Below are 56,775 nucleotides of genomic sequence, written 5' to 3'. Positions count from 1 at the left end.
TGGCGATCCGCGGCGGCGCAGCGGGCTTTGCCACCGGCACGGCGGCCTCGGCCTCGGCACGGCTCTCGGTGATCACCGGGGCGGCAGGTGCGGCGGGCGGAGTGACCTTGCCGGCGGCCACGGCGGCGGGTGCCGGCGGCGCGGGCGGCAGCGGCTTGACCTTGTTGCGGTCCGGGATCTCGATGGGGATGTCGACCGCCACCGGGCGCGGCTGCGTGTCGAACAGGATCGGAAAGCCGACGACCGCCACCAGCACCAGCACCACCGCGCCGATCAGCCGATGGCGCGCGCGGCGGCGCATCACTTCGATGCTTTCGGCGGGAGCGGCTATCACCGGCTCGTCGACCTTTTTCTTGCGCGACTTGAACAAGGCCATGGAGATGAGGGTCAGCCGAGATGCTTGGCGGACAGACGGGGCACGCCTTGCGTGAGGACGCCGCCCACCGTGTAGAACGATCCGAAGACCAGGATTCTATCAGCGGGCTCTGCAGCGGCCACCGCGGCCGCCAGCGCATCCCGCGGGCTGGCATGGACACTGGCCGGCAGCTTGCGCTGGCCGGGCGTCGCCTGCCATTGCAGCAGCAGCGCCTGCGCGCTGGCCGCGCGCGGCGTCGGCAGGTCGGTGAAGTACCAGCGATCGATGATGGGCCCGAGCTTGGCCAGCATCGTGCCCAGGTCCTTGTCGCCCATTGCGCCGAAGACCGCGTGCGTGGCCGGATAGAAGCCCATCGCGTCGAGATTGGCCGCGAGCGCCGCCACCGCGTGCGGGTTGTGCGCGACATCGAGCACCAATGTCGGCTGGCCGGGAACGATCTGGAACCGGCCCGGCAGGTCGACCATCGCGAGACCGTTGCGGATCGCCTGCGCGGTGACGGGCAACTGCTGCCGCAAGGCCTCGAACGCGGCCAGTACGCCGGAAGCATTCAGCAACTGGTTGGCGCCGCGCAGCGCCGGATAGGCCAGGCCCGAATAGCGGCGGCCGCGGCCGGCCCAGGCCCATTGCTGCTGGTCGCCCGAGAAGTTGAAGTCGCGGCCCGCCAGCCACAAGTCGGCGCCCAGCGCGTTGGCGTACTGGATCACGCTGTGCGGCGGCATGGGATCGCTGACGATGGCGGGCTTGCCGGCACGCAGGATGCCGGCCTTCTCGCGACCGATGCTCTCGCGGTCCGGCCCGAGGTAGTCCATGTGGTCCAGGTCGATGCTGGTGATGATGGCGCAGTCGGTATCGATGGCATTCACGGCATCGAGGCGGCCGCCGAGTCCGACCTCGAGGATTGCCACATCCAGCGCGCTGGCGGCCAGCAGGCTCAGGATCGCCAGGGTGGTGAATTCGAAATAGGTCAGGCTGGTGTCCTGGCGCGCCGCTTCCACCCGCGCGAAGTGCGGCACCAGGGCATCCGGGGCGACGATCTCGCCGCCGATGCGGCAGCGTTCCTCGAAGTGCACCAGGTGCGGCGAGGCGTAGACGCCCGTGCGCCAGCCGGCCTGCAAGGCGATGGCTTCCAGCATCGCGCAGGTGGACCCCTTGCCGTTGGTGCCGGCGACCGTGACCACCGGGCAGGCGAAGCCCAGGTCCAGGCGCTGCGCCACGGCCTGCACGCGCGCCAGTCCCAGGTCGATCGTCTTAGGGTGCAGGCGCTCGCAATGCGCCAGCCACTCGCTCAATGTGTTCATGGCTCCATTGTCCAGCGTCGCGCGTCCGCGGAAAAAAAGTACCGGCAACTTGGCATGGATGAGTCGAAATAAATATCCTGACGCGAGCGAATCGAACGTTGCAGGAATCTGGAAGCCTTTGCGTGCCGGAACTGATGCCGTTGCAGGAAGAACAAGGCAGGGCCGATGTCTATGCGCTGCTTGCGGCGCTGTTGCTCGGGCCCGATGCGCAACTGATCGCCTCGCTGGCGGCGCTGCCGCGCAACGAGGCGCTCCAGGACGAACCCGAACTCGCGTGGAACGAACTGCTCGCGGCCGCGCAGCGCTGTGGCCCACAGGCGCTGCAGGAGTACGACGCGCTCTTCATCGCCGCCGGCACGCCGCGGCTCAATCCCTACCAGTGCCACTACCTCGCCGGCTGGCTCATGGACAAGCCGCTGGCGGCGCTGCGTGACGACCTGCGCCGGCTGGGCCTGGCACGGGCGCCGGGCGCCACCGAACTCGAAGACCACCTCGGCGCCCTGTGCGAAACCATGCGCGTGCTGATCGCCAGCGGCCGCAGCGCAGCGGTGCAGCAGGAGTTCTTCGAGCGGCATCTCGCCGGCTGGTCGGCGCGCTGCCTGCAGGACATCGCGACCGCGCCGGGTGCGGACTTCTACCGCGCGGTCGCCACCGTCGCCCAAACCTTCTTCGAACAGGAAGCCATGCATGTCACGACCCATCCCTGATCCCGAACGACGTCGCCTGCTGGGGCGCACGCGCAACGCCGCGGCCGCGGGTGCCGCGCTTGCCGTGCTGGGCCCCGCGGCATCGGCCGGCGCAGTGAGCGCGCCAGCCTCGGCCGCACCGCAAGCGCAAGAGCGGCCGCGGGGCTATCACGAGACCGAACACACTCGCAGGTATTACGAGCTGGCCCGGTTCTGACCATGCCCCTGCTCACCCGCAAGACTCCCGCGGGCGCCGCACCCGCTGCCCGGCGCCCCTTGCCCCGTCCGGCGGCGCAGCCCACGGTCGGCCGGCGCGGTTTTCTCCAGGCCGGCGGACTGGCGGCCGGGCTTGCCGCGCTCGTGCGCGAGCGACCGCCGCAGGTGATCGCCGAGGCGCAGGCGCAGGTCACTACGTTGCCGGGCTCCACGCCGTTCCAGATCAAGCACACCGTCTGCAGCCACTGCTCGGTGGGCTGTTCGGTGGAGGCCGTGGTGCAGAACGGCGTCTGGGTCCGCCAGGACACCGCCTTCGATTCGCCCATCAACATGGGCGCCCATTGCGCCAAGGGCGCCTCCGTGCGCGAGCACGGCCACGGCGAACACCGCCTGCGGTATCCCATGAAGCTGGTCAACGGCAAGTACCAGCGCATCAGCTGGGACCAGGCGATCAACGAGGTCGGCGACAAGCTGCTGCAGATCCGGCAGCAGGCCGGGCCCGACGCGATCTTCTGGATCGGTTCCAGCAAGCACAACAACGAGCAGGCCTACCTGCTGCGCAAGTTCGTCTCGATGTGGGGCTCGAACAACTGCGACCACCAGGCGCGCATCTGCCATTCGACCACCGTTGCCGGCGTCGCCCAGACCTTCGGCTACGGGGCGATGACCAACTCCTTCAACGACCTGCACTTCAGCAAGGCCGTGCTGTTCATCGGCTCCAATCCGGCCGAGGCGCATCCCATCTCCATGCTGCACTTCCTGCATGCCAAGGAGCTGGGCGCCAAGATGATCGTGGTCGATCCGCGCTTCACCCGCACGGCGCGCTTCGCCCACCATTACGTGCGCATCCGCCCCGGCACCGACATCGCTTTCGTGTGGGGCATGCTGTGGCACATCTTCCAGAACGGCTGGGAGGACAAGAAGTACATCGAGGACCGCACCTGGGGCATGGAAGACGTGCGCAAGGAAGTGGCGAAGTGGGACCCGCACCGGGTCGCCGACGTCACCGGCGTGCCCGAGACGGTGGTGCAACGTGCCGCGGAGATGCTGGCGAAGAACAAGCCGTCTTCGGTGGTCTGGTGCATGGGCATCACGCAGCACCACGTGGGCACCGCCAACGTGCGCGCGCTGTGCATCCTGCAACTGGTGCTGGGCAACATCGGCACGGCCGGCGGCGGCGCCAACATCTACCGCGGGCACGACAACGTGCAGGGCGCCACCGACGTCGGCCCCAACCCGGATTCGCTGCCCGGCTACTACGGCGTCGCCGAAGGCGCGTGGAAGCATTTCGCCAGCGTCTGGGGCGTCGACTATCCGTGGCTGCTCGGACGCTTCGGCTCCAAGGCGCTGATGGAGAAGCCGGGCACCACCGTCTCGCGCTGGTACGACGCGGTGCTGGAACACAAGGAGTACGTCGACCAGCCGAGCCCGCTGCGCGCATGTTTATTCTGGGGCCACGCGCCCAACAGCATCACGCGCATGCCGGACGAGAAGGCGGCGATGCAGAAGCTCGACCTGCTGGTGGTGATCGATCCGTATCCCACCATGACCGCCGCGATGCACGGGCGGCAGGACGGCGTGTACCTGCTGCCCTCCACCAGCCAGTTCGAGACGCAGGGCTCGGTGACGGCCTCCAACCGCAGCATCCAGTGGCGCGAGCGCGTGATCCAGCCGCTGTTCGACAGCAAGACCGACCACGAGATCATGTATCTCTTCGCGCGGAAGTTCGGCTTCCACGAGCAGCTGTGCAAGAACATCAAGGTGGTGCGCGACGAGCCGGTGATCGAGGACATCCTGCGCGAGATCAACCGCTCCTGCTGGACGATCGGCTACACGGGCTGTTCCCCCGAGCGCCTGAAGCTGCACATGGAGAACAAGAAGTCCTTCAGCCCCACCACGCTGAAGGCGGTGGACGGCCCGTGCGCCGGCGACTACTACGGCCTGCCGTGGCCGTGCTGGGGAACGCCGGAGCTCAAGCACCCCGGCACGCCGGTGCTGTACGACCTGTCCAGGCACGTGATGGAAGGCGGCATGCCCTTCCGCGCGAACTGGGGCGTCGAGTACAAGGGCTCCAACCTGCTCGCGCCGGATGGCTCCACCACCGCTCGCAGCGAGATCGACACCGGCTACCCCGAGTTCGACCACGTCCTGCTGAAGAAGCTCGGATGGTGGAGCGAGCTCACGCCGCAGGAGCAGGCGCTGGCCGAGGGCAAGAACTGGAAGACCGACCTCTCGGGCGGGATCATCCGCGTGACGATGGCGCACGGCTGCGCGGTCTACGGCAATGCGCGCGCGCGGGTGAGCGTGTGGAACTTCCCCGACCCGGTGCCGGTGCATCGCGAGCCGCTCATGAGCCCGCGCCGCGACCTGGTCACGCAGTACCCCACCTATGACGACAAGAAGGCGTTCTGGCGCCTGCCCACGCTCTTCAAGTCGGTGCAGGCGATGAACTTCGCCGACCAGTTCCCGCTGATCATGACCTCGGGCCGGCTGGTGGAATACGAGGGCGGCGGCGACGAGACGCGCTCGAACCCGTGGCTGGCGGAATTGCAGCAGACCATGTTCATCGAGGTCAATCCGCATGACGCGCTGCAGCTGCCCGTGAAGACGCACGAGTACGTGTGGGTCGAGACGCCTTCGGGGGCGCGGCTGAAGATCATGGTCTTCATCACGCCGCGCGTGCCCGAAGGCGTGGTGTGGATGCCGTATCACTTCGGCGGCTGGTGGATGGGCGAGGACCTGCGCAAGAACTACCCCGAAGGCGCGGCGCCCATCGTGCTCGGCGAGGCCGCCAACTGCGGCTGGACCTATGGCTACGACGCCGTGACCATGATGCAGGAGACCAAGGTCTCGCTCTGCCGGCTGGTGCGGTATTCCGGTGGTTTCGGCAAGCACAAGGAGGCGTGATGGCCGCAAGAATGAAGTTCATCTGCGACACCGAGCGCTGCATCGAGTGCAACGGCTGCGTGACCGCCTGCAAGAACGAGAACGAGACGCCGTGGGGCGTGAACCGCCGGCGCACGGTGACCATCAACGACGGCGTGCCCGGCGAGGCCTCGATCTCCGTCGCATGCATGCACTGCACCGACGCGCCGTGCATGGCGGTGTGCCCGGTCGACTGCTTCTATCACACCGAGGACGGCGTGGTGCTGCATGACAAGGACATGTGCATAGGCTGCGGCTACTGCTTCTATGCCTGCCCGTTCGGCGCGCCGCAGTTCCCGTCGTCGGGGGCGTTCAATCACCGCGGCAAGATGGACAAGTGCACCTTCTGCAACGGCGGGCCGGAGCCGGACAACAGTGAAGCGGAGTTCAAGAAGTACGGCCGCAATCGCCTGAGCGAAGGCAAGCTTCCGGTGTGCGCCGAGCAGTGCGCCACCAAGGCGCTGCTGGGAGGCGAGGCCAATCTGATCGGCGAAATCTACCGCCATCGCGTCGAGACCCGCGGCTACGGCCCCGAGCTGTGGGGCTGGGACCTCGCCTACGACGCGGGCAAGCACGGCAAGATCGGCGTCACCGGCGACGGGCCGCGCATCAACCAGATGCCCAACGTCTCGCAGAACGATCCGAGGAAGCTGCCGTCATGAAGCGCTTGCCCATCGTCGTGCTGCTGGCGGCGACGACGCTGCTGGCCGGCTGCCTCGAAGTGAAACAGCACCCGCCCTGGCGCGAGGGCAAGTACAACGGCAAGCCGGACAACCTGCCGCAGCAGCGCAACTTCCACGATGACCGGCTGGCGTGGACGGCGACCATCATCGACCGCAACTGGCTGCAGGACGAGTATCTGCGCACCTTCGACAAGGGGGCCCCGTATGAGTGAGCGCGCAAGACGCTGGCTGGCCGCGGTGACCCTGGTGCTGCTCGTCACGCCGGCGCTGCAGGCGGCGGTGCCGAACCGGGACGCGGTGCCGGCGTACGCCGAGGAGCAGACCATCCTGCAGCAGGAGAAGGACTCGCCCGAGCCCGGCCTGACCTCGCCGGCCTCCGGGCGCCACCACATGGACCGGCACTACCTGGTGCCGCCCGGGCGCAACGACGCGGAGCAGGACCTGATCCTGCAACGAGGCGGCAATACCTGGCGCACGCTGCGCAACGGGCCCGTTTCGACCGCCAGCGCCGTGGTGCTGGTGCTCGCGCTGCTGGGGATCGCGGTGGTCCACAAGGTGGTGGGCCCGTCGCTGCCCGACGAGCCCGATACCGGCCGGCGGATCACGCGCTTTCCGCGCTGGATGCGCGTTGTGCACTGGACGGTCGCGATCGTCTTCCTGTTGATGGCCTTCACCGGGCTGGTGATCTTCTTCGGCAAGAAGGCGCTGCTGCCGCTGCTGGGGCACGACCTGTTCTCGTGGCTGGCGATCGCCTCGAAGTACCTGCACAACGTGCTGGGGCCGCTGTTCCTGGTGCTTTCGGTCGTGATGTTCTTCGGCTTCGTGCGCCACAACTTCTTCCGCCCCGGCGACTGGCAGTGGCTGCGCCATTTCGGCCGGGCGCCCGGGGGCGGGCACGTGACGGCGGGCTACTTCAATGCCGGCGAAAAGCTCTGGTTCTGGGCCGGCGTCGTGCTGCTCGGACTGTTGATGTCGCTGACCGGCCTGTTGCTGGACTTCACTAATCTGCAGGCGACCCGCTATCTGCTGCAATGGGCGGACTACCTGCACGTGGCGGGCGCCACCTTCTACATCGCGGCGGCACTCGGTCACATCTACACGGGCACGCTCGGCACGCCCGGTGCGTACACCGCGATGCGGCGCGGCACGGTCGATGAAAGCTGGGCGCGAACCCACCACCGTGCCTGGTACGAGCAGGTGCGGGGCCGCGAACGGCTCGCGCAATCGGACCCTCGGGAGCTTTCATGAAGCCGCTGCTGCTGGCGGCCGGCGTGCTCGTTCTCGCGGGCTGCGGCGACTCCGCCGCGCCACCCACGAAGGACGGCGTGCTCCAGACCCGGTTCGTCGGCGATCTGTCGTCGGGCGGTCACACGAGCGGCGAAGTGATGGCAACGGCCGGCAAACCGTCGACGACGCAGCCCGGCCCGGCCGGCACGCCGGGCATCCCGAAAGGCGCCGAGGGCAACACCGGTGGCACGGCCATGGGCGGCACCACCGCGGCGACCACGCCCGGCCAGCAGCCCGCCGGCCCTGCGCCCGCTGCCGCCGCGCCCGGCCAGGCGGCAAGCGCGGCCCTGACGCCGGCGAGCGCAGCCAGTGCTCCCGCGCTCTCCGATGCGCAACGACAGCAGCAGGAACTGACGGCTTCGATGGATGCGGTGGCCGCGCGATGGCACGCACGGGCGGCGGCGCAAGGCCGCGACTCCAGCAATGCCGCGACGGGCGCTGCCGCATCGGCTCAGCCGTCGGTGACTGGCGCCCACGCGGCCGACATGACCATCCGCAGCGAGAAGTTCGGCACGGCGCCGGCCAGTACCGACGTGAAGACCGCCACCAAGCCGGCCACGCCAGCCGTGCTGGATCCCAAATCGCCCGTGCAGGCAGGCCCGAAGCCCTGACTATGATCGCCGGATGGTCCCCACCCTCTACGGCATCCCGAACTGCGACACGGTGAAGAAGGCACGCGCCTGGCTGGCCGACCAGGGCGTGGAGTACCGCTTCCACGATTTCAAGAAGGCCGGCGTGCCACCCGAACGCCTGGACGCGTGGCTGGGCGCGGCGGGCTGGGAGAAGCTGCTCAATCGCCAGGGCACGACCTGGCGCAAGCTCGACGGCGATCAGCAGTTGCGCTGCGGCAACGCGGAAGGCGCCCGCCGACTCATGCTGGAGACGCCCAGCGTCATCAAGCGGCCGGTGGTCGAATGGCCCGACGGCAGCGTCACCGTGGGTTTCGACTCCGCGGGCTGGGCCGCGCGCAGGAATCCCTGAGCGACCTATTTTTACGCGGCCTTTACCCATCATCACGTGCAGCCGAGGCAGGGTCTGTCTAGACTTTCAGCATCCGTAGTCCCTCAGCTCAACGAGTTCTTGCCATGAAACAGACCTTTCTTTTCACCGCGCTTGGCCTGCTTGCCTTTGGCGCCGCTGCGCAGGAAGTCGGCCAGGTCGTCTCCAGCACGCCCGTGATCCAGCAAGTCGCCGTGCCGCGCCAGGTGTGCGCACCGGGCGGCGTCGTCCAGGGCCCCACCTCCGGTGGCGGCGGCCTGCTCGGCGCCCTGGCCGGTGGTGCCATCGGCAGCGCCGTGGGCGCCGGGGCCGGCCACGCGGCGGCCATCGTGGGTGGCACCGTTCTGGGCGCCATCGTCGGCAACAACGTGGAAGCCAACAACCACCGCTACGTCCAGCCGAACTGCATGACGGAAAGCACGTACGAGAACCGCACGGTCGGCTACAACGTGACCTACGAATACGCCGGTCGCCAGTACACGACGCAGATGCCGTACGACCCGGGTCGTACCGTGCAGTTGCAGGTCTCGCCCGTGGGCAACAACGTCGCCCAGGGCGGCGTGGTCACCGCCCCGCCGATGCAGGGTGTCGCCACGATGGTCGCCCCGGCGCCCATCATGTACCAGCCGTACGCCGCCTATCCTGCCTACCCCGCCTACCCGGCGTACTACCCGTACTACCAGCCGTATTCGCCGGTGGGCGTGTCGCTGGGCTTCGTGTTCGGCGGTGGCCATCGCCACTGGCGCTGAGCACTTCGGTGCCCGCAGGGAAGCCGCCGCGAGGCGGCTTTTTTCTTGGGCGTCCGGTTTTGCTCCCTTCCCTCCGGGGGAGGGTCCGGGCAAGGGCGCTGCGGCGCTCGCCTAAAATTGGCGGTTTCCCCGGAAGCTTCTCCATGACCACCGAGCGAATCGACGGCGTTGCCGTCACCACCAAGGCCAACGTCTACTTCGACGGCAAGTGCGTGAGCCACGGCATCACGCTCGCCGACGGCACGAAGAAGTCGGTGGGCGTGATCCTGCAGTCCAGCCTCACCTTCAACACCGGCGCGCCGGAAATCATGGAGTGCGTGGGCGGCGCCTGCGAGTACAAGCTGGCCGGCAGCAGCGAGTGGAAGAAGTCCGCCGCGGGCGAGCAGTTCGCGATCCCCGCGAACTCCAGCTTCGAGATCCGCGTCGCCGAGCCCTATCACTACATCTGCCACTTCGGCTGATCGGATTCCATGAGCACGATCCTCGAGAACCTGCCGCTCGCGCAGAAGGTCGGCATCGCCTTTTCCGGCGGGCTGGACACCTCCGCCGCCCTGCACTGGATGCGCAAGAAGGGCGCGATCCCCTATGCGTATACCGCCAACCTGGGCCAGCCGGATGAAACCGACTACGACGCGATCCCGCGCAAGGCGATGGAGTACGGCGCCGAGCAGGCGCGCCTGATCGACTGCCGCAAGCAGCTCGCGTACGAAGGCATTGCCGCCCTGCAATGCGGCGCCTTCCACATCTCCACGGCCGGGACGACCTACTTCAACACGACGCCCCTGGGCCGGGCCGTCACGGGCACGATGCTGGTGGCGGCGATGAAGGAGGACGACGTCCACATCTGGGGCGACGGCAGCACCTTCAAGGGCAACGACATCGAGCGCTTCTACCGCTACGGGCTGCTGACCAATCCGTCGCTGCGCATCTACAAGCCCTGGCTGGACCAGGCCTTCATCGACGAACTCGGTGGCCGCGCGGAGATGTCGGCGTTCATGACGGCCGCCGGCTTCGGCTACAAGATGTCGGCCGAGAAGGCCTACTCCACCGACAGCAACATGCTGGGCGCCACGCACGAAGCCAAGGACCTGGAGCAGCTGAACTCCGGCATCAAGATCGTCAATCCGATCATGGGCGTGGCGTTCTGGAAGGACGAAGTCGCGGTCAAGGCCGAAGAAGTGCGCGTGCGCTTCGAGGAGGGCCGGCCGGTCGCCCTGAACGGCAAGAGCTTCGACGACCCGGTCGAACTCATTCTCGAGGCCAACCGCATCGGCGGCCGCCATGGCCTGGGCATGAGCGACCAGATCGAGAACCGGATCATCGAGGCGAAGAGCCGCGGGATCTACGAGGCCCCCGGGCTCGCGCTGCTGTTCATCGCCTACGAGCGCCTCGTGACCGGCATCCACAACGAGGACACGATCGAGCAGTACCGCGACAACGGCCGCAAGCTGGGGCGCCTGCTCTATCAGGGCCGCTGGTTCGATCCGCAATCGATCATGCTGCGCGAGACGGCGCAGCGCTGGGTGGCGCGCGCGGTCACGGGCGAAGTCTCGGTGGAACTGCGCCGCGGCAACGACTACTCGATCCTGAACACCGAGTCGCCCAACCTCACGTACGCGCCGGAGCGGCTGTCGATGGAAAAGGTGGAGAACGCGCCGTTCTCGCCCAAGGACCGCATCGGCCAGTTGACGATGCGCAACCTGGACATCGCGGACACGCGCGAGAAGCTGGGCATCTATGCCCGCACGGGGCTGCTGACCACGGGCGGGGACGCGCCGCTGCCGCAGCTCGGGAACGACTGAAGGGGTCCGGTGGGGTCGCTGCGCGATCCCACCCTACGGCTGATGCTGCGTCGGGAGGGATCGCGTCGACCCCCACACAATGGCAAGCGCGCTCGGTAGGGTGGGATCGCGTAGCGACCCCACCACCCGCGAAGCGCGGGCCATGGCAAGCGGGGAAGCACCAAGCCCGGATCACCGCGGCCGCGCCCGCAGCAGCTATGCTGGCGCCCCGCACCCTGCGAGGAGACACCATGTCCCAGCTCTCTCGTTTTCTCACCGGCTTCGTCCTATCCCTCCTGCTCGCGGCTGGCGCCGTCCAGGCGCAGACCGCCACACGACCCAAGCTCACCGACGCGGGCATCACCGATCCGGCCTCCGCCATCTGGATCGGCAACAGCTTTTTCTACTACAACAACAGCATGCACGGCCACGTCGGTCAGTTCATCGCGGCCGGCATGCCGGGCTTCCGCCATCGCGGCACCTCGGTGACCATCAGCGGCTCGGGCTTCGATTGGCACGACGTGGAGTCGTACTTCCGGCCGAATGCGATCGGCAGCTATTCGTTCGACGCCAACAACAACATCACCTTCAACAAGCTCGATCGCCTGTTCGACGTGGCGATCGTGATGGACTGCAGCCAGTGCCCGATCCATCCGCAGCTCGCGCCGGTGTTCGTCAGGAACGCGAAGCTCAATGCCGACACGTTCCGGCGCCATGGCGCCAAGCCGGTGTTCTTCATGTCGTGGGCCTACCAGGACAAGCCGGAGATGACGGCGCAACTCGCCGAGGCGTACACGCGCGAGGGCAACAACAACGACGCCTTCGTGATCCCCGCCGGCCTGGCCTTCGCCCGCTCGGTGGCGCAGCGGCCGGACCTGAATCTCTACGCATCGGACAAGCGCCATCCCAGCCTCGCCGGCACCTACCTGGCCGCGGCCACGGTGTATGCGTCGCTGTTCAAGCGCTCGCCGGTGGGCTCCTCGTACACCGCCGGCCTCGAGCCCGCCGTGGCGCGGCACCTGCAGACCGTGGCCTGGGACACCGTGCAGGCCTACTACGGCCGCGGCAGCAGCGTCGCCGGCCAGTGACAAGGCAGCCGCCGCGGGACTAAGATGGCTCCGCACAGGCCGCCCCGCGCGGCCGAAGGAGTCCGTCATGAAGCGCGTCAAGCACTGGCAGGACCCGGCCAACGCCCTCCTCGGGGCCTGGCTGATCGTGTCCCCCTGGATCCTCGGCTTCCACGGCGTGATCGTCGCCGCCGTCAGCACGGCAGCCCTGGGCGCCCTGCTGATCGCCTCCAGCATCGAGGCGATGCAGGTCTCGCAAGCCTGGGAAGAGTGGCTCGACGTGGCGCTCGGCGTGGTGCTGATGCTGTTGCCGGTGGTGCTCGGCTTCGACGGCAATCCCGCGGCGCTGCAGAATGCCCTGCTCACGGGCAGCACGGTGATCGCCCTCGCCCTGTGGGTGCTGGCGACCGACGACGAGTTCGCCTCCGGTTGGGACCGACAGGCCGGCTAGCGCGTGGCTCAGGGCGGGCGCGGGCCTTCTGCTCGTACCGCCATCGACCAGGGTCATGCCGTCCGGCACCAGGCCGGAGGGCGGGTGATGCGTTTGCCGTCTTCCTTCCGGCGCTGCGCGGTGAACTGATGGGCAGAACGCCCCGGCGGCGTGCGACAAAATTACAGCCTGTCCCCCTTCAGGGTGAGGAGACTGTTGTTTATCGGCCGCGCCCGCCAACTCCCCTTACTACGGTCGGGCAAAATCCGGTCGCCCGAGGATAGCCCCGCGTCGAATCCCGGGCGTCGCGCCGGCAGCGCTGGCACGTCACAACAGTCGAACGAGAAATTTCAGGAGAACCGATCCATGTCCGTGTCCGTCAAGCTGGCCACCGTTGTGCTCGCCGCCGCCGCCCTCGCTGGCTGCGTCGCCGCGCCGATCATGAACGTCAGCGAAGCCCCCGTCGCCACCGCCTCGGGCAAGGCCCTGAGCAACGAACAAGTCCGCGGCGCCATCGTCCGCGCCGGCTCCGCGCTCGGCTGGCAGATGAAGGAAGAAGGCCCCGGCATGCTGCTGGGCACGCTGCAACTGCGCAACCACACGGCCGTGGTCGCGATCCCCTATTCGCCCAAGTCGTACAGCGTGCAATACCGCTCCAGCGTCAACCTGGACGAGAAGGGCGGCACGATCCACAAGAACTACAACGGCTGGATCCAGAACCTGACGCGCGGCATCAACGCGCAGTTGTCCGCGTCATGAGCGTCACCCTCGGCGATCGCCCGACGATCGAGGCGAGAGAACTCGCCGTGCTGCTCGTCGAGGGACTCCACCTCGAAGACGTCGACGCCAGCCAGGTCGACCTGAAGGCCCCGCTGTTCGGCGGCGGCCTCGACCTCGACTCGCTCGACCTGCTGGAGATCTCGCTGATCATCCAGCAGCGTTATGGCGTCAAGCTGGCCGCGGACAACCCCGAGAACGACGCCATCTTCGGCTCGCTGGAAAGCCTGGCCGCCTACCTCGGGACCGCTCGGGCGCAGGGCTGATCGGGGGGATGGCGCGTGGCGTTCGATGTCGGCATCGCGTGGCGCGCGCTTTCCTTCCTGATGACGGGATGGCTGGCCCTGTTCTTCGGCCGCACCTTGCGGCCGGGGCACGAAGCCCTGATCACGCGCATTGCCCGGGTCAGCGAACCGGGCTTGCCGCCGCAGCTCGTTTTGTATACCCGTCGCCTCACCGCGGTGTGGTGCGCCTACTTCGTCCTGGCCGCCCTGCTTGGCCTGGGCGCGCCACGCGCGGCTGCGTGGTCCGGCATGCTGGTCTGGAGCGGCACGGCCCTCCTCTTCCTGGGTGAGCACTGGCTGCGACCCCACCTCTTCCCCGCCCATCGCTTTCCCGGCGTGCTGCAGCAGTTCAGGGATACGCTGCAGGTCTGGCGACCCGCACGAGGCAAGGCCCCGTGAGCGACCCCAAGACGATGGCCGCACTGCTGTCCCCCTCGCTCCTGCACCGCCCCGCCGTCATCGGCGGCGCGCACGACTGGACGTGGCACGAGATCCACGCAGCCGCCCGCGAACTCGCGGACCGCCTGCATCCCGACACCCCCGTTTGCAACCTGTGCGCCACTCGCGCGGGTTTTCTCATCACCGCCCTGGCCGCGCTGCGCCGCGGCTGCCTGCAACTGCTGCCGCCTTCCGGCGGCCTGGCCGACCTCGTGGCGCTGCTCGGGGGCACGCCCGGCGCGATGGTGGTGGTGGACGATGAGACGCTGTTGCAGCCGGTCTCCGGCGCGCGCACGGGTGGTCTCGTCTATCTGCCCCAGGTGCCACGCCACCTGCCCTCGCCGCGCGAGCTGGCGTGGACCCCGGATGCACGGCAGACCTGCGTGCGGCTGTACACGTCCGGCAGCACCGGAGCACCGCAGCCGCACGCCAAGACCTGGGGGCAGTTGACACAGGGCGCGCGCGCCCTGGCCGCCCGCCTGGACACGGAAGTGCACGGTGGCCTCGCCGCCTTGCGGGCCCTGGTCTGCAGCGTGCCGCCGCAGCACATGTTCGGCTTCGAGAGCTCCGTGATGCTGCCGCTGGCGACCGGCCTGGCGGTGCTGGATCGCAAGCCCCTGTTGCCCCTGGACGTGCGCACGGCCGTCGAACAATGCGGCGGACCGACCGCCTGGATCGCCACGCCACTGCACCTGCGAGCGCTGGCCCGTGCCGGCGAAACCTTGCCGGATTGCCGGCTCGCCCTCGTCTCCACCATGCCGCTCGCAGCCACCCTGGCCGCGCAGGTCGAGGCGCTGGTGAGCGCGCCGGTGGTGGAGATCTTCGGCTCCACCGAAACGGGCGTGATCGCCACGCGCCGCACTGCCACGCAAGCGAGCTGGCAGCCGATCGGCGATGTCCGTCTCGAAGTCGGCGCCGACGGCACGCAGGCCCGCGGCACGCACTTTCCGTCGCCGCACACGTTGGCCGACCGGGTGGAAATCGGCGGCGACGGCCGCTTCACCCTGCTCGGGCGGCACGCAGACATGGTGAAGATCGGCGGCCGGCGCGCCTCGCTGAGCGGCCTCAACCTGCTGCTGCAGGATCTGCCCGGCCTGGAGGACGGCGTGTTCTACCTGCCGGCCGAGGACGCGCCGACCGAGCGACTGGTGCTGATCCACGCCGGCCACCTCGATCGTGCCGCCGCCGAACGCTGGCTGCGCGAGCGCATCGACGTCGTCTTCCTGCCGCGCAGCTGGCTGCAGGTGGAGCGGCTGCCGCGCGACGCCAACGGCAAGCTGCCACGCGCGGCGCTGGAGGCGCTCCATGCGGCACAGCGCACGACGGGCGCCGCTGCCCCCGCGGCCTGCAGCGACCATCACTTCCGCGTCGCGGCCAGCCATCCTTCGCTGCCCGGGCACTTTCCCGGCCGGCCGGTCGTGCCGGGCGTGCTGATCCTCGACCACGTGCTCGCCGGCGTGCGGGAGCGCACCGGCCGCGACGTGGCGCGCCTGCCGCGCGTGAAGTTCGCCTCGCCCCTGTTGCCCGAGGAGTCGGCGCGCGTGCAGTTCACGCAACGCGAGGGATCGCTGTCCTTCCGCGTCAGCGCGCTGCGCGACGGCGTGCACCAGGCGATCGCCGAAGGCAGCGTGGTGCTGGCGCCGCTGGCGGAGGCTTCGCCGTGAGCGCCTGGACGGCCAAGGCCGAACGGGGCAGCCCCTGGCTGATCGCGCTGATCGTCTGGCTGGCGCGCACCTGCGGGCGCACGGTGTGCCGCGGCCTGCTGTTTCCGATCACCCTCTACTTCGTGCTCACCGACGGCGTCGCCCGGCGTGCCTCGGCCGACTTCCTGCAGGCGGTGCACGGCCGCCCCGCCCGTTGGCCGCAGGTGTTCCGGCACATCTACACCTTCGCCACGACCTTGCTCGACCGGGTCTACATGGCGGCCGGCGACTTCCACCGTTTCGAAGTCGAGATCGTGGGCCTGCCCATGGTCGACCGGCTGCTGGCGCAAGGCAAGGGTTGCGTGCTCCTGGGTTCGCACCTGGGCAGCTTCGACCTGATGATGCTGGCGCACCGCTCCATGGACGGCCGGCCGATCAGCATCATGATGCGCCAGGACCCGCGCGCGCGACTGCGGCGCCTGGCCGGCATCGCCGAAGGTCCAAGCCTGATCGAGATCGGCCGGCCCGACAGCTACCTCAAGGCGCACGCGGCGCTCGAGCGCGGCGAGATCCTCGGCTTGCTCGCGGACCGCGTCGACGGCAAGGCGGCTTCGCTGACCACCCACTTCTTCGGCCGCCTCGTTGGTCTGCCGGTGGCGCCGCACGTGCTGGCGGCGCGCAGCGCGGCCCCCGTGGTGATGTGCTTCGGCCTGCACGAAGGCCGCAACCGCTATCGCATCGAGTTCGTCGAATTCGGTGCGGCTGCCGCGCGCGACAGTCGTGGGACAGCGTTGCAGCCGATGATCGACCGCTACGCGGGCTTGCTCGAAACGTTCGCGCGGCGCTATCCGCTCAACTGGTTCAACTTCTATCCGTTCTGGACGGAACAAGGGATGCGCGCATGAAACCGCTGCTGCATGGCGTGCGCGTCCTGTGCTTGCTCGCGCTGGCTGGCGTGGCCGGCCTCGCCCACGCGCTCACGGTGGCGCAGTTGCAGGCCTTGCTGCAGGCCGCCCCCAGGCCCGACGCCCGTTATGAGGAAACGCGCGAGTCGCCGTGGCTCTCGGCGCCGGTCACCACGCGCGGAACGCTGCACGTCACCCCGCAGTCGCTGGAAAAGCGCGTCGAGGAGCCGCGGCAGGAAACCTGGCGCATGCTGGAGGACCGGCTCGAATGGGAAGGCCCCGGCGGCGCCGGCCGCAAGCAGATCTTCTTTCGCTCGACCCCTGCCTTGCAGGCGCTGGCCGACGCCACGCGCCGCGCGATCGCCGGCGACCTCCTCGCCCTGCAACGCGATTTCACGATCGTCGTCAATGGCGACGAGCACGTCTGGTCGGCGCAATTGCAGCCGCGCGCCAGCGCGGGCTCGCGCCAGATCGACACCGTGCAGCTGCAAGGCACCGACGGCCAGCTACGCGTCCTGATCGTCACCGATCGTCAGGGCGAACGCACCACCACCCGCATCCTTCCCTGAGATCCCGAATACCCCGCCATGCCCCTGTACGACAAGGATCCCCTCTCCGCCATGGAGGCCGTCAGCGCGGCCCAGTGGCTGGCTTTCGCGCCGCTCGCCTTCCAGGCAACGGCCGCCATGCGCGACCGGGGCGTGCTCGCGGCGCTGGCGCAAGGCGGCCCCGAGGGCTGCACGCTCGAGGAGGTGCAGCAGTCCACCGGCCTCGCACCGTACGCAGCACGCGTGCTGCTCGAAGCCGGGCTCGGCCTGCACATCGTGTGGCGCGCCGAGGGCCGCTTTCGGCTGGGCAAGCTCGGGCGCTTCCTGCTCGATGACGAGATGACGCGCGTCAATTTTGATTTCACGCGCGACGTCTGCTACCAGGCGGCCGCCCACCTCGATGCCTCGCTGCAGGAAGGCCGGCCCGCCGGCCTGCACGAGCTCGGTCCCTGGGCCACGCTCTACGAGGGGCTGTCGGTGATGCCCGAGCCGGCGCGCACGAGCTGGCACGCCTTCGATCATTTCTATTCCGACCGCGCCTTTCCCGCGGTGTGCCAGCTGTTGGCGCAGACGGCGCCGACCCGCTTGCTCGATGTCGGCTGCAACACCGGCAAATGGGCGCAGTACTGCCTCGAGCGCCTGCCGCAATTGCAGGTGGGCCTGGTGGACCTGCCGCCGCAGCTTGCGCGCGCCCGTGCCCGGCTGGAGCAGGCGGGCTTCGCGCAGCGGGTGCGTTCGCATCCGACCGACCTGCTCGATGAGCAGGCGCCGCTGCCCGCCGGCTACGACCTGATCTGGATGAGCCAGTTCCTGGACTGCTTCTCCGAGGACCAGGTGGTCGCCATCCTGCGCAAGGCCGCCGCGGCGCTGGCGCCGGACGGCCGCATCTGGATCCTGGAATTGTTCTGGGACCGGCAGCGCTTCGAAGCGGCCGCCTTCAGCCTGCAGCAGACCTCGCTGTATTTCAGCTGCGTGGCCAACGGCAACAGCCAGATGTACGACTCCCCCGTGTTCCTCGCGCTGGTCGAACGCGCCGGCCTCACGATCACCCGCCAGACTGACGGCATCGGGGGCTATCACACGCTGCTCGAGTGCCGGCCGGCGGCCTGAATCACCCCGGACGCAAACTCGTGCTCGGAATCTCGGCGACCACAGTCGTTCACCCTGCCGGCCACGGCGTCACCGCCCTTTGGGAGGCCGTGGCCCAGGGCCGCAGCGGCCTGCGCCCCAACGATCTGGACTGGTGCGACCTGCCCTGTTGGACGGGCGCCGCGCCCGGCGTCGATGACGCCAGTCTCGCGGCGCATGTCGGCGCCTGGGACTGCCGCAATCACCGGCTCGCCTGGCTGGCACTCCAGGACAGCGCTTTCGCCCGGGCCGTCGCGACCGCGCGCACGCGCCATGGCGCGCATCGCATCGGCGTGATCCTGGGCACCAGCACGTCCGGCATCCGCAGCACCGAAGTCGCGTACGCGCAGCGCCACGCGAACGGCCAATGGCCGGCCGCATTCGACTATCGGCGCACGCATGCGGTCGACGCGCTGTGCCGTTTCAGCGCCGAGACGCTGGGCCTGCAGGGCCCCATGGCGACGGTCTCCACGGCCTGCTCCTCGAGCGCGAAAGTGTTCCTGCTGGCGCAACGCTGGATCGCCGCCGGCGTGATCGACGCGGCAGTGGTCGGCGGCGTCGACAGCCTGTGCCTCTCCACCTTGCACGGATTCCACGCGCTGCAACTGCTGTCGCCGGAAATCTGCCGGCCGTTCGACGCCGGCCGCAAAGGCATTTCGATCGGCGAGGCGGCCGGCTTCATGCTGGTCGAAGCGACTCCTGCCGCGGTCTCGGTGAGCGGCGGTGGCGAGTCGAGCGACGCCTGGCACATGTCGACGCCGCACCCCGAAGGCCTGGGCGCACAGGATGCGATGCGCGCGGCGCTGGCCGAGGCCGGCCTGCAGGCTGGCGACATCGGCTGGGTCAATGCGCACGGCACCGCGACGCCGGCCAACGATCGCTCCGAAGCGGCCGCACTCGCCGCGGTGTTCGGCGCTGCCGGCGTGCCGGTGTCCTCCACCAAGGGCATCACCGGCCACACGCTGGGTGCAGCCGGCATCGTCGAGGCGATCATCACGGCTGCGGCCGTCGAGCGCCAGACCCTGCCGCCCTCCGCCAACCTGGACACGCCGGACGTTTCGCTGCCGGTCGACCTGGTGCGAACCGCGCGCCCCGCCGCGCTGCGCCATGCCATGAGCAACAACTTCGGTTTCGGTGGCAGCAACTGTTCGCTCATTTTCAGCGCGGGGGCCTGAACGTGAAGCCGCTGTCCTTCCGCTTGCACGCTGCCGGTGTCCTGGCGCCGGGGCTCACGTCCTTGGTCGACCTGCGCCTGGCCTGCCGCGGCGAGCAGTGCATTGCCGCCGACACACCGCTGGCGCTGCCGGCCCCGCCGCAGTTGCCGGCGGCCGAACGGCGCCGCGCCAGCCAGGCCGTGCGCCTGACGCTCGCCTGCGTCGCCCAGGCTCTTGCAGACTCGCCGTTCGATCCCGCCGAATTGCGGTCCGTGTTCGCCACCGACGAAGGCACCGGCGAGGTGTGCCAGCAGATGCTGCAGACGCTGGCCACCACGCGGCAGCTTTCGCCGATGCTGTTCACGAATTCGGTCCACAACGCCCCCTCGGGCTATTTCTCCATCGGCTGGCAGAACCGGCAGGCGGCCACGGTGGTGAGCCTGGGCCTCGAGAGCTTTGCCTGCGGCCTGTTGTGCGCGGTCACCGACGCGGTGGCCAGCGGCCGGCCGGTGCTGCTGGCGGTGTGCGATCCGGCCATGACCGCGCCGCTGGCCGAAGTGCTGCCCGTGGTGCACGGCACGGCTGCCGCCTTCGTGATCAGCGCGGGGGAGGCGCATGCGTCGGCCCCGGCCCTGGGTCGCTTCCGGATGCTGCTGCAAGCGGCTTCGCAAGCGCCGGCGTCACCGCTGCCGGACTGGCTGCCGCGCGACTGGCACGGCAACAGCAGTGCGCGCGCGCTCGCCGCACTGGGTTTGCTGGAATCCGCCGGCGGCAGCGCGCTGCATTTTTCCTTCGGCTCGCAGAGCCTGAGCCTGTGGCGCGAGGACGGCAGCGCATGAGAATCGATCGCGCCGGAATCGAGCGACTGGTGCCGCATGCCGGGGCCATGTGCCTGCTCGATGCGGTGACCGAATGGAGTGCCGCGTCCATCGCCTGCACCAGTGCCTTGCCCGGCGCCGACCATCCGCTGGCGCGCGACCGGCGCGTGCCCGCCATCGTCGCCACCGAGTACGCGGCGCAGGCGACGGCGGTGCACGGCGCGCTGCTGGCCGCATCCGGCCAGGCGCGCGCCGGCATGCTGGCCACGCTGGTCGACGTGCAACTCGGCGCGGTCGCCATTCCGTCCGAGGGCGAGGCGCTGTCGATTCGCGCCGAGTTGCTGGGTCGCTCCGAGTCCGGCTGCATGTACCGCTTCGAGGTCGGCACGAGTGGCACGCTGGTCGCTTCCGGCCGGCTGGTGGTCGTTCTGGGCGGGCAAGCGCCATGAACGCGGCGGGCAAGCGCAGGGCGCTGGTCACCGGCGGCAGCGGCGAAATCGGCGCGGCGATCTGCCGTGCGCTCAGTGCGCAGGGGCTGCACGTGATCGTTCACGCGCACCGCAACAGCGAGCGCGCCCAAGCGCTGGTGCACGAGTTCCAGGCGAGCGGCGCCAGTGCCGAAGCGGTGGCTTTCGATCTCGCCGACGCTGCCGCCGTGCAGGCGGCGCTGCAGCCGCTGCTCGCAGCCGGCGCGATCGACGTGCTGGTGAACAACGCCGGCTTCCATCACGACGCCTTGCTGGTGGCGATGCCGCAGGCGCAGTGGCTCGGTGTGATCGACGCCAACCTGAACGGCTTCTTTCGCGTCACGCAGCCGCTGGTGATGCCGATGGTGCGCCAGCGCTGGGGGCGCATCGTCAACATCGGTTCGGTGGCGGGCCAAGCCGGCAATCGGGGCCAGGCCAATTACGCGGCCGCCAAGGCGGGCGTGCACGCGGCTGCGAAGTCGCTGGCGCAGGAAGTGGCGAACCGCGGCGTGACGGTCAACACGGTGTCGCCGGGCGTGATCGCCACCGGCATGGCGCAGCAGGCCTTCCCGCCGGAACGCATCAAGGCGCTGGTGCCCGCCGGCCGCGCCGGGCGGCCGGAGGAGGTGGCGGCGCTGGTCGCGTTCCTGGCGTCCGATGCCGCAAGCTACATCACCGGCCAGGAGATCGGTGTCAACGGAGGGCTGTACTGAACACCATGGAAACCGCACAACAACACGACCCGACAGGGGTTTGGCAAGGCGTGTGGATCGCGATCCCGGCCTACCAGGAGGCGGCCACCATTCGCGCCCTCGCGCAGGAGGCGCTGGCGCAATCGCCCAACGTGATCGTCGTGGACGACGGCTCAACCGACGGCACCGCCGAACAACTGAGCGGGCTGCCCGTCACGCTGCTGGTCCACGCCCACAACCGCGGCAAGGAAGCGAGCCTGCGCACGGCGTTCACGCACGCGCTGGCGCAGCACGCCGCCTGCGTGATCGCCATGGACGGCGACGGCCAGCACGATCCGGCCGATGCGCCGTTGCTGCTGGCCGCCTGGCGGCGCAACCCGCGCCGCATCGTGATCGGCTCGCGCCTGCACGATCGCTCGCAGTTCCCGCTGGCGCGCTGGCGTGCCAACCGCTTTGCCTGCTTCTGGATCTCGTGGGCGGCCGGCCACCCGATCGCCGATTCGCAATCGGGCTTTCGCGCTTATCCGGCGGAAGTGATGCGACTCGCGCTCGGGCCCAAGGTGCGCGGCAGCCGCTTCACCTTCGAGAGCGAGGTGCTGATCGAGGCGGCCCGGCATGGCCATTCGACGCTGGCGCTGGCGATCCCCGGGCGCTACCCGGCCAACGCCCGCCGCAGCCACTTCCGCCCGGTTTGGGACATCACCAAGATCGTGCTGATGGTCGGCGGTCGCCTGCTGCGCAGCGGCATGGCGCCCGTGGGCCTGTGGCGCAGCCTGCAGCCGGCAACCGTGCTGCCCGGGCGCAAGGCGGCGGGCGTCTCGGCCATCGGCGCAGCGGCCCACGTGCTGCCGGCGAGGGATACCTCGCTGCAATGAGCGAAGCCCCCCCGGCGGTGCTGGCCACCGGCCTGGTGTACCGGTACCCGCGGCAGGAAGCAGCGGCGCTGCAGGGCGTCGACCTGCGCCTGCGCGCCGGCCAGGCCGTGGGCCTGCTGGGACCGAACGGCTCGGGCAAGTCCACCTTGATCGGCCTGCTGGCCGGACTGCGCCAGCCGCAGCAAGGCCACATCGAGATCGCCGCTGCCGACCGCCGCCGCGTGGCCTGGGTGCCGCAGGAAGCGGCGTTCTATCCCGACCTGAGCTGCCGCGAGAACCTGGCCTTCTTCGCCGCGATGCTCGACACGCCGCGCGCCGAATCGGCGCGGCGCGTAGCCGGCGCCATCGCGAGTTGCCAGCTCGGCGAATTCGCGCAGCGACCGGCGCGCCATTGCTCGGGTGGCGTGCGCCGCCGCCTGAACCTGGCCATCGCCCTGCTGCAGCAGCCGCAGGTGCTGCTGCTCGACGAGCCGACGGTGGGCGTGGATCCGCAGTCGCGTGCCTTCCTGCTCGATCGCGTGCGGGAACTGGTAGCGGGCGGCACTGCGGTGCTGTATGCCACGCACTACATGGAGGAAGTGAGCGCCGTCTGCTCGGACATCGTCCTGCTGGATCATGGCCAGGTGCTGGCGGTGGGCGACCTCGCCACGCTGCTGCGCGGCAACGGCGAAAGGCCGCCGCACGCGAATCTCGAAGATCTGTTCATGCACTACACCCACCGCTCCCTGCGCGACTAGCGTGATGTTCCCTTGCTCCGCCATCCGCGCGCAGATCCTTGCCGTCGCCTGCAAGGAGTGGCGCCTGCTCTCGCGCAACCTGCACGGCCTGTCGGCCCTGTTCCTGATGCCGGCGATCTTCGTGCTGGTGATGTCCTTCACCCTGAAGAACACGCTCACCGCGAAGGTGGACTTGCCGGTGGCCGGCTGGGTGCAGGAAGACACGACGCCCTTCGCCACGCAATGGGCGCGCGAGTGGCAGGCGCGGCATCCCGGTCCTCGCTTCGCCAGCAGGCAGGCCTTGCAGCAGGCGCTGGCGACGCGCCAGGTGGAAGCCGGCGTCGTCGTGCGCGCACCGCTGCTGGACCCGGCCAGCGGCCGCCCCGACAGCCGCCAGCTGGAAATGTGGCTGGGCAACCGCGTCGCACCGGCCGCCGCCGCGCGGCTGCGGGCCGAATTGAGCTTCTCGTTGCTGCAGGCCCAGATGAAGCGGGCGGCGGCGGAGGCCGGGCCCTTCGCTGGCGTGCTGCTCGATAGCGCCTCGGGCGGCGACCTGCTCGCGGCCGACAGCGGTGTCGCCGTGCGCTACCTGTACGAGATCGAGTCCGGGCGGCGCATGACCGCCGTGCAGCAAAGCGTTCCCGCCTGGCTGATCTTCGGCATGTTCTTCGTCGTGATCCCGATCGCCGGTGTGCTGATCCAGGAACGCAACGAGGGCACGCTGGCCCGCCTGGCGACGCAGCAGGTTTCGTCCTTCGCCATCCTGGGCGGCAAGTTGCTGGCCTTCATCGTGCTCAATTGGGTGCAGCTGGGCTTCATGCTGCTGGTGGGTCGCTGGCTGGTGCCATGGCTGGGGGGCGATGCCTTGAGCTTGGCGATCGCCCCCGGCTGGTTCCTGCTGATGGTGCTGGCCACCAGCACCGCGGCGGTGGGGCTGGCCTTGCTGATCGCCAGTGGCACGCGCAACTTCGAGCACGCGGCGGCGCTGGGCGGCGGGCTCAACGTGGTCCTTGGTGCGATTGCGGGCGTGATGGTCCCGCGGGTGTTGATGCCGCCCGCGATGCAGACGTTTTCCGCCTGGTCGCCGATGGGATGGGCGCTCGACGGAATGCAGTCGGTGTTCCTCGGCACGCCCAGCGCCGGCGAGATCCTGCCGCGCGCCGGACTCCTGTTCGCGTTTGCGCTGGCCTGCCTGCTGGGAAGCGGCTGGCTGCTGCGGCGGCCGGCCAACTAGACCACGACCGGTTCGGGCTCCAGCCGGATCCCGAAGCGCTCATACACGCTGGTCTGGATCGCCCGCGCCAGCGTGACCACCTCGCCGCCGGTGGCGCCGCCGCGATTCACCAGGACCAGCGCCTGCTTCTCGTAGACCCCCGCCTGGCCGACCGACTTGCCCTTCCAGCCGCAGGCGTCGATCAGCCAGCCGGCGGCCAGCTTGATCGTGCCGTCCGGCATCGGGTAATGCACGATGCCCGGGTCGCGCGCGATGATGTCCTGGCACTGCTCCGGGGTCACCGTCGGATTCTTGAAGAAGCTGCCGGCGTTGCCGATCACGCGCGGGTCGGGCAGCTTGGCACCGCGGATCGCACAGACCCAGTCGTAGATCTGGCGGGCGTCCGGGTGGGCGATGCCGCTCTCGGTCATCTTGCGCTGCAGATCGACGTAGCCGAGCACCGGCTTCCAGGGCTTCGGCAGGCGCAGGCGCACGCGCAGGATCACCGCGCGGCCGGCCAGCCCGAAGTCGCTGTCGCGCGCCGGCGAGTGCTTGAACACCGAGTCGCGGTAGCCGAAGGCGCACTGCGTCGCATCCAGCGTGAATTCGCGGCCGGTGACCAGGTCGATCGCATCCAGCGAATCGAAGCGGTCCTGCAGTTCGATGCCGTAGGCGCCGATGTTCTGCACCGGCGAGGCACCCACCGTGCCGGGGATCAGCGCCAGGTTCTCCAGGCCGCCCAGGCCCTGCTCGATGGTCCAGGTGACGGCCTCGTGCCAGTTCTCGCCGGCCCCGAATTCGATGAGGGTGGCGCGCGGCCCGTCTTCCAGCACCTTGCGGCCGGCCACTTCGACCTTGAGCACCAGCGTCTTCACGTCCCCCGTCAGCACGATGTTGCTGCCGCCGCCCAGCACGAACTTGGGTTCGTCCGCCAGTTCCGGCCGAGCCAGCACGGCATGCACGTCCTCCGGCCCCTTCACCCGCACCAGGGTCTTCGCACGGGCGACAATGCCAAAGGTGTTGTACGGCTGCAGCGAGGCATTGGACTCTACGATCATGTGAGAATTGTGGACCAGGCAGCCGTACCGCTGGTGCAGGAGGAAAGCCAATATGCCGTCATTCGATATCGTGTGCGAGCCGAACATGGTGAAGGTGAAGAACGCCGTGGAGAATTCGGGCAAGGAGGTCGGCACGCGCTTCGACTTCAAGGGGACCGCCGCGGCCATCGAGATCAAGGACAAGGACATCACGCTGATCGGCGACGCCGAGTTCCAGTTGCAGCAGGTGACGGACATCCTCATGGGCAAGCTGTCCAAGCAGGAGGTCGACCCGCGCTTCCTGGACAAGGGCGACGTGCAGAAGATGGGCGGCGACAAGGTCAAGCAGGTGCTCAAGGTGCGCAGCGGCATCGAGACCGAGCAGGCCAAGAAGATCCAGAAGCTCATCAAGGAGAGCAAGGTGAAGGTGCAGGCCGCCATCCAGGGCGACGCCCTGCGCGTCACCGGGACCAAGAAGGACGACCTGCAGGCCACCATGGCCCTGGTGCGCAAGGAGATGGCGGACCTGCCGCTGTCCTTCAACAACTTCCGCGACTGACCGTGCGGGCCCTCCTGGCGCTCGCCCTGTCACTCGCAGGCGGCATGGCCGCCGCGCAGTCGGTCACGCTGCAAGGCATGCTGGGCAACAAGGCCCTGCTGATCGTCGACGGCGGCGCGCCGAAGAGCGTGGCGCCCGGGGAAAGCTACAAGGGCGTCAAGGTGCTGTCGACGCAGGGGGACCAGGCGGTGCTGGAAGTGGGTGGCCGCCAGCAGACGCTGCACGTGGGCGAGGCGCCGGCCAGCGTCGGCGGCAGCGGACCGGCGGCCCGCGGCAATCGCATCGTGCTGACCGCGAGCACGGGCGACCACTTCCTGACGCAGGGCACGATCAATGGCCGCGCGGTGCAGTTCCTGGTGGACACGGGCGCGACCACCGTGGCCATGGGCACGGCGGATGCGGAGCGCCTGGGCATCGACTACACGAAGGGGCAGCTGGCGCGCAGCAGCACGGCCAATGGCGTGGTCGCGACTTACCTGGTGAAGTTGTCCTCGGTGCGCATCGGCGACGTCGAGGTCTACGAAGTCGATGCCGCCGTGCTGCCGGTGGCGATGCCGCGCATTCTCCTGGGCAACAGCTTTCTCACCCGCTTTCAGATGACGCGCATGAACGACCAGCTGGTGCTGGAGCGCCGGTACTGAGAATGCGACGCAAGCAGGAGCATCGGCTCCCCGCCGGTACCATATCCGGTGTACTTGCTCACACGAATATGTTTGCAATTGCCAGAAAAACTGTTAATAATGGGCGCTAGAGGTTTCAGTTCGTAACTCTCGTTGCTACCAAGATCCAGTGGATCCGGCACTTCGGGGGTTGGGGCAGGGACCCTCTAGTGTGGTTGAGGCGGCCCTGAAAGGCCGCCTCTTTTTCTTGTGGCGTCAGCCGTGACGCGCCGCCGCCGCGGCCTTCTTGCCGCCCCCCAGCCGCGACTCCTTGCCTTGCAGCAGGCGCTGGATGTTGGCGCGGTGCCGCCACGCAAGCAGCAACGCCATCGCGAACAGTGCCATCGTCACCGGGGCTTCCGCATACCAGGTCACGTGGTCCCCCAGCAGGTAATACACGGGCGCGAATACCGCGGAGAGCAGCGAGGCCAGCGAGGAGTAGCGAAAGAAGAAGGCGATGATCAGCCACGTCGCCCCGGTGGCCAGGCCGAGGATCCAGTGCACGCCGAACACCACGCCGATGAAGGTGGCCACGCCCTTGCCGCCCTGGAAGCGGAAGAACACGGGGTACAGGTGGCCGAGGAAAGCGGCGAGCCCCACCATCGCCAGCGTGCCGTCCTGCAAGCCGTAGCGCGGTCCAAGGAGCCTCACCAGCAGCACGGGAAGGAAACCCTTCAGCGCATCGAACAGCAGCGTGACGACGGCGGCGGCCTTGCTGCCGGAGCGCAGCACGTTGGTGGCGCCGGGATTCTTGCTGCCGAACGTGCGCGGATCGGACAGTCCCATGACGCGGCTCACGATCACCGCGAATGCCAGCGAGCCAAGCAGGTAGGCCGCGACGACGGCGGCCAGGGAATACAGCGCTTGCACTTCCGGCTCCTCTTGTTCTGCGAGAGGACTCGTATTCTGCCAGCCGCCAGAGCCCGGGTTCCCAGCAGCCTGCTAAGGCACCACCATGCTGGTGAACGGCGGCACGTAAGCCTGCAGCGTGACCAGGATACCCACCAGGGCCGCCAGGGCGATCGAGTGGAAGAACACGTAGCGCAGGATCTCGCCCTCCTTGTTCAACCAGCCGGTGGCGGTGGAGGCCACGACGATCGATTGCGCATCGATCATCTTGCCCATGACGCCGCCGGAGCTGTTGGCCGCCCCCATCAGGTTGATCGGCAGCCCGAGCTGGCCCGCGGCCACCTTCTGCATGCCGCCGAACAACACGTTGGACGCGGTGTCCGAGCCGGTGAGCGCCACGCCCAGCCAACCCATGAGCGTGCCGAAGAAGGGATACAGCGGGCCGGTGGCCGCGAAGGCCAGGCCCAGGGTCGTGTCCAGGCCGGAGTAGCGCGTGACCGTGCCCAGCGCCAGCATCAGCGCGATCGTCATCAGCGAGAAGCGCACCTTCCAGAAGGTGGCGCCGTAGATGCGCGCGATCTCCACCGGGTTGTATTTCGCAAGCACTCCGCCGACGATCGCCGCCAGCAGGATGGCCGTGCCGGTCGCGGACAGCAGCGTGAACGCGTAGACGGCGCCTTCCTTGGTGTTCGTGGGCACCACGGGCGGCACGCGCTCGATCAGGTTGTGCAGGCCGCCGATCGGGTAGTTGGGCGCGAACAGGCCATTGAGCCAGCTCTTCACCGGTGGCAGCCCCCAGATGAAGACGAACACCGCCAGCAGCACCCAGGGCATCCACGCCCGCATCACGGCGCCCGACGGATGCACGGTGCGCGGCTGGGCCGCGACGGCGCTTCCCGCGTCCGCCTCGTGGCCGCGCGGCACGACCGAGGTCCAGATCTCGGCGGGCTTCCACATACGCAGGAACATCGCGAGGGCGAACATCGAGACGGCGGCGGAGATCACGTCGACCAGCTCCGGCCCGAAGTGGTTGGAGACCAGGTACTGCGGCACGGCGAAGAACACGCCGGTGACCAGGATCGCCGGCCAGATCTGCAGCATTCCGCGAAAGCCCGCGAACGCCCAGATCAACCAGAAGGGCACCAGCAGCGAGAAGAACGGCAGTTGCCGCCCGACCATCGCGGAGATCGCGGTCACGTCGTAGTTGTGCACCTTGGCCAGCGTGATGATCGGCGTGCCGAGCGCGCCGAAGGCCACCGGCGCCGTGTTCGCGATCAGCGACAGGCCCGAGGCTGCCAGCGGCGAGAAGCCCAGTCCGATCAGCATGGCCGCGGTCACCGCCACCGGGGTGCCGAAGCCCGCCGCGCCCTCGAAGAAGGCACCGAACGAGAAGGCGATCAGCAGCAGTTGCAGCCGTCGGTCCGCGGTGACGCCCGCGATGGAATCCTGCAGGACCTTGAAGGAGCCGTTACGCTCGGTCAGCTGGTGCAGGAAGATGATGTTCAACACGATCCAGCCGATCGGCAGCAGACCGGTGAGGGCGCCCAGCCAGGCCGCACGGCCCGCCATGCCCGCCGGCATGCCGAACGCGACGATCGCGATGGCGATTGCCGCCACCAGGCCTGCCAGCGCCGCGAAGTGCGCCTTCATGTGCAGGAAGCCAAGTCCGACCAGCATCACCACCACGGGAATCGCAGCCAGCGCGGTCGAAAGCACCATGCTGCCCATGGGGTCGTAGACCTGTTGCCACATCGCTTGTCTCCTTCCGTATCGCTCTTCTTGCGGGGAAGCCGCCATTTATAGCAATACTGACGGAAAACTGTCAGTGGGTTTTCATTCGTCCGCCAATGCGCAATTCACCGGCTTCGCTGCCAGCAGCCGGACGCATTCCATCGGCTCGATTCCCACCAGGTAGCCGCGGCGGCCGCCATTGAGCACGATGCGGGGCAAGGCCAGGATGCTCTCTTCCACATACACGGGCATCTGCTTGCGCGTTGCGAAAGGCGACGTGCCGCCCACGAGATAGCCGCTGTGCCGGTTGGCCACTTCGGGCTTGCACGGCTCCACGGACCTGGCGCCGATCTGGCGCGCCAGGTTCCTGGTCGATACCTTGCGGTTGCCGTGCATCAGCACCACCAGCGGCCGTGCCTTCTCGTCCTCCATGATCAAGGTTTTGACCACGGTGAAGGGATCGAGACCGAGCACCTGCGCGCTGTGCTGCGCGCCCCCGTGTTCCAGGTACTCGTAGGGGTGCTCGGTGAAGGCGACCCCGTTCGCCTTGAGAAAGGCGGTCGCCGGAGTCTCGCTGACGTGGACCTTCCGGGCCATGCGAGCGCTCTCAGGCGGCGGGGTCGCGCAGCTCCCAGCGGATCTGGTCGATGGCGGACAGCAGCTGCGGCGACAGCTCCGTGTTCCAGGCGTCCAGGTCCTCCTCGAGTTGCGCCACCGAAGTCACGCCGATGATCGTGCTGGCCACCCGCCAGTTGCGATAGCACCAGGCCAGCGCCATGCGCGTGGGGCTCAGGCCGTGCTCACGCGCCAGTGCGTTGTAGCGGCGCGCGGCGGCCAGCGCTTCCGCCCGCCCCCAGCGCTGCGCGCGCACGCTCTCGAACCTGGCGATGCGTCCGTCGCTCGGCGCGCCGGCGCCCGTGGTGCCGCTCTCGTCGTACTTGCCGGTCAGGAGGCCGAAGGCCAGCGGCGAATAAGCAAGCAGCGACACGCCCAGCCGGTGCATGGTTTCATCCAGGCCGTTGTCGACGCCGCGGCTCACCAGGCAATACGGGTTCTGCACGGTGGCGACGCGCGCCAGGCCATGCTGCTCGGCGAGCCGCACGAACTCGTGGACGCCGTACGGGCTTTCGTTCGAGAGGCCGATCGCGCGCACCTTTCCTTGCCGCACGAGCTGGTCGAGTGCCTGCAACTGCTCGTGGATCGAGGTCTGGGTGCGCTCCTTGGCCGGGTCGTAGTAGATCTGGCCGAAGGCCGGCACATTGCGTTCGGGCCAGTGGATCTGATACAGGTCGATCGCCTCGGTCTGCAGGCGCCGCAGCGAGCCCTCGCACGAGGCGACGATGTCTGCCGGCGTCATGCCGCCGCCCGCGCGCACCCACGGCATGCCGCGGGACGGGCCGGCGACCTTCGAGGCCAGCACGATCTTCTGGCGCACGCCGGGCCGCGCGGCGAGCCAGCGGCCGATGATGGTTTCGGTGGCGCCGAAGGTCTCCTTGCGGGCGGGTACCGAGTACATCTCCGCGGTGTCGAGGAAGTTGATGCCGCGTTCGAGCGCGCGGTCCATGATCGCGTGGGCGTCGCGCTCGTTCACCTGCTCGCCGAAGGTCATGGTGCCCAGGCAGATGGGGGTGACTTGAAGGTTGCTCTGGCCGAGCTGGATGGTTTGCATGGCGTTACAGCGTTGGCTATGGAGAAAAGCGGTCGAGCATAGTACCCAAATGCCCGAAGGCCCTTCCATCGTCATCCTCAGGGATCAGGTCACCCCTTTTCTCGGCAAGACCATCCGGCGCGTGAGCGGCAACACCACCATCGAGAAGGAGCGGCTGGCGGACCAGCGCATCGAGTCCTTCCGCAGCTGGGGCAAGCACTTCCTCATCGAACTGCCGGACTTCAGCCTGAAGGTGCACTTCATGCTGTTCGGCAGCTACCGCATCAACGAGGACAAGAGCTGGGCGGTGCCGCGCCTGTCGCTGGGCTTCGACGACGAGCAGGTCATCAATTTCTACGCCTGCTCGGTGCGCTTCATCGAGGAGCCCATCGACCTGGTGTACGACTGGTGGGCCGACGTGATGTCGGAGCACTGGGATCCGCAGCTGGCGCTGAAACGGTTGCGCGCGCAACCGGACACGCTGGTGTGCGATGCGCTCCTGGACCAGGACCTGTTCGCGGGGGTGGGCAACATCATCAAGAACGAGGTGCTGTTCCGCATCCGCGTGCATCCGCTCTCCACCGTGGGCGCCCTGCCCGCGAGCAAATTGCGCGAGCTGGTCGCCGAGGCGCGCAACTACAGCTTCGACTTCCTGGAGTGGAAGAAGCAGTTCGTGCTGAAGAAGCACTGGCTGGCGCACACGAAGCGCACCTGCCCGCGCTGCCACATCCCCTTCGTGAAGGCGCACCTGGGCAGGACGCACAGGCGCAGCTTCTTCTGCGAGAACTGCCAGCTCCGGTACGGCCCCGAAGCCTAGCTAAGGCGCCACTCGCTCCCCGAGCGGCACCAGCCCGCCCGGCGCCGCAGCATCGAAGCGCACCAGGTAGCCCGCCTTCGAGGCGAAGCGCTGGCCGATGCCCAGCGCAAGCCGCGGATAGAGTCCGGTGACGGTGGTGCGCTCCATGTCCATTTCCAGCCGCTCCACGAGGTAGTCGCGGCCCAGGTGGTCCTGCGCATCGTGCATCGCCTTGCGCAACGCGCTGCAGGCCACATAGGCATCGGCCTGGATACGTTCGTCGCCCGCGGGCACCGCGTGCGCCTGCAGCCAATGGCGAACCGGCAACGTGCGCAGGGCGCGCTGCTGCGGCAGCTCGAAAGGATAGGCCATCAGGGCGTGCGCCTTCCAGCTCGTGGGGAGCGGCACCGCGTCGCTTTCGGCCAGCGTCGCGGAGACATAAGCCTGGCCAGCCGCAGGCGCGATGCCTTCGAGCCGCTGCAGGTCGGCGGGACGCAGCCAGAGCACGAGCAGGTCGTTCGCGGCAACGCCCGCGAAGGCGCCGGCAGCGAGCGTCCCGTGCAACGCGATGCGCTGGGTGGCGCCGCCGTGCGCAGCCAGTGCGGCTTGCAGGGCATCGGCACCTGCGCGCGCTGCCTCGTCCTCCTCGCGCAGCACTTGCACCACGCGCCGGCCCGGACTTTGCTCGTGGACCTGCCGCGCGATCAAGCCTGCTTCCAGCAGCACGCCCTTGCCGAGGTAGAGCGGATAGAAAGCCTGCGCATCGGCGACGGGCACGTCGACGTGCGGGAACAGGCAGGGCAGCGACTCGCGCTCGCAGAAGCGATGCACCGGCTGCCACTCGCCCTTGCCCACACCGCCCACCACGGCAAACACCGGTTGCGACTGCGCATGCTGCGCGAGCTGCGCCGACCAGGTGCCCTGCGGTCCTTCGAGCGTCCACACGTGCAGGCGCCAGGGACGTTCCTCGTGCTGGCTCATTCCGGGCGCCAGCTTCTTGCGGCCGCGCTCGGGCTGCGGACCTGCGTTGTGCTCGGCGAAGCAGGCCTGCAGCACGTCGACCATCGCGCGGCCGCGCTCGGGGGCGACGCCCGGCGCAATCACCGTCGCGAAGTCCAGCGGGCTCGCATCGGCAGGCGGCGCGGCGCCGGCGGGCAACTGCCGCAGGTAGGCGGCGAGCGCCTGCACCTCGTGGTCCGTGAGGCGATAGCGCGGCATCAGGTAATCGAGCGCGCGACCGGAGGGGTCGACGCCATCGCGCAGCGCGTGCGCGAGGGACGCTTGCGTATAAGCCGGCCGGCCGTCGCCTTCGGGCGATGCGCCCTTGCCGGTGGGCATCACCTGGAACAGCGAGGCCGCGGTGATCGGCGGAATGTAGTTGCGGCCCTCGGAGCCGCCGATGCCGCTGCGGCGGTGGCAGTTCACGCAGGCTGACTGCGCGCCCGCCATCGCCAGGCCGCCGGCCCGGCCGGCGGCCAGCGGCTGGCCGTCGGTGCGGCGGCCTTCGAGGTACAGGGCACGGCCTTCAGCCAGCAGGTCGGTGCCAGCGTCAGCGGCCGCCCGGGCCAGACCGCAACAGGCAAACAGGAACAGGAATGCGGCAAGCAGTGGGGTGGCCATGACGCGCTGCCTCAGTGCTGCTGGCGTGCGAGCAGCTGGTGGTATTCCGCGAGCACTTCGTCGGGGGACGCGAAGCCCTCGAGCCGCACCCATGGCTGGCCCGGGGCGGCGCGCAGGAAGGTGACCGGGCGGTGGTGCATCTTGTCGCCGAAGTACGCCTGAAAGGCTTTCTGCAGGCTCACGCTGGCGTCCAGCGTTCCGGTGTAGAAGCCCCATTGCTTGCCGGCGTCGAGCCGCTTCGCGTAAGCGGCCATCTCCTGGGCGGTGTCCTCCTCGGGGTCGATCGTGATCGACACCATGTGCACCTGTGCGCGCTCCGGGCCCAGGCGGCGCTGCACTTCGGCAAAGGTCTGGCTGAGGATGGGGCAGATCGCGGTGCAGGTGGTGTAGATGAAGTTCAACATGACCGGGCGGCCGTCATCGAGCTCCTGCGGAAACTTGACGGCGGTGCCGTCGGTGCGCTGCAGCGCGAGCTGGGGCAGGCGGTAGTTGGCCACCTGCCGCGCGTAACCGGGTGCGGCCTCGGCGGGGTGCCGCGGCTCGTGCTGTTCGTGGGCGACGCCGGGCGTCGCGATCATGGCAAGTGCGGCCAGGGCGGCCGCAAGCGAGGAAAGCATGCGAAGGCTGGACAAGGTCGTCTCCTGGGCGAAAAAGGGAAGGGCCCCGGGGCGCCCTTCCTGAATTCATGAAACCGAACCGTGCGCTTCAGCGCCCCTGGGGAATCCGACCGACGTAGTAGGGGCGCATCATCTCGTGGTCCTCGTGCGAGAGGATGTGGCAGTGGTACAGGTATTCGCCCGGGCGATTGAACTTGGCGATGACGCGCGTCACCTCGCCGGGGAACATCTTGGCGGTGTCCTTCTTGCCGGCCTCCTCGGCGGCGGGCTTGCGGACCTTTCCCAGCAACTTGACGCTGCTCTCATCCAGCACCCCGCCCAGCGAACCGTCGCTGTTGGTCTTGTCCGTGATCGTGCCGCTGAACTTCTGCCGACCCAGCACGCGGAAGTCCACCAGGTGCATGTGGATCGGATGCGCATCCCCGGTGGTGTTGTAGAACTCCCAGATCTCCGTGTCGCCCACCTGTGGGTTCTCGGTGATCGGGTCGACGAAGTTCAGCGTGCCGTTCAGGTTCGGACGCGAGGCATCGACGATGCCACCCATGGTCTGCAGGCGGCCGATCGAGTCGGTGCCTTCGAACAGCAGGATCTTGCGCGTGCGCTCCGCCTGCGACAGCACGGGCACGGGGCCGAGCAAGGGCCGCAGGTCGCGCGGAATCGGCCGATCCGGCACCCCGGACAGCGGCTTGGAGACGCGGAAAGCCATCACCTGGCCGGTGGTCGCGGGATTCGCCGCATCGCCGCTCGGGTACGGCGCGTTCGCGTCGTTATTGAGGATGACGGTCTGCCCGCCCATGCGGCTGAAGTCGATGACGACGTCGCAGCGCTCGCCGGGGCCCATGCTCAAGACGGACATCGACACCGGTGCGTTCAACAGGCCGAGGTCCGAGCCGATCTGCACGAAGGGCGCATTGTTGGACAGCTGCATGTTGTAGAAGCGCGCGTCGGATCCGTTCAGGACGCGGAAGCGGTACTTGCGCGGCTCCACGTCCAGCACCGGCCAGGCCACGCCGTTGACCAGGATGGTGTCGCCGAAGTTCTCGGGCAGGTGGGTGGGAATGGGCGCGCCGGGCGTATCGGGGTCGACGTAGGCGTAGTACAGCTCGCCATTCGAAAGGAAAGTGCGGTCCTGGATCAACAGGGGCACTTCGTACGGATACTTGGGCAGCTGCAGCGCCATTTCGTTGGCATCGCGGATGAAGTAGTTGCCGGCCAGGCCCATGTACACGTTCAGGCGGGTCGCGCCCACGGTGTGGTCGTGGTACCAGAGCTGCGTCGCTTCCTGCCGGTTGTCGTACGCGTACAGCGGATTGAACAGGCGTCCGGTGATGCCGTTGTCCGGAGTGGCCCAGGCGTCGGGCAGGCCATCGCTCAGGTATGCCGTGTCGCCGCCGTGCTGGTGCGCCGCCAGCGGCACCGGGCCGGTGTAAGGCGCGTTGGGCAGGTTGCCGCTGTTCTGCGGGTCGGCCCAGTGCAGGGTCTGGTCCACCGGCACGTCGGTCGGGTACATGATCCCGTTCAACTGATTCGAGTAGCGCACCTTCACGCCCTGGCCCTGCCACAGGTTGAACGAGTAGCCGGGATAGATCGCCGGCTGGGCGGCGGTGCCATAGGCCCACGCGGTGTGGCTCAGGCGACGGCCCGTGGCCGGGTCGATCAGGCCCGCGTCGTGCCGGATCTGCTGCACGCCGATGTCGAACAGCGGCTGCCGCGTGACCGGGTCGATCCCGGTCGGCTGGTAGATGTAGTTCGGCGCCAGCGGGTTGGGCAGGGGGTTCACGAACCGCGGCTGCGACAGCGGATCGAGCAGCGGAACGCTCTGCGCGCGGGCCAGGCGCGGGAGCAGGGACATGGGAACCAGCAGAGCGGCGGCCGCACTGCCACTCATGCCGAGGAACTGTCTTCTTGCAATCATTTGGTCCTCTCCTCAGGTTTGACGCGCAAAGTTGCACGCGGAGGAGCCGGCAGCAGAAAGCATGCCGAAGTGCCGTCGCAGTGCAACTTTCGGTGCCTTCCTAGAGCGAAGAAGGTATCTTCGAATCGGCACCAAGGTGCCGGAATAAACTGGGGGACAGGGTCGACAGGAGGGGGAATTTCACCCGGAAAAGGGGTGCGCGTCCCCACGGCTGGGGACGATGAGAATTGGAATCGCTATCAGTCGCGGCTAGAAAGCCCCAACCTTCGGAGCGGCGTTATCCCTTGGTGCGGATGCGGAAGAACGCGCAGTACGGTGCGTATGTGAGCGGAAAGCTAAACGCAACGAGAAGCGGAGCACGAATGAGAACCGCTTGCATGTGCGGCGTTGCGCGAGGGAAAACGCGCATTTAACTATTTTCGAAACCATGCAAGGCCCGCCGGAATCGCAGCCGGATCGGTCGCTGCAAGGTGGTTGCGGCAGGGCCCGCGCCAGCATCGCTCGTCCGAACGATAGGGGTGTCTTCGGCAAGCACCCTGGCCCCACGCGGAAAAAACTATACCTCATCCGTGGGGGGCTCAGTGCGAATCGTCGTCCGTGTCCCCCGCTGAACCGCTGGCGGTCGGATGCGACGCCACGGGTGCGTCCTCACCCGCACTGTCCTCCGACCGCGGTGCGCGACGGACTTCTTCGCGTGCCGGGGCGGGCGGGCGACTGTCGGTCACGGGCGGCGCACGGTCCGCGTTGGCGTGCGCCCCGGGGCTGTCGGATCCCTCGGCGAGGGACGGGCGCGCCGGCTCACGCGGTGCCGGATGCGAGCGCGGCTCCGAAGCGGGATCCGGGCTGACCTTGGCGGAATCCGATTGGGCGGGCGGTGCCGGCCTGGCTCGCTGCGGCGAGGCGGAGGCGGCGGAGGACTCGTCGCGCGCCGTCGGCGCGGCATGCACCACGGCCGGCGGCTTCGGGCCGTCCGGCACATCGCGTGCCTGGACGCTTGCCGCGGCTTGCGAAGCAGCGTCGTGCCTGGCGGCCGCGGTCTGCGCCGGCGCCGGCGTCGCTGCCTGCGGCTTGGCCGGCTTTTCCGAGGCCATCGCAGCGGCCGCCCGCAGCTTGGCGGCCTCCTCCCTCGCCGATCCCTTCGCGACCGGCGTGCGCACAGGGGCCGCCCCCGGCACCTGCGCCACTGCCGGAGCAGATGGCAGGGTGGCACCACCGGCCAGCCGCGCCACCGTGGCCAGGCCCTGCTGCGCGAAGCGCGTCTTCTCGCCCTTCGCGCCATAGCGCAGCTCGTACGCCTGCAGCGCCGCCTGGTACAGGCGCTGCGAGCGCGCAAGCAGCTCGCCCCTGCGGAAAGTGTTGGCCTGCGCCACGGTGGCGTAATGCCGCCCGAGCTGGTACATGGCGTCGGCCAGCGTCACCGCGGCTTCCTTGCCTGGCACGACGCGCGCATCGCGGCAGGCATTGAGGAAGACGATCTCGGCATCGCGCATGTGGCCGGATGCGGCCGCTTCCTTGCCGGTGAGGAGCAGCGCGGCGACCTCGCTGGCGCTGGCCACCGACGGCGCCGGCTGCAGGCTCTGCTGCCCGTCGCCTCGTCCCGGCGGCACGATCGCCGTGTCATCGCAGGACTGCGCCGCAACCGTCGCCGGCACGCCGGGCGTGACCGCCGCCATTACCTGCGCCGGCGCCGGCACGGGCTGCATGCTGGCGACCGCCGGTGCCGGTGCCGGTTCCGGTGCCGGCGCCGCCACCGTTGCATTGCCCATGGCACGGGTCGGCCCGTTGTCCTGCCAGACGGCGCGGTTGTGGGCCTGGATCACCGCCCAACCACCCACCGCGACACCCACCAGGAGCCCCGCGGCGAACAAGCCACCCGTGCGCCAAGTCGTTGCCATGCAAGGAACTTAGCTGGCGCGCCGTGCTGCGCAGGCGGGACGCAGGGGCATCGCGCGGCCAGACCCTTCCTACGTTGGCCGGGAGCCTGCGCCAAGCACCGGTCCTTGTCCCTGCCTTGACTGCCGGACCTGGGTGCGCCTCCTATCATCCGCCGGATGTACAACCCCCAACGCCTCTCCCGCAGCGAGTTTGTCGCCGTGCGCAAGCTGCGCTATCACGTGCGCGTGTGGGGCGAGCCGCGCCCCGGCGTGCCGCCGCTGGTGCTGGTGCATGGCTGGATGGACGTGGCCGCTTCGTGGCAGTTCGTGGTCGATGCGTTCGCGCAGGAGCGGCAGGTCATCGCGCCGGACTGGCGCGGCTTCGGGCTGACCGAAGGGCCGCCCTGCGACAACTACTGGTTCCCCGATTACCTGGCGGACCTCGACTTCCTGCTCGATCACCATGCCGGCGACCAGCCGGTCGACCTGGTGGGCCACAGCATGGGCGGCAACATCGCAATGCTGTACGCGGGCGTGCGGCCCGAGCGCATCCGCCGCCTGGTCAATCTCGAAGGCTTCGGCATGCCCGCGACCCTCCCTTCGCAGGCGCCCGGCCGCTACGGCAAGTGGATTTCCGAGCTCAAGTCCCTGCGCCGCGGCGAGCTGGCGCTGAAGACCTACGGCAGCCTCACCGGCGTCGCGGCCCGGCTGCGGAAAACCAACCGCCGGCTGAGCCAGGACCGCGCCGACTGGCTGGCCGGGCATTGGGCGGCCCGGCAGCCCGACGGGCAGTGGGCGATCCTCGGCGATGCGGCCCACAAGATCGTCAATGCCAACCTGTTCCGGGTCGACGAGGTGCTGGAGATCTATCGCGCCATCCGGGCGCCGGTGCTTTGCGTGGAGGCCGGCGACGACAGCCTGGGCCAGTGGTGGCAGGGCCGCTATACCCTGGCCGAGTACCACGAACGTCTGAAGGCGGTGTCCGACGTCCGGCTGAGTCGGGTCGAGGACGCCGGCCACATGCTCCATCACGACCAGCCCGTCGAGGTGGCCCGTCTCATCGAGGACTTCCTGCAAAAGGACTACCCCGTAAACGGGGGTGGTGGGGCCCAGCAGGGGCCAAATTCGTGAAATTTTATGGCTCTGGTAGAGCGTGCAACCACATGTTCGTAACTCCGCTTGCTGTCAGCGCCGTCCTACCCTATTGTCGGAATTCATCGACAAGGGGACGCTCTCATGTGGAAGTCGGGTGTGACCGCCCTGCTGGCGGCTACAGTGATCAGTCCGTCCTTTGCCCAGACCGATGAGTTCGATCAGGGCATGGGGACGATGTGGGAAGTGCTCTGGCACCAGAGCGGCACGCCCACCCGGCTGGTCCGCTGGGAACAGGACATCAAGGTCCGCATCTTCGGCGTCAACCTGGCTGCCCACAAGCAGCACACCCTGCAGGCGCTGAAGGATGTCGCGGCCGAAGCCGGCGTCAAGATCACCGATGTCAGCGATCGCCCGGACGCGGCCCAGATCGCCAACGTCAGCGTCGAGATCACGCCCGACAACATGCTGGAAGAAAACCAGCCCTGCGTCACCTACCTGAATTTCCAGACCGAGACGAAGATCGACTCGGCCGCCATGCAGATGCGCAACCGCGACGCGTGGCGCTGTGCCTATCACGAAGCCATGCACGTGATGGGCGTGCGCGGCCATCCCGCCGGCAAGACCGTCCTGAGCTATTTCCCAACCAAGGTCGACGGCCTGCTGCCCCTGGACAAGGTGATGCTGCACGGCTGGTACTCCGCACACATGCGCGGCGGCATGACGCCCTTCGAGGTGCTGCCCGTGCTGGCCGACGAACTGGTGGCCAGCATGCCGGACAAGGACAAGGCGGCGGCATCGCGCGACCGCTTCTTCCGCACCACGGTCGACCAGATGCAGGCCTTCGCCGACGGCAAGGGCGACGTGCCGATGATCGTCAAGCGCTCAGGCAAATCCACCGAAGAAGGCATCCGCTTCGGCCGCATGGAGATGAGCTACTTCCTGGGCGTTGCCTACCTCGAAGGCGTGACCGTGCCGCAGGATTCCAATCAGGCCGTGCGTTGGCTGCAACGCGCAGCCAACCTGGGCAGCCGCACCGCTGCCGCCCGCCTGGGCGCCGCTACGGCGCGCTGACACTTCTCTGTTCCAGCAAAGCGGGGCCACGGCCCCGCTTCGCGTTGGGGCCGGCCCACGGCCGAGCGCGCTTGCGGCACACTGGCCGGCTGCCTTTTTCCTGGCGCTGCCATGCCTCTCGCGACTCCGAACAACCCCGCCGCCTTCCGCCGCATCCTCAACCGTAATGTCACCCTGCCGCTGGGCGTCGGGCTGCTGAGCGCGCTCCTGTTCATCGCCATCATCGCCTACCTCATGCAATCGCAGGGCTGGGTGGAGCATAGCGACCAGGTCATCGCCCGCGCCTACTCGTCGGAAAAGGCAGACCTGGAACTGGAGACCAGCCTGCGGGGCTTCCTGCTGGCCGGCGACAACCGCTTCCTGGACAACTTCGACCGGAGCATGGTGGATGTCCACTCCGAGATCGAGCGGCTCAAGCAGCTCGTGCAGGACAACCCCGAGCAGGAGCAGCGCCTCGGCCGGATCGAACAGTTGCAGGCCAGCTGGAACAGCTATGCGCGCGCCCGGATCGCCGCCAAGCACAACGACCCCAACTACCAGATCGGGGCCGGCACCGGCGAGGGCAAGCGCCTGAAGGATGCGGTGCGCGCCGAGTACGACGAGTTCGTCGCGCTGGAGCTGCGCCTGCGCCAGCAGCGCACGCAAACGGCCAACAGCAACACGTGGTTCACGGTGGCTGCCTTTACCTTGTTCATGCTCATTACCGGCGCCGTCGTGGCTTGGCGCGGCCGGCGCGACCTGGTCGGCCTCACCGCGACCTACGATGCCGCCTTCCAGGAGCAGGCACGCCAGTCGGAAAGACTGCAGGCGCAGGCCTGGCTGCGCGAAGGGCAGACCCGGCTGTCGCGGCGGCTCGCGGCGGAACAGGACCTCGGTCGGGTCGGGCACGCCGCGCTGGAAACACTGGCGAACTACCTGGGCAGCGTGGTCGGCGTGCTGTACACGCCCGAGACCGGCGGCGGTTTCACGCGCGTGGCGGGCTGGGGCCTGGCGCCGGGCGCGGGTCAGCTGCGCGAGCGCGTGCCCGAAGGCCGCAGCCTGATCGCCGAATGCGCGGCAACGCTCCGGCCTATCGTGCTGGCCGAGGTGCCGGCGGGCTACCTTCAGGTGAATTCGGGCGTGGGCGAGGCCACCGCGCGCTCGGTGGTGGTGGCGCCGGTGGAGCACGAAGGGCGGCTCGCCGCGATCGTCGAACTCGGCTTCCTGCGTGCGCTCGGGCCGCGCGACAGCGAACTGCTGGAGGCCGTCAGCGGCATCATGGGCGCTTCGATCGAATCGGCCCGGTTCCGGCAGCGGCTGCAGGACGCGCTGGACGAGACGCAGCAGCTCAATGAGGAATTGCAGGTGCAGCAGGAAGAACTGCGCACCGCCAACGAGGAACTCGAGGAGCAGTCGCGGGCGCTCAAGGAATCGCAGGTGCACCTCGAAACCCAGCAGGCCGAACTGGAACAGACGAACGTGCAGCTCGGCGAGCAGTCCGAACGCCTGGAGCAGCAGCGCGACCAGCTGCGCGAAGCGCAATTCGCGCTGGAGGAACGCGCGAGCGAACTGCAGCGCGCCAGCCGCTACAAGTCCGAGTTCCTGGCCAACATGTCGCACGAGCTGCGCACGCCCCTCAACAGCTCGCTGATCCTGGCCAAGCTGCTGGCCGACAACGCCCACGGCAACCTCACCGAGGAGCAGGTGAAGTTCGCCGATTCGATCTACAACGCGGGCAACGAGCTGCTCACGCTGATCAACGACATCCTCGACATCGCCAAGGTCGAGGCCGGCAAGCTGGAAGTGCGCGCCGAGGTGACGCCGGTGGCATCGCTCACCGGTGGCCTGCAGGCGATGTTCGCCCCACTCGTGCAGCGCAAGGGACTGCAGCTGCACGTGGACGTGGCGCCGGACGCGCCCTCGTCGCTGTTCACCGATCGCCATCGCCTCGAGCAGATCCTGCGCAACCTGATGTCGAACGCCGTCAAGTTCACCGAGCACGGCAGCGTGGCGCTGCGCGTGGCCCGGGTCGAAGGCGACCGCATCGCCTTCGAAGTGCGTGACAGCGGCATCGGCATCCGGCAGGAACAGCATCAGCTGGTGTTCGAAGCCTTCCGCCAGGCCGACAGCAGCACCAGCCGCAAGTACGGCGGCAGCGGCCTGGGCCTGTCGATCTCGCGCGACCTGGCGCGCCTGCTGGGCGGCGACATCGCGGTGGTGAGCGCGCCCGGCCAGGGCAGCACCTTCACGGTGACCCTGCCGCTCGAATACCAGGAAAGGCTCGCGCAGCGGCCGGTGGCGATGGCGCCGCCCGTGCCCTCTCCCGCCGTGGTGAATCGTTCCGCCGCAGCGGCCCCCGCGCCGACTCCCGTGTCAGCGACGCCCTCCTTCCCCGACGACCGCGCGCAGGATGCCGCCGGCCGCCGCACGGTGCTCGTCGTCGAGGACGACGTGCGCTTTGCCTCCATCCTGTTCGACCTGGCGCACGAGCTGGGCTACCGCTGCCTGGTCGCCCACGACGCGCGCGAGGGCCTGGAGCTGGCCATGCAGCAGGTGCCCGACGCCGTGCTGCTGGACATCCTGCTGCCCGACGAGACCGGGCTGGCCGTGCTCCAGCGGCTGAAGGAGGATCCGCGCACCCGCCACATCCCGGTCCATGCGCTGTCCGCCGAAGATCGTTCCGAGCCTGCCCTGCAGATGGGCGCGATCGGCTATGCCCGCAAGCCCGCCTCGCGCGAGCAGCTGCACGAGGTCTTCCAGCGGCTGGAGAGCAAGCTGTCGCAGAAACTCAAGCGCGTGCTGCTGGTCGAGGACGATCCGCGCCAGCAGGAAAGCGTGACGGCGCTGATCGGCGACGGCGATGTCGAGATCGTCGCCGTCGCCTTCGGCGAGGAGGCGCTGAAGGCGCTGGCCGCTTCCGTGTTCGACGTGATGATCATCGACCTGAAACTGCCCGACATGACCGGGCAGGAGCTGCTGCAGCGCATGGCCGCGGGCGAGAGCCGCTCGTTCCCGCCGGTGATCGTCTACACGGGCCGCAACCTCACGCGCGACGAGGAGACCGAGCTGCTGCGCTACTCGCGCTCCATCATCATCAAGGGCGCGCGTTCGCCCGAGCGGCTGCTCGACGAAGTGACCCTGTTCCTGCATCGCGTGGAGTCGCAGTTGTCGACGGAGCGGCAGAAAATGCTGCGCACGGCCCGCAGCCGCGACAAGGCCTTCGAGGGCCGCCGTATCCTGGTGGTGGACGACGACATGCGCAACATCTTCGCACTGACCAGCGCGCTGGAGCACAAGGGCGCCGAGGTCGAGGTGGCGCGCCACGGCGTGGAGGCGCTGCAGAAACTCGGGCAGAACCCCGATGGCATCGACCTCGTGCTGATGGACATCATGATGCCCGAGATGGACGGCTTCACCGCCACCCGCGAGATCCGCAAGAACCCGCGCTGGCAGAAGCTGCCCATCATCGCCGTCACCGCCAAGGCCATGAAGGAAGACCAGGAGAAGTGCCTGGCCGCCGGCGCCAACGACTACCTCGCCAAGCCGATCGAACTGGAGCGCTTGTTCTCGCTGATGCGCGTGTGGATGCCCAAACTAGAGCGCATTCTGTGACCCTTGATGTCCACGACATCGAGATCCGTCTTCTGATCGAGGCGATCTTCCTGCGCTATGGGCACGACTTTCGCGACTATGCGCAGGCCTCGCTGCGCCGGCGCGTGCTGCAGGCGCAGCTGCGCATGGACGCGGCCTCCATCAGTGCGCTGCAGGAGCGCGTGCTGCACGACCCCGGCCAGTTCGCGCAACTGCTGCAGTACCTCACGGTGCCGGTCAGCGAGATGTTCCGCGACCCGGCCTATTTCCTCGCGCTGCGGCGGCACGTCGTACCGGTGCTGCGCACCTATCCTTCGCTGAAGGTGTGGGTGGCCGGCTGCAGCACCGGCGAGGAGCCCTACTCGCTGGCGATCCTGCTGCTCGAAGAGGGCCTGCTGGAACGCACCATCCTCTACGCCACCGACATCAACCACGCCTCGCTCGAGAAGGCGCGGGCCGGCATCTTCAACCTCGAGGCGATGCAGGGCTTCACGCGCAACTACCAGCGCGCCGGCGGCGCCGGCAGCTTCAGTGACTACTACACCGCGGCCTACGGCGGGGCCGTGTTCGACAAGCGGCTGCGCGACGCCATCACCTTTGCCGACCACAGCCTGGCCACCGACGCGGTGTTCTCGGAGACGCACCTCGTCTCCTGCCGCAACGTGCTGATCTACTTCAACCGCGGGCTGCAGGACCGGGCGCTGGGCCTGTTCCACGAATCGCTGGCGTACCGCGGCTTCCTCGGGATGGGCTCCAAGGAGACGCTGGACTTCTCGGCCTATGCCGATCGCTTCGAGAGCGTGAGCCGGCCGGACCGCATCTATCGCAAGCTGCCGGGGCGCGCATGAAGACCCGCGTGCCCGAGGGCTTTGCCTTTGCCGCCGATGCGGTCGCGATCGGCGCCTCGGCCGGCGGCATCGACGCGCTGTTCACGATGCTCGAGGACTTGCCAGCGGCCATGCGGGCTTCCATCGTCATCGTGCTGCACCTGCCCGAGCAGCATGAGAGCCGGCTGGTGCAGGTGTTCGCCAGCCGGCTGCGCGTTCGGGTGGAGGAGGCGCAGCCGCATGCGCCGCTGGCCGCCGGCACCCTGTACTTCGCCCCGCCCGGCTACCACCTGCTGGTCGAGGCGGACCACAGCTTCTCGCTCAGTTGCGAGCCGCCGGTACTGTTCTCGCGTCCCTCGATCGACGTGCTGCTGGAGAGCTGCGCCGAGGCCTACCGCGAGCGCCTGCTGGGCATCGTGCTGACCGGCGCCAACGAGGACGGCGCCCGCGGCCTGGCACGCATTGCCGCGCTCGGTGGCCTCACCGCCGTGCAGGACCCGGCCGAGGCGGCTCATAGCGCGATGCCGCTGGCCGCTATCCGCGCTGCCGGCCCCGATTACGTGTTGCCGCTGGCCGGGCTGCGCAGCCTGCTGCAAACTGTCGTTTCCTGATGACCTCCGAACCGTCCTTCGCTGTCAACGTGCTGCTGGTCGACGACCTGCAGGAAAACCTGGTCGCGCTGGAGGCCCTGATCCGCCAGCCGGGGCGCCGCATCTTCACCGCCCGCTCGGGCGAGGAGGCGCTGTCGCTGATGCTGGAGCACGCCTTCGCCCTGGCCATCCTCGACGTGCAGATGCCGTCCATGAACGGCTTCGAACTGGCCGAACTGATGCGTGGCACCGAGCGCACCCGCGGCATCCCCATCGTCTTCGTCAGCGCCGGCGGCCGCGAGCTCAATTACGCCTTCCGCGGCTACGAGTCGGGCGCGGTGGACTTCCTCTACAAGCCGCTCGACCCGCACGCGGTGCGCAGCAAGGTCAACGTCTTCGTGGACCTGTTCCGCCAGCGCGAGGAACTGCAGGCGGCGCAGGCGCAGCTGCAGCGCGCGGTGAGCATGCGCGACGACTTCATGTCGATGATCGCCCACGAGCTGCGCAACCCGCTCAACTCGGTGTACCTGCAGGCGCAGCTGCGGCGCAAGATGCTGGGCGCGGCGAGGCCGCCCGATCCGCAGGCCATGCTCAAGATGGTGGAGCGGGACGAGCGCCAGATCCGCAGCATGGTGCGCCTGCTCGACGACATGCTCGACGTCTCGCGAGCCCGTACGGGCCATCTGGGCGTCGTGCCGGCGGCCTTCGACCTGGCCGCCTCCACCACGGCGGTGGTCGAGGCGATCCGCGCGCAGGCGCAGGCGCAGGCCCAGGGCGTCTCGGTGACGCTGGCCGCGCCCGAGACCCTGCCCATGCTGGGGGACGAATTCCGCATCGAGCAGGTGATCACCAACCTGCTGACCAACGCCCTGCGCTACGGGCAGGGCAAGCCGGTCGCTGTGGCTGTGGGAAGGCGCGAGCACGCGGACGAGGTCTTCGTGTCGGTGCGCGACCAGGGCATGGGCATCGCAAGCGCCGACCAGGAACGCATCTTCGAGCAGTTCGAGCGCACCGAGGGCGCGGCGCAGATCGCCGGCCTGGGGCTCGGCCTGTACATCGCGCGCCAGATCGCGCAGGCGCACCAGGGTCGGCTGGAGGTGCGCAGCGCCCCGGGCGAAGGGGCGGAGTTCATCCTCGTGCTGCCCGTTCCCGCGCTGGCAGGGCCCGCGTGAGAAAATGGCGGGTTCAGCGAAGGACTTCAATCAAATGGACGCAGAACGCATCAACCTGATCGGTACGACCCTTGCAGACCTGCAGGCGCGTACCGGAGATCTCCGGAGGTATCTTTGACTTCGATGCCAAGTCGGAACGCCTGAGGACGGTCATCGCCGCCCTGGAAGACCCCACGGTCTGGAACGACCCGAAGAAGGCCCAGGAACTGGGCAGGGAAAAGAAGCAGCTCGATGGCGTGGTGCTGACCATCCAGAACCTCGATCGCGAACTGTCCGACAGCCTCGAGCTCTTTGAAATGAGCAAGGAGGAAGGCGACGACGCGGGCCTGGCCAGCATCGAGGCCGACACCGGCAAGCTCGAAGCCATCGTCAAGGACCTCGAATTCCGCCGCATGTTCAACCAGCCGGCGGACCCCAGCAACTGCTTCCTCGACCTGCAGGCCGGCGCCGGCGGCACGGAGGCGTGCGACTGGGCCAGCATGCTGATGCGGCAGTACCTGAAGTACGCCGAGCGCAAGGGCTTCAAGGCCACGGTGGAAGACGAGACGCCCGGCGACACGGCGGGCATCAAGGGGGCCACGCTCAAGATCGAGGGCGACTACGCCTTCGGCCTGCTGCGCACCGAGACCGGCGTGCACCGCCTCGTGCGCAAGTCGCCGTTCGACTCCTCGGGTGGCCGGCACACCAGCTTCGCCAGCGTCTTCGTGTATCCGGAGATCGACGACTCGATCGAGATCGACCTCAACCCGTCCGACGTGCGCGTCGACACCTATCGCGCCTCGGGCGCCGGCGGCCAGCACATCAACAAGACCGATTCGGCCGTGCGCCTGACGCACATTCCCACCAACATCGTGGTGCAGTGCCAGGACAGCCGCAGCCAGCACAGCAACCGCGACGTCGCCTGGAAGCGCCTGCGTTCGCGCCTGTACGACCACGAGATGCGCAAGCGCCAGGAAGCGCAGCAGAAGCTGGAAGACAACAAGACGGACGTCGGCTGGGGCCACCAGATCCGCAGCTACGTGCTGGACAACAGCCGCATCAAGGACCTGCGCACCGGCGTGGAAGTCTCCGCGACGCAGAAGGTGCTGGATGGCGACCTGGATGCGTTCATCGAGGCTTCGTTGAAGCAGGGCGTATGAGGCGGGGACATGTCTCGAAGGATGTCATCCCGGGCCTGACCCGGGATCCACGCGGCCTTTGCCACGCCGTCGGCGCTTCGCGCTGGATTGCGGGTCGAGCCCGCAATGACATCCTGGAAGGCCAGCTCCCATCATGACAACCACCGCCCTCATCTTCGACATGGACGGCACCATGGTGGATTCCATGCCGGCTCATGCCAGGTCGTGGGACCTGTTTCGCGAGCGGCACCACCTGCAGCTGTCGGTCGATGAAATCCTCAATCGCACGACCGGACGCAATGGCATCGAATGCGTGCGCGAGTTGCTGGGCGACGACGTGCCCGATGACAAGGCGCAGGAATACATCAACCGCAAGGAAGCGGATTACCGCGAGATCTTCGCGCGCGAGTTTCGCGAGGTGACGGGTTTCTCGCGCTTCGCGCGCACCGCGCAAGACCGCGGCCTGAAGATCGCGGTCGCCACTGCCGGCGACAGGAACAACCTCGAGTTCGTGCTCGCTCGCCTCGACCTGGCGCGCCGCCCCGATGCGCAAGTGCGGGGCGACCAGGGCCTGCCGGGCAAGCCCGCGCCGGACATCTTCCGGAAGGCGGCGCAGAGCCTGGGCGCGCCGCCCGCCGAATGCATCGTGTTCGAAGATGCGCCCTTCGGCATCGAGGCGGCCAAGCGCGCCGGGATGCGCGCGGTGGCGATCTGCAGCACCCATTCGGCACCGGAGCTCGCGGGTCCGCATGTGCTCGCCAGCGTGCGCGATTACGAAGAACTGATGAACAAGAATTTTCTGGAGAGCCTCCATGCGTGAAGGAACTTCCAAGGTGATCCACCGGGCGGACTACCAGCCGCCGGCCTTCTGGATCGACACCGTCGAACTCTGCTTCGACCTCGACCCCGCCAAGACGCGCGTGCTCAATCGCATGAAGGTGCGCCGCAACCCCGAGGTCGTGCCGCAGCCGCTGCGGCTCGATGGCGAGGAGCTGAACCTGGCCCGCGTCCTGGTGCGCGGCCAGGGCACGAGCTTCAAGATGGAGGAAGGCCAGCTGGTGCTGGAGAACCTGCCGGAGGGCAACGAGCCCTTCGACCTGGAGATCTTCACCACCTGCGCGCCGGCCAGGAACACCAAGCTGATGGGCCTGTACGTCAGCAACGATTCCTTCTTCACGCAGTGTGAAGCAGAAGGGTTCCGGCGCATCACCTACTTCCTGGACCGTCCCGACGTGATGGCCAGCTATACGGTGACCCTGCGCGCGGACAAGAAGAAGTATCCCGTGCTGCTGTCCAACGGCAACCTGGTGGAACACGGCAACCTGGAAGACGGCCGCCACTTCGCCAAGTGGGTCGACCCGTTCCGCAAACCCAGCTACCTGTTTGCGCTGGTCGCCGGCCAGCTCGTGTGCCGCGAGCAGCGCATCGCCTCGCGCGGCGGCAAGGACCACCTGCTGCAGGTGTTCGTGCGCCCGGGCGACCTGGACAAGACCGAGCACGCGATGAATTCGCTGATGGCCTCGGTGGCCTGGGACGAGGCGCGCTTCGGCCTGCCGCTGGACCTGGAGCGCTTCATGATCGTCGCCACCAGCGACTTCAACATGGGCGCGATGGAGAACAAGGGCCTGAACATCTTCAACACGAAGTACGTTCTGGCCAGCCAGGCCACCGCCACCGACACCGATTACTCGAACATCGAATCGGTCGTCGGCCACGAGTACTTCCACAACTGGACCGGCAATCGCGTCACCTGCCGCGACTGGTTCCAGCTCTCGCTCAAGGAAGGCCTCACGGTCTTTCGCGACCAGGAATTCAGCCAGGACCTCTCCGGCGGCGCCTCGGCAAGAGCAGTCAAGCGGATCGAGGACGTGCGCGTGCTGCGCACGGCGCAGTTCCCCGAGGACGCCGGCCCGATGGCCCACCCGGTGCGGCCCGACCAGTACCTGGAGATCAACAACTTCTACACCGTCACGGTGTACGAGAAGGGGGCCGAAGTCGTGCGCATGCAGCAGACGCTGGTGGGCCGCGAAGGCTTCGAGCGCGGGCTGAAGCTGTACTTCGAGCGCCATGACGGCCACGCGGTCACCTGCGACGACTTCACGCAGGCGATCGCCGATGCCAATCCCGAGTCGCAGCTCGCCCAGCGCCTGGACCAGTTCAAGCGCTGGTACAGCCAGGCGGGCACGCCGCGCGTGCGCGCGCAGACGCAGTTCGATCCGGTGTCCGGCATCTACTCGATGACGCTGTCGCAATCGTGCGCCCCCACGCCCGGCCAGCCCGACAAGCAACCCTTCGTGATCCCCGTGGCCCTGGGCCTGCTGGATGCCGACGGGCGCGAGCTCACGAGCGGCATGCACGTGCTGACGGAGGCCAGCGAGACCCTGACCTTCCCCGGCTACTCCGCCGAGCCGGTGCCCTCGATCCTGCGCGGCTTCAGTGCACCGGTGGTGCTGGACTACGACTACAGCGAGCAGCAGCTGCTCACGCTGCTGGCCCACGACACCGACCCGTTCAACCGCTGGGAGGCCGCGCAGCGCCTGGCCACGGGGCGCGCACTGGCGGCCATCCGCGGCGAGCAGCCGGTGCAGCTGGATGCCCCTTATGTCGAGGCCATGCGCAGCGTGCTGCGGCACCCGGACCTCGACGCGGCCTTCAAGGAACTGGTGCTGACGCTGCCCGGCGAAACCTACATCGCCGAACAGCTCGAGACGGTCGATCCGCAGCGCGTGCACGCCGTGCGGGAAAGCATGCGCGAGCAGCTCGCGCGAGCGCTGTTCGCCGATTGGGAATGGGCCTACGAAGCGCACAAGGACAACGGCGCCTACAGCCCCGACCCCGTTTCCAGCGGCCGCCGCGCCCTGGCCGGCATGGCACTGACGCACCTGTGCCTGGCCGCGCGTTCCTCGCGCGACACGGTGTGGCCCGGCAAGGCCTTCCAGGCGTTCAAGGACGCGTCCAACATGACCGACCGCTTCAACGCGCTGGCCGCGCTGGTCACGACCGGACACGAACTCGCGGCCCAGGCCCTGCCCCGCTTCCACGCGATGTTCAAGGACGAAGCGCTGGTGCTGGACAAGTGGTTTGCGCTGCAGGCCGGGGCGCCGGATCGCGGCGGCAACATCCTGCCGACCGTCAGGCAGCTGATGCAGCATCCGGACTTCAACATCCGCAATCCCAATCGCGCGCGCAGCGTGATCTTCAGCTACTGCAGCGCCAACCCGGGCGGCTTCCATCGCCCCGATGCGGCCGGCTACGTGTACTGGAGCGACCGCGTCATCGAGCTCGATGGCATCAACCCGCAGGTGGCCGCGCGGCTGGCCCGCGCGCTCGATCGCTGGAAGAAGCTGGCCGAGCCGCTGCGCGGCGCGGCCCGCGAGGCGATCGCCCGCGTCGCGGCCAAACCCGACCTGAGCAACGACGTGCGCGAGGTGGTCTCGCGCGCGCTGGCCGACTGAGAACCCGCAACCCAAGGAGGCGATCATGGCTGCCGCGAAGAACGCGTTCTACGCCCAGTCGGGCGGTGTCACCGCCGTGATCAATGCCAGCGCCTGCGGGGTGATCGAAACCGCACGCGCGCACACGGAGCAGATCGGCAAGGTCTACGCCGGTCGCAACGGCATCATCGGCGCGCTGACCGAGGAGCTGATCGACACCAGCCAGGAGAGTGCGGAAGCCATCGCGCTGCTGCGCTCGACGCCCGCGGGTGCTTTCGGCTCGTGCCGCTACAAGCTCAAGTCGCTCGACGCCAACCGGCAGGAGTACGAGCGCCTGATCGCAGTGTTCAAGGCGCATGACATCGGCTACTTCTTCTACAACGGCGGCGGCGATTCGGCCGACACCTGCTTCAAGGTGAGCCAGTTGGCGCAGAGCATGGGCTATCCGATCCAGGCGATCCACGTGCCCAAGACCGTGGACAACGACTTGCCGATCACCGACTGCTGCCCGGGCTTCGGCTCCGTGGCCAAGTACGTCGCCGTCTCGGCGCTGGAGGCTTCGTTCGACGTGCGCTCGATGGCGCGCACCTCCACCAAGGTCTTCGTGCTGGAGGTGATGGGCCGGCACGCCGGCTGGATCGCCGCGGCGGGCGGGCTGATCGAGGACCAGGGCATCCCGGTGGTCGTGCTGTTCCCCGAGGTGCCGTTCGACGAGCAGAAGTTCATCGCGCGCGTCGATGCGCTGGTCAAGCAGCATGGCTATTGCACGGTCGTCGTCTCCGAGGGTTGCCATCATCCGGACGGCACCTTCCTCGCGGAGCAAGGCAGCAAGGATGCCTTCGGCCATGCGCAGCTCGGTGGCGCGGCGCCGGTGGTGGCCGGCATCGTCAAGCGCGCGCTGGGCTACAAGTTCCATTGGGCGGTGGCCGACTACCTGCAGCGCGCCGCGCGGCACATCGCCTCGCGCACCGACGTGCAGCAGGCCTACGAAGTCGGTGCGGCGGCCGTCCGGCTTGCGCTGGCCGGCCACAACGCCGTGATGCCGACGATCGAGCGCGTGAGCGACGCGCCCTACCAATACCGCATCGGCATGGCGCCACTGTCCGAAGTGGCGAACGTCGAGAAGTTCATGCCGCGCGACTTCATCACCGACGACGGCTTCGGCATCACCGAGGCCTGCAAGCGCTACCTGCGCCCGCTGATCCAGGGCGAGGACCCTCCGCAGTTCCGCGATGGCCTGCCGGTCTACGCGACGCTGAAGAATCTTGCCGTTCCCCCCAAGTTGCCGGCCTTCGCGCTGCGCTGAGACCCGAGCTCGCTTCCATCCAGAATGACCGCACAAAGCCCCAAGATCTCCCTCACCCGTTATCTCGTCGAGCAGCAGCGCGTCGACGGCCGCATTCCCTCTGACCTCCGATTGCTGCTGGAAGTGGTGGCGCGCGCCTGCAAGAGCATCAGCCACGCCGTGAACAAGGGTGCGCTTGGCGGCGTGCTGGGCACCGCCGGCAGCGAGAACGTGCAGGGCGAGGTGCAAAAGCAGCTGGACATCATCGCCAACGACGTTTTGATCGAAGCCAACGAATGGGGCGGCCACCTGGCGGCCATGGCCAGCGAGGAGATGGACAGCATCCACGTCGTGCCCAACCGCTATCCGCAGGGCGAGTACCTGCTGCTGTTCGATCCGCTGGATGGCTCGTCCAACATCGACGTCAACGTGAGCATCGGCACGATCTTCAGCGTGCTGCGCAAGCCCGAGGGTTCGGCGCCGGCGGTGAGCGAGCAGGACTTCCTGCAGTGCGGCGCCCGGCAGGTGGCCGCCGGCTACTGCGTCTACGGCCCGCAGACCACGCTGGTGCTGACCGTGGGCGACGGCGTGGCGATGTTCACGCTGGACCGGGAACAGGGTTCCTTCGTGCTGACGCAGGAGAACGTGCGCATCCCCGAGGACACGAAGGAGTTCGCCATCAACATGTCGAACATGCGCCACTGGGACGCCCCCGTGCGCCGCTACGTCGACGAATGCCTGGCCGGCCAGGAAGGCCCGCGCGGCAAGGACTTCAACATGCGCTGGGTGGCCTCCATGGTGGCCGACGTGCACCGCATCCTCACCCGCGGCGGCATCTTCCTCTACCCCTGGGACAAGCGCGAGCCGGACAAGCCGGGCAAGCTGCGCCTGATGTACGAGGCCAATCCCATGGCCTGGCTGGTGGAACAGGCCGGCGGCGCGGCCAGCACCGGCCGCCAGCGCATCCTCGACATCGAGCCGGCGAAGTTGCACGAGCGCGTGTCGGTGATCCTCGGTTCGAAGAACGAAGTCGAGCGGGTCGCGGCATACCATAGCCGCTGAATGCCGCCACCCCTCGTGCGGCGGAATTTCAGTGACGCTTCGGGCGGCTGTGGGGCCGGCGACACGGGCGGGCTGGCACACCGGCTCGACTTGTGTATACGATGGGCCGGCAAACTGCCCAATCCGTAGCAACCAGCCCGCAGCAAACATGCCAGCAGTCCTTGGCAGCCCGCCCGCCGTCGACCCGCTGCTCCAGCGTTGCCTGGACGCGTACGAGCAGTTGCCGGCCGCCCTCTGCATCGTCGCCCCCGATGGCTCCATCGCGGGCGTCAACAGCGCCTGTTGCGCGCTGCTCGAGTACCAGGCCGGCGAGCTGGTCGGCATGCCCGTCTCCGAGATCACGCACCCAGACGATCGCGCACGCGACGCCACGGCCCTCGCCGCCCTGCTGCGCGGCCAGCCCGGCTCCTACGCGATGGAAAAGCGCCATCTCACGCGCGGCGGCCGCGAGCTGTGGGTGTCGGTGTCCGCTTCCGCCCTGCGCGACGACGACGGGCAGCCGCGTTTCGCGGTCACGCTGCTGCGCGCTATCGACGACTTCAAGCGCATGGAGCAAAGCCTGCACGAGGCGCGCGAACAGCAGCACCGCGTGGAGACGGAACTGCGCCGCAGCGAGGCGCGCGCCACTGCCTTGTTCAACCAGGGTGCGGCCGGCGTGGCGCTGGCCGACGCCCACGGCGTCGTGCTGGCGGTGAACGATCGCTTCTGCGCGATCCTGGGCCGCCCGCGCGAGCAGCTGCTGGGCGCGCGCATGTCCGACCTGACCCATCCCGAGGACCGGCCGACCAGCCGCTCGCGCGCGCACGAGCTGCGCGCCGGCGGCGAGAACTTCGCGCTGGAAAAGCGCTACCTGCGCGGCGACGGCACGCCGGTCTGGGCCCACGTGGCGGTCAGCCTGGTGCGCCCCGAGGGCGAGACCGGCGAATCGAACGTGCTGGCCCTGGTCTTCGACATCACACTGCGCAAGGCCGCCGAGGAGGAACTGCGCGCGGCCGACCGGCGGAAGGACGACTTCCTGGCCATGCTGGCGCACGAACTGCGCAACCCGCTGGCGCCGATCGGCAATGCCGCGCAATTGCTGCGGGTGGCCGGCGACGACCCGCTGCGCGTGGCCAAGTGCAGCGAGATCATCGGCCGCCAGGTGCGGCACATGACGGACCTGGTCGACGAACTGCTGGACGTCTCGCGCGTCACGCGTGGCGTGGTCGAACTGGAGATGGCGCCGGTGGACCTGCAGGCCGTGGTGGGCGACGCCATCGAGCAGGCGCGCCCGCTGCTGGAGGCCAGGCGCCACTCGCTGGTCACGCGCCTGAGCGTCGCGCGCGCCCATGTGATGGGCGACCGCACGCGGCTCGTGCAGGTGCTTTCCAACCTGCTGACCAATGCCGCCAAGTACACGCCCACTGAAGGCCGCATCGCCCTGACGCTGGCCGTGCGCGAGCAGCAGGCGGTGATCGAGATCAGCGACAACGGCAGCGGCATCGATGCGGCCTTCCTGCCGCACGTGTTCGAGCTGTTCTCGCAGGGCGAGCGCTCGCGCGACCGCGCCCAGGGCGGCCTCGGCCTCGGCCTGGCGCTGGTGCGCAGCCTGGTCACGCTGCACGGCGGCGCGGTCACGGCCGCCAGCCGCGGGCTGGCGATGGGCAGCACCTTCACCCTGACCCTGCCGCTGTGCGAGACGGCACCGGTGGCGCAGGCGCCGTCGCAAACCGGCGGCAAGGCGGCAGTCCACGGCCGGCCGCGGCGCGTGCTGGTGGTCGACGACAACCTCGACGCGGCGCAGACGCTGGCCGCCTTGCTGCATGCGGCGGGGCATGACGTGATGGTCGAAGCCAGCCCGCACGACGCATTGCGCGCAGCGGCCGCGCGGCCGCCCGAAGTCTTCGTGCTGGACATCGGCCTGCCCGGCATGGACGGCTACGAACTGGCGCGCCGCCTGAAGGACACCCCCGCCGGCCGCGGCGCCGTCTTCATCGCCCTGACCGGCTACGGCCAGCCCGACGACATCGCCCTCTCCCGCGCCGCCGGCTTCGACCACCACTTCGTCAAGCCGCTGGACGGGGTGCGGATCATGGAGTTGCTGGCGGCTTCTTGAGGGGGCCTGAAGGGCAACACGTGCCGACTGATCTGTGGGGAGCTTCACGCTGTGTACCGCGGCGAGTGTGCGGAGATCCGCCTTAGGGTCATGAGTCATCTCGCAAACCCTGCGTATCGCCTGCTTCATGAGAACAGGGCGGCCGAGTACCTCCGGCACGAAAAGAATCAGGGACGGCAGTTCTATAAAGCCGTATGGCCGCACTGCTTAAAGCTGGAGTCCGGGGGACCAAGTGGGATAGACGTCGCGAAGCAGCCGTATTCGCAGTGCCAGTGGCTGGTGATCGCTCATCCAATGAAGGGGAGTTCACAAGCTGTTCGCAAGATTGCTGAAGCCGCGTTCGACGAAGTTTTCGGGCATCCAGCCGCCAGTAGAGAAGCGTAAGGTTCGCTATCCAACTCGTGCCGCCGGCGCAGTGGAAATGTTCAATCGGAGGAACACTGCGCTATCCGCCGCCGAACACTTCAGCAGACAACCCTTTTCTTTCCTCCGGATAAGGCTGACGGAATGCCTCCCTGAGTCCGGCGCCGCCCCAGTCCGGATGCGTCGCGATGCGCGCTCGGCGTAACGAGAACTCGAGCCTCGCCTGTCAACCTCGCGCCCTTGCGCTTACTCAGCCCGCTTACAGCCGCGAGGCCTGCGACTGAGATTCACGTGGATGCGTTCTGCCCGCTCCCAAGCGTAGAGGGACTGGCGCCTTAAATCCAACAGCTTGCCGTACTCGGAAGCGAAGATTGCAAGGTAGTTCGATGGACCGCCAACGCGGTGGCAGTGGAACGAACTTGCCGAACTTGCGCCGAACCAGCAGCGGCGTCCCTGGCGGCGCGCACGGCGCCCGTGACCCTGTCCCAGGATTCAGTACCGCTCGGTAACAGAAACCGCCCGGCATGATGAAGGCCCGAGAGGGCCAGGAGGCATGTCGTGAGAAAGAGCAAGTTCACAGACGATCAGATCGCGTTCGCGCTCAAGCAGGCGGAGCTGGGCATCAGCGTCGAGGAGGTCTGTCGCAAGATGGGCATCAGCGATGCGACCTTTTATGTCTGGCGCAAGAAGTACGGCGGCGTGGGTCCCTCTGAGCTGCGCCGATTGCGGCAGCTGGAGGAAGAGAATCGCAAGCTAAAGCAGATCGTGGCCGATCTGAGCCTGGACAAGGCCATGCTGCAGGCGGTGGTCGCAAAAAAGCTTTGAGGCCTTCGCAGCGCAGGCAGCTGGTGCCCGAGTTGATGCAGCGGTTTGGATGCAGCCAGCGCAATGCGCTGCGGGTCGTGCAGATGTCGGCCTCGACCTATCTGTATCGGTCGGTGGCCAGGGACGCGACGGCACTCAAGAAGCGCATCAAGGAGATCACCGACACGCGCGTGCATTACGGCTATCGCCGCGTGCACGTCCTGCTTCGCCGCGAAGGCCACCCCGACAACGTCAAGCGCGTTTATCGCCTCTATCGTGAGGCGGGTCTGTCCCTGCGGCTGAAGCGCCCGCGGCGCAACAAAGCCGCCAAGTGGCGCCAGCCCAAGCAGATCTGCTCGGGCATCAATGAGCTGTGGAGCATGGACTTCGTCGCCGATGCGCTGTTCGATGGGCGAAAGCTGCGCATGCTGACCGTCGTCGACTGTTTCACGCGCGAATGCTTGGCCATTGATGTCGGCCAAAGCTTAAAGGGAGAAGACGTGGTCGCCACCCTCGGTCGCATTTGCGCCGCCCGGGGCTTGCCGGCCACGATCAAGACAGACAACGGCAGCGAGTTCATCTCCAAGGCAATGGACAAGTGGGCGTACGAGCACGGCGTGGAGCTTGACTTCAGTCGGCCTGGCAAACCGACCGACAACGCCCGTGTGGAAAGCTTCAACGGCCGACTGCGCCAGGAGTGTCTGAACACCCACTGGTTCTTGTCCCTGGAGGACGCCAGGGCCAAGATCGACGCCTGGCGCAGCGACTACAACGAGAGCCGCCCCCACTCCGCGCTAGACTGGATCGCACCCGCCGAATTCGCCCGCCG

54 protein-coding genes (1 of these 54 only partly in view) are annotated in these 56,775 nt (G+C 68.3%); 43 read left to right on the top strand and 11 right to left on the bottom strand.

Features of this window, described 5'->3' with window-relative positions:
• Both JWP60_RS18360 and folC read right to left on the bottom strand, forming a co-directional pair.
• Positions 1–376 carry the 5' portion of an SPOR domain-containing protein gene (locus JWP60_RS18360; protein ID WP_299794679.1) on the bottom strand. It extends 356 nt beyond the left edge of the window, so 376 of the gene's 732 nt are visible here — the first part of the coding sequence; the start codon lies at positions 374–376; the stop codon falls past the left edge of the window.
• An 11-nt stretch (positions 377–387) separates the two neighbouring features.
• A complete protein-coding gene (gene folC / locus JWP60_RS18355) occupies positions 388–1,674 on the bottom strand; it encodes a bifunctional tetrahydrofolate synthase/dihydrofolate synthase (protein WP_299794678.1) in 1,287 nt (428 codons plus the stop codon).
• 122 nt (positions 1,675–1,796) lie between these two features.
• On the opposite strand from folC, the gene JWP60_RS18350 reads away from it, so the two are divergent.
• From JWP60_RS18350 to JWP60_RS18220, 27 genes are all read left to right on the top strand, one after another.
• Entirely contained in the window at positions 1,797–2,381 is a 585-nt protein-coding gene (locus JWP60_RS18350) for a molecular chaperone TorD family protein (RefSeq protein ID WP_299794677.1), read from the top strand.
• Entirely contained in the window at positions 2,362–2,577 is a 216-nt protein-coding gene (locus JWP60_RS18345; protein WP_299794676.1) for a formate dehydrogenase, read from the top strand. The genes JWP60_RS18350 and JWP60_RS18345 overlap by 20 nt, the downstream gene beginning before the upstream one ends.
• Before the next feature lie 2 nt (positions 2,578–2,579).
• A complete protein-coding gene (locus JWP60_RS18340; protein WP_299794675.1) occupies positions 2,580–5,483 on the top strand; it encodes a molybdopterin-dependent oxidoreductase in 2,904 nt (967 codons plus the stop codon).
• Positions 5,483–6,163, top strand: coding sequence for a formate dehydrogenase FDH3 subunit beta (fdh3B, locus tag JWP60_RS18335; RefSeq protein WP_299794674.1), 681 nt, complete (start codon positions 5,483–5,485; stop codon positions 6,161–6,163). Before JWP60_RS18340 ends, fdh3B begins: the two co-directional genes overlap by 1 nt.
• A complete protein-coding gene (locus JWP60_RS18330) occupies positions 6,160–6,396 on the top strand; it encodes a hypothetical protein (protein WP_299794672.1) in 237 nt (78 codons plus the stop codon). The genes fdh3B and JWP60_RS18330 overlap by 4 nt, the downstream gene beginning before the upstream one ends.
• Positions 6,389–7,432, top strand: a complete 1,044-nt coding sequence (locus tag JWP60_RS18325) for a formate dehydrogenase subunit gamma (RefSeq protein WP_299794670.1) — start codon at positions 6,389–6,391, stop codon at positions 7,430–7,432. The genes JWP60_RS18330 and JWP60_RS18325 overlap by 8 nt, the downstream gene beginning before the upstream one ends.
• Positions 7,429–8,082, top strand: coding sequence for a hypothetical protein (locus JWP60_RS18320; RefSeq protein ID WP_299794668.1), 654 nt, complete (start codon positions 7,429–7,431; stop codon positions 8,080–8,082). Before JWP60_RS18325 ends, JWP60_RS18320 begins: the two co-directional genes overlap by 4 nt.
• Positions 8,083–8,095: 13 nt before the next feature.
• The gene (locus tag JWP60_RS18315; protein ID WP_299794666.1) at positions 8,096–8,452 is read left to right on the top strand and encodes an ArsC family reductase; all 357 of its coding nucleotides are present in this window, start codon (positions 8,096–8,098) and stop codon (positions 8,450–8,452) included.
• Positions 8,453–8,556: 104 nt separating this feature from the next.
• Positions 8,557–9,219 (top strand): hypothetical protein, encoded by a 663-nt coding sequence (locus JWP60_RS18310; RefSeq protein ID WP_299794664.1) that lies wholly within the window; start codon positions 8,557–8,559, stop codon positions 9,217–9,219.
• 143 nt (positions 9,220–9,362) lie between these two features.
• Positions 9,363–9,680, top strand: a complete 318-nt coding sequence (locus JWP60_RS18305) for a pyrimidine/purine nucleoside phosphorylase (protein ID WP_299794662.1) — start codon at positions 9,363–9,365, stop codon at positions 9,678–9,680.
• Positions 9,681–9,689: 9 nt separating this feature from the next.
• A complete protein-coding gene (gene argG / locus JWP60_RS18300; protein WP_299794660.1) occupies positions 9,690–11,021 on the top strand; it encodes an argininosuccinate synthase in 1,332 nt (443 codons plus the stop codon).
• A gap of 230 nt (positions 11,022–11,251) precedes the next feature.
• Positions 11,252–12,088, top strand: coding sequence for a hypothetical protein (locus tag JWP60_RS18295; RefSeq protein WP_299794658.1), 837 nt, complete (start codon positions 11,252–11,254; stop codon positions 12,086–12,088).
• Positions 12,089–12,155: 67 nt separating this feature from the next.
• Positions 12,156–12,518, top strand: a complete 363-nt coding sequence (locus JWP60_RS18290; RefSeq protein WP_299794656.1) for an SPW repeat protein — start codon at positions 12,156–12,158, stop codon at positions 12,516–12,518.
• A gap of 345 nt (positions 12,519–12,863) precedes the next feature.
• Positions 12,864–13,256: a hypothetical protein gene (locus JWP60_RS18285; protein ID WP_299794654.1), complete on the top strand. Its 393-nt coding sequence runs from the start codon at positions 12,864–12,866 to the stop codon at positions 13,254–13,256.
• Entirely contained in the window at positions 13,253–13,540 is a 288-nt protein-coding gene (locus JWP60_RS18280; protein WP_299794652.1) for a phosphopantetheine-binding protein, read from the top strand. The genes JWP60_RS18285 and JWP60_RS18280 overlap by 4 nt, the downstream gene beginning before the upstream one ends.
• 15 nt (positions 13,541–13,555) lie before the next feature.
• On the top strand, positions 13,556–13,957 hold the full coding sequence (locus JWP60_RS18275; protein WP_299794651.1) for a hypothetical protein: 402 nt from the start codon (positions 13,556–13,558) through the stop codon (positions 13,955–13,957).
• The gene (locus JWP60_RS18270; protein WP_299794649.1) at positions 13,954–15,660 is read left to right on the top strand and encodes an AMP-binding protein; all 1,707 of its coding nucleotides are present in this window, start codon (positions 13,954–13,956) and stop codon (positions 15,658–15,660) included. Before JWP60_RS18275 ends, JWP60_RS18270 begins: the two co-directional genes overlap by 4 nt.
• Positions 15,657–16,544, top strand: a complete 888-nt coding sequence (locus tag JWP60_RS18265; protein ID WP_299794647.1) for a hypothetical protein — start codon at positions 15,657–15,659, stop codon at positions 16,542–16,544. The genes JWP60_RS18270 and JWP60_RS18265 overlap by 4 nt, the downstream gene beginning before the upstream one ends.
• Positions 16,541–17,113: a LolA-related protein gene (locus JWP60_RS18260; RefSeq protein ID WP_299794645.1), complete on the top strand. Its 573-nt coding sequence runs from the start codon at positions 16,541–16,543 to the stop codon at positions 17,111–17,113. Before JWP60_RS18265 ends, JWP60_RS18260 begins: the two co-directional genes overlap by 4 nt.
• A gap of 18 nt (positions 17,114–17,131) precedes the next feature.
• Complete coding sequence (locus tag JWP60_RS18255) at positions 17,132–18,202, top strand: class I SAM-dependent methyltransferase (RefSeq protein ID WP_299794642.1); 1,071 nt, start codon at positions 17,132–17,134, stop codon at positions 18,200–18,202.
• A 20-nt stretch (positions 18,203–18,222) separates the two neighbouring features.
• A complete protein-coding gene (locus JWP60_RS18250) occupies positions 18,223–19,395 on the top strand; it encodes a beta-ketoacyl-ACP synthase (RefSeq protein WP_299794639.1) in 1,173 nt (390 codons plus the stop codon).
• Positions 19,396–19,397: 2 nt separating this feature from the next.
• Positions 19,398–20,213 carry a beta-ketoacyl synthase chain length factor gene (locus JWP60_RS18245; RefSeq protein ID WP_299794637.1) on the top strand — a complete coding sequence of 272 codons (816 nt, stop codon included), beginning with the start codon at positions 19,398–19,400 and terminating at the stop codon, positions 20,211–20,213.
• Positions 20,210–20,641 carry a hydroxymyristoyl-ACP dehydratase gene (locus JWP60_RS18240; RefSeq protein ID WP_299794636.1) on the top strand — a complete coding sequence of 144 codons (432 nt, stop codon included), beginning with the start codon at positions 20,210–20,212 and terminating at the stop codon, positions 20,639–20,641. Before JWP60_RS18245 ends, JWP60_RS18240 begins: the two co-directional genes overlap by 4 nt.
• Positions 20,638–21,372, top strand: a complete 735-nt coding sequence (fabG, locus tag JWP60_RS18235; RefSeq protein WP_299794634.1) for a 3-oxoacyl-ACP reductase FabG — start codon at positions 20,638–20,640, stop codon at positions 21,370–21,372. Before JWP60_RS18240 ends, fabG begins: the two co-directional genes overlap by 4 nt.
• Positions 21,373–21,377: 5 nt before the next feature.
• Positions 21,378–22,226 (top strand): glycosyltransferase family 2 protein, encoded by an 849-nt coding sequence (locus JWP60_RS18230; protein ID WP_299794631.1) that lies wholly within the window; start codon positions 21,378–21,380, stop codon positions 22,224–22,226.
• Positions 22,223–22,963 (top strand): ABC transporter ATP-binding protein, encoded by a 741-nt coding sequence (locus JWP60_RS18225; protein ID WP_299794628.1) that lies wholly within the window; start codon positions 22,223–22,225, stop codon positions 22,961–22,963. Before JWP60_RS18230 ends, JWP60_RS18225 begins: the two co-directional genes overlap by 4 nt.
• 4 nt (positions 22,964–22,967) lie before the next feature.
• The gene (locus JWP60_RS18220; protein WP_299794625.1) at positions 22,968–24,176 is read left to right on the top strand and encodes an ABC transporter permease; all 1,209 of its coding nucleotides are present in this window, start codon (positions 22,968–22,970) and stop codon (positions 24,174–24,176) included.
• Here JWP60_RS18220 and murB read toward each other — a convergent pair.
• Positions 24,173–25,213 carry a UDP-N-acetylmuramate dehydrogenase gene (murB, locus tag JWP60_RS18215; protein ID WP_299794622.1) on the bottom strand — a complete coding sequence of 347 codons (1,041 nt, stop codon included), beginning with the start codon at positions 25,211–25,213 and terminating at the stop codon, positions 24,173–24,175. The two genes, JWP60_RS18220 and murB, sit on opposite strands and share 4 nt — an antisense overlap.
• Before the next feature lie 52 nt (positions 25,214–25,265).
• On the opposite strand from murB, the gene JWP60_RS18210 reads away from it, so the two are divergent.
• Together JWP60_RS18210 and JWP60_RS18205 are read left to right on the top strand one after the other, a co-directional pair.
• On the top strand, positions 25,266–25,751 hold the full coding sequence (locus JWP60_RS18210) for a YajQ family cyclic di-GMP-binding protein (RefSeq protein ID WP_299794619.1): 486 nt from the start codon (positions 25,266–25,268) through the stop codon (positions 25,749–25,751).
• A gap of 2 nt (positions 25,752–25,753) precedes the next feature.
• Positions 25,754–26,392, top strand: a complete 639-nt coding sequence (locus JWP60_RS18205) for a retropepsin-like aspartic protease (protein WP_299794616.1) — start codon at positions 25,754–25,756, stop codon at positions 26,390–26,392.
• 234 nt (positions 26,393–26,626) lie between these two features.
• Here the strand turns inward: JWP60_RS18205 and plsY are convergent, their stop codons facing one another.
• From plsY to JWP60_RS18185, 4 genes are all read right to left on the bottom strand, one after another.
• The gene (plsY, locus tag JWP60_RS18200) at positions 26,627–27,280 is read right to left on the bottom strand and encodes a glycerol-3-phosphate 1-O-acyltransferase PlsY (RefSeq protein WP_299794613.1); all 654 of its coding nucleotides are present in this window, start codon (positions 27,278–27,280) and stop codon (positions 26,627–26,629) included.
• A 72-nt stretch (positions 27,281–27,352) separates the two neighbouring features.
• Entirely contained in the window at positions 27,353–29,011 is a 1,659-nt protein-coding gene (locus JWP60_RS18195) for an L-lactate permease (RefSeq protein ID WP_299794610.1), read from the bottom strand.
• An 81-nt stretch (positions 29,012–29,092) separates the two neighbouring features.
• A complete protein-coding gene (locus JWP60_RS18190) occupies positions 29,093–29,587 on the bottom strand; it encodes an aminoacyl-tRNA deacylase (RefSeq protein ID WP_299794606.1) in 495 nt (164 codons plus the stop codon).
• Between the two features lie 10 nt (positions 29,588–29,597).
• Entirely contained in the window at positions 29,598–30,659 is a 1,062-nt protein-coding gene (locus tag JWP60_RS18185; protein ID WP_299794604.1) for an aldo/keto reductase, read from the bottom strand.
• Between the two features lie 49 nt (positions 30,660–30,708).
• Here JWP60_RS18185 and JWP60_RS18180 point away from each other — a divergent pair, with 49 nt between their 5' ends.
• A complete protein-coding gene (locus tag JWP60_RS18180) occupies positions 30,709–31,455 on the top strand; it encodes a DNA-formamidopyrimidine glycosylase family protein (protein ID WP_299794602.1) in 747 nt (248 codons plus the stop codon).
• Here JWP60_RS18180 and JWP60_RS18175 read toward each other — a convergent pair whose 3' ends face one another.
• From JWP60_RS18175 to JWP60_RS18160, 4 genes are all read right to left on the bottom strand, one after another.
• Positions 31,456–33,054, bottom strand: a complete 1,599-nt coding sequence (locus JWP60_RS18175) for a c-type cytochrome (RefSeq protein WP_299794600.1) — start codon at positions 33,052–33,054, stop codon at positions 31,456–31,458.
• 11 nt (positions 33,055–33,065) lie between these two features.
• Positions 33,066–33,686: an SCO family protein gene (locus JWP60_RS18170; RefSeq protein WP_299794598.1), complete on the bottom strand. Its 621-nt coding sequence runs from the start codon at positions 33,684–33,686 to the stop codon at positions 33,066–33,068.
• Between the two features lie 73 nt (positions 33,687–33,759).
• Complete coding sequence (locus JWP60_RS18165) at positions 33,760–35,586, bottom strand: multicopper oxidase domain-containing protein (protein ID WP_299794595.1); 1,827 nt, start codon at positions 35,584–35,586, stop codon at positions 33,760–33,762.
• A 578-nt stretch (positions 35,587–36,164) separates the two neighbouring features.
• A complete protein-coding gene (locus JWP60_RS18160; protein WP_299794593.1) occupies positions 36,165–37,481 on the bottom strand; it encodes a hypothetical protein in 1,317 nt (438 codons plus the stop codon).
• 156 nt (positions 37,482–37,637) lie between these two features.
• Here JWP60_RS18160 and JWP60_RS18155 point away from each other — a divergent pair, with 156 nt between their 5' ends.
• The 13 genes from JWP60_RS18155 to JWP60_RS18095 all read left to right on the top strand — a co-directional run.
• Complete coding sequence (locus JWP60_RS18155; RefSeq protein ID WP_299794591.1) at positions 37,638–38,591, top strand: alpha/beta hydrolase; 954 nt, start codon at positions 37,638–37,640, stop codon at positions 38,589–38,591.
• Between the two features lie 105 nt (positions 38,592–38,696).
• Complete coding sequence (locus JWP60_RS18150) at positions 38,697–39,626, top strand: hypothetical protein (RefSeq protein ID WP_299794589.1); 930 nt, start codon at positions 38,697–38,699, stop codon at positions 39,624–39,626.
• Positions 39,627–39,737: 111 nt separating this feature from the next.
• Positions 39,738–43,217, top strand: coding sequence for a response regulator (locus tag JWP60_RS18145; RefSeq protein ID WP_299794587.1), 3,480 nt, complete (start codon positions 39,738–39,740; stop codon positions 43,215–43,217).
• The gene (locus tag JWP60_RS18140; RefSeq protein ID WP_299794585.1) at positions 43,214–44,044 is read left to right on the top strand and encodes a protein-glutamate O-methyltransferase CheR; all 831 of its coding nucleotides are present in this window, start codon (positions 43,214–43,216) and stop codon (positions 44,042–44,044) included. Before JWP60_RS18145 ends, JWP60_RS18140 begins: the two co-directional genes overlap by 4 nt.
• Entirely contained in the window at positions 44,041–44,634 is a 594-nt protein-coding gene (locus tag JWP60_RS18135; RefSeq protein WP_299794583.1) for a chemotaxis protein CheB, read from the top strand. Before JWP60_RS18140 ends, JWP60_RS18135 begins: the two co-directional genes overlap by 4 nt.
• Entirely contained in the window at positions 44,634–45,785 is a 1,152-nt protein-coding gene (locus tag JWP60_RS18130; protein WP_299794581.1) for a hybrid sensor histidine kinase/response regulator, read from the top strand. The genes JWP60_RS18135 and JWP60_RS18130 overlap by 1 nt, the downstream gene beginning before the upstream one ends.
• Before the next feature lie 34 nt (positions 45,786–45,819).
• Positions 45,820–46,924 (top strand): peptide chain release factor 2 gene (prfB, locus tag JWP60_RS18125; RefSeq protein WP_299794579.1). Its coding sequence is split into 2 segments (ribosomal slippage): positions 45,820–45,900 and positions 45,902–46,924, totalling 1,104 coding nucleotides; the frame shifts between segments, so codons are not numbered across the junction.
• A 133-nt stretch (positions 46,925–47,057) separates the two neighbouring features.
• Positions 47,058–47,723, top strand: coding sequence for an HAD family phosphatase (locus JWP60_RS18120; protein WP_299794577.1), 666 nt, complete (start codon positions 47,058–47,060; stop codon positions 47,721–47,723).
• Positions 47,716–50,358: an aminopeptidase N gene (pepN, locus tag JWP60_RS18115; RefSeq protein ID WP_299794574.1), complete on the top strand. Its 2,643-nt coding sequence runs from the start codon at positions 47,716–47,718 to the stop codon at positions 50,356–50,358. The genes JWP60_RS18120 and pepN overlap by 8 nt, the downstream gene beginning before the upstream one ends.
• Before the next feature lie 25 nt (positions 50,359–50,383).
• A complete protein-coding gene (locus tag JWP60_RS18110; protein ID WP_299794572.1) occupies positions 50,384–51,643 on the top strand; it encodes a 6-phosphofructokinase in 1,260 nt (419 codons plus the stop codon).
• Positions 51,644–51,667: 24 nt separating this feature from the next.
• Positions 51,668–52,684: a class 1 fructose-bisphosphatase gene (locus JWP60_RS18105; protein WP_299794570.1), complete on the top strand. Its 1,017-nt coding sequence runs from the start codon at positions 51,668–51,670 to the stop codon at positions 52,682–52,684.
• Positions 52,685–52,832: 148 nt separating this feature from the next.
• A complete protein-coding gene (locus JWP60_RS18100) occupies positions 52,833–54,779 on the top strand; it encodes a PAS domain S-box protein (RefSeq protein ID WP_299794567.1) in 1,947 nt (648 codons plus the stop codon).
• Between the two features lie 921 nt (positions 54,780–55,700).
• A protein-coding gene (locus JWP60_RS18095) for an IS3 family transposase (RefSeq protein ID WP_299794564.1) occupies positions 55,701–56,775 on the top strand; the annotation gives its coding sequence in 2 pieces (ribosomal slippage) (positions 55,701–55,953 and positions 55,953–56,775; 1,076 coding nt annotated over the 2 pieces). This gene is flagged as partial in the annotation.

The sequence above is a fragment of the Ramlibacter sp. genome (genome assembly GCF_028291745.1).
Lineage (GTDB): Bacteria > Pseudomonadota > Gammaproteobacteria > Burkholderiales > Burkholderiaceae_C > Ramlibacter.
This window is presented reverse-complemented; position numbering and strand designations above follow the sequence as displayed.

Excerpts from the sequence above, each read along its gene's own strand:
- JWP60_RS18280 (WP_299794652.1), top strand. The coding sequence starts at position 13,253 with ATGAGCGTCACCCTCGGCGATCGCCCGACGATCGAGGCGAGAGAACTC.
- JWP60_RS18180 (WP_299794602.1), top strand. The coding sequence starts at position 30,709 with ATGCCCGAAGGCCCTTCCATCGTCATCCTCAGGGATCAGGTCACCCCT.
- JWP60_RS18145 (WP_299794587.1), top strand. The coding sequence starts at position 39,738 with ATGCCTCTCGCGACTCCGAACAACCCCGCCGCCTTCCGCCGCATCCTC.
- JWP60_RS18290 (WP_299794656.1), top strand. The coding sequence starts at position 12,156 with ATGAAGCGCGTCAAGCACTGGCAGGACCCGGCCAACGCCCTCCTCGGG.
- JWP60_RS18345 (WP_299794676.1), top strand. The coding sequence starts at position 2,362 with ATGTCACGACCCATCCCTGATCCCGAACGACGTCGCCTGCTGGGGCGC.
- JWP60_RS18225 (WP_299794628.1), top strand. The coding sequence starts at position 22,223 with ATGAGCGAAGCCCCCCCGGCGGTGCTGGCCACCGGCCTGGTGTACCGG.
- JWP60_RS18260 (WP_299794645.1), top strand. The coding sequence starts at position 16,541 with ATGAAACCGCTGCTGCATGGCGTGCGCGTCCTGTGCTTGCTCGCGCTG.
- JWP60_RS18155 (WP_299794591.1), top strand. The coding sequence starts at position 37,638 with ATGTACAACCCCCAACGCCTCTCCCGCAGCGAGTTTGTCGCCGTGCGC.
- JWP60_RS18105 (WP_299794570.1), top strand. The coding sequence starts at position 51,668 with ATGACCGCACAAAGCCCCAAGATCTCCCTCACCCGTTATCTCGTCGAG.
- murB (WP_299794622.1), bottom strand. The coding sequence starts at position 25,213 with ATGATCGTAGAGTCCAATGCCTCGCTGCAGCCGTACAACACCTTTGGC.
- JWP60_RS18150 (WP_299794589.1), top strand. The coding sequence starts at position 38,697 with ATGTGGAAGTCGGGTGTGACCGCCCTGCTGGCGGCTACAGTGATCAGT.
- fabG (WP_299794634.1), top strand. The coding sequence starts at position 20,638 with ATGAACGCGGCGGGCAAGCGCAGGGCGCTGGTCACCGGCGGCAGCGGC.
- JWP60_RS18320 (WP_299794668.1), top strand. The coding sequence starts at position 7,429 with ATGAAGCCGCTGCTGCTGGCGGCCGGCGTGCTCGTTCTCGCGGGCTGC.
- JWP60_RS18130 (WP_299794581.1), top strand. The coding sequence starts at position 44,634 with ATGACCTCCGAACCGTCCTTCGCTGTCAACGTGCTGCTGGTCGACGAC.
- folC (WP_299794678.1), bottom strand. The coding sequence starts at position 1,674 with ATGAACACATTGAGCGAGTGGCTGGCGCATTGCGAGCGCCTGCACCCT.
- JWP60_RS18160 (WP_299794593.1), bottom strand. The coding sequence starts at position 37,481 with ATGGCAACGACTTGGCGCACGGGTGGCTTGTTCGCCGCGGGGCTCCTG.
- JWP60_RS18100 (WP_299794567.1), top strand. The coding sequence starts at position 52,833 with ATGCCAGCAGTCCTTGGCAGCCCGCCCGCCGTCGACCCGCTGCTCCAG.
- JWP60_RS18135 (WP_299794583.1), top strand. The coding sequence starts at position 44,041 with ATGAAGACCCGCGTGCCCGAGGGCTTTGCCTTTGCCGCCGATGCGGTC.
- JWP60_RS18175 (WP_299794600.1), bottom strand. The coding sequence starts at position 33,054 with ATGGCCACCCCACTGCTTGCCGCATTCCTGTTCCTGTTTGCCTGTTGC.
- JWP60_RS18185 (WP_299794604.1), bottom strand. The coding sequence starts at position 30,659 with ATGCAAACCATCCAGCTCGGCCAGAGCAACCTTCAAGTCACCCCCATC.
- JWP60_RS18165 (WP_299794595.1), bottom strand. The coding sequence starts at position 35,586 with ATGATTGCAAGAAGACAGTTCCTCGGCATGAGTGGCAGTGCGGCCGCC.
- JWP60_RS18310 (WP_299794664.1), top strand. The coding sequence starts at position 8,557 with ATGAAACAGACCTTTCTTTTCACCGCGCTTGGCCTGCTTGCCTTTGGC.
- JWP60_RS18190 (WP_299794606.1), bottom strand. The coding sequence starts at position 29,587 with ATGGCCCGGAAGGTCCACGTCAGCGAGACTCCGGCGACCGCCTTTCTC.
- JWP60_RS18210 (WP_299794619.1), top strand. The coding sequence starts at position 25,266 with ATGCCGTCATTCGATATCGTGTGCGAGCCGAACATGGTGAAGGTGAAG.
- argG (WP_299794660.1), top strand. The coding sequence starts at position 9,690 with ATGAGCACGATCCTCGAGAACCTGCCGCTCGCGCAGAAGGTCGGCATC.
- JWP60_RS18305 (WP_299794662.1), top strand. The coding sequence starts at position 9,363 with ATGACCACCGAGCGAATCGACGGCGTTGCCGTCACCACCAAGGCCAAC.
- JWP60_RS18230 (WP_299794631.1), top strand. The coding sequence starts at position 21,378 with ATGGAAACCGCACAACAACACGACCCGACAGGGGTTTGGCAAGGCGTG.
- JWP60_RS18240 (WP_299794636.1), top strand. The coding sequence starts at position 20,210 with ATGAGAATCGATCGCGCCGGAATCGAGCGACTGGTGCCGCATGCCGGG.
- fdh3B (WP_299794674.1), top strand. The coding sequence starts at position 5,483 with ATGGCCGCAAGAATGAAGTTCATCTGCGACACCGAGCGCTGCATCGAG.
- JWP60_RS18315 (WP_299794666.1), top strand. The coding sequence starts at position 8,096 with ATGGTCCCCACCCTCTACGGCATCCCGAACTGCGACACGGTGAAGAAG.
- JWP60_RS18255 (WP_299794642.1), top strand. The coding sequence starts at position 17,132 with ATGCCCCTGTACGACAAGGATCCCCTCTCCGCCATGGAGGCCGTCAGC.
- JWP60_RS18340 (WP_299794675.1), top strand. The coding sequence starts at position 2,580 with ATGCCCCTGCTCACCCGCAAGACTCCCGCGGGCGCCGCACCCGCTGCC.
- JWP60_RS18220 (WP_299794625.1), top strand. The coding sequence starts at position 22,968 with ATGTTCCCTTGCTCCGCCATCCGCGCGCAGATCCTTGCCGTCGCCTGC.
- pepN (WP_299794574.1), top strand. The coding sequence starts at position 47,716 with ATGCGTGAAGGAACTTCCAAGGTGATCCACCGGGCGGACTACCAGCCG.
- JWP60_RS18285 (WP_299794654.1), top strand. The coding sequence starts at position 12,864 with ATGTCCGTGTCCGTCAAGCTGGCCACCGTTGTGCTCGCCGCCGCCGCC.
- JWP60_RS18325 (WP_299794670.1), top strand. The coding sequence starts at position 6,389 with ATGAGTGAGCGCGCAAGACGCTGGCTGGCCGCGGTGACCCTGGTGCTG.
- JWP60_RS18195 (WP_299794610.1), bottom strand. The coding sequence starts at position 29,011 with ATGTGGCAACAGGTCTACGACCCCATGGGCAGCATGGTGCTTTCGACC.
- JWP60_RS18120 (WP_299794577.1), top strand. The coding sequence starts at position 47,058 with ATGACAACCACCGCCCTCATCTTCGACATGGACGGCACCATGGTGGAT.
- JWP60_RS18110 (WP_299794572.1), top strand. The coding sequence starts at position 50,384 with ATGGCTGCCGCGAAGAACGCGTTCTACGCCCAGTCGGGCGGTGTCACC.
- JWP60_RS18330 (WP_299794672.1), top strand. The coding sequence starts at position 6,160 with ATGAAGCGCTTGCCCATCGTCGTGCTGCTGGCGGCGACGACGCTGCTG.
- JWP60_RS18295 (WP_299794658.1), top strand. The coding sequence starts at position 11,252 with ATGTCCCAGCTCTCTCGTTTTCTCACCGGCTTCGTCCTATCCCTCCTG.